We start from the raw sequence: 56,835 nt of genomic DNA, 5'->3' as shown, positions 1-56,835 counted from the left end.
TGCATAAAATATCATCTCGAAAAAAAAGCTTCTGAGCGGCTGCCCGGAAGCTCTTTTTTGGCTGCGGAGTTAAATCAGAAGACGCGCTTAAACGGCTTAACGCTAACCTGCTTGTAAACACCGGCGGCGATGTAGGGATCGTCTGCAGCCCAGGCCTGCGCCGTTTCCAGCGACGGGAATTCGGCGACGACGGTGGAACCGGTAAAGCCCGCAACGCCCGGATCGTTACTGTCGACCGCAGGCATAGGACCGGCGACGATTAACCGACCTTCTTCATGTAACAGCTTCAGACGTGCCAGGTGAGCGGGGCGCACGGCGTTGCGTTTTTCCAGAGAATCGGCGTTATCTTCAGCATAAATGACGTAAAGCAATTGGGCGCTCCCATTAACTCTTAAATTTGGCAACACGGTAAGGGATAGTTAAGTAGAGTGCAAACGAAACCTTGCGTCAATGGCCTCTGCAGCATATTGGGCTAAACAGGCTTTTTTAGCCGCAAAACAAGGAGGTTATTGAAACTGATTGCTATTTGCATTTAAAATCGTGACTTGATTTCACTACTGCGATTGCTATGACCACGCTGACTATGCCCTTACCGAAACGCACGCCTGTCGCCATGATCTTGTCTGTTGCACTGCACGGTGCAGTCATTGCGGGTGTTCTTTATGCGTCTTTTCATCAGACCATTGAGTTACCTAAAGCATCACAGCCGATTAGCGTGACGATGGTTGCACCGGCCGTTCAGCCAGAACCTGCAATCGCCCAACCCGCGCCGCAACCGACGCCTCAGCCAGAACCGGAACCCTTACCGGAGCCTCAACCTGCGCCAGAGCCGCCAAAAGCCGAACCGGTGCCGATCCCCAAACCTGAACCTAAGCCTAAGCCAAAGCCCCGTCACGAGCCTAAGCGTGAACAACCCAAGCGCGAGGTGAAACCGCGTCAGGACGTGAAACCGCAGGCAAATCCGTTCAGCCATGATACGGCCGCCACCCAAAGCAAGCCTGCGACCGCGCCAAAAAGTACGCCGTCGGCAGCACCCACGCAAAGTGTTTCCTCCGGGCCCAAAGCGCTTAATATCAGCAAGCCGTCTTATCCGCCACGGGCGGCGGCCTTGCGCGTTGAAGGACGCGTCAGGGTAAAATTTGACGTAGACAGCGACGGCCGGGTCGATAATATCGAAATCCTTTCTGCCGAACCGCGCAATATGTTCGAACGTACCGTTAAGCAGGCCATGCGAACGTGGCGTTATCAGAGTGGAAAACCGGGCAGCGGCCTGACGATGAATATCGTATTCAAAATTAACGGCGGGGCCAGCATCGAATAGCCGGAGAAAGGCTGTCTGAAGGGCGCTTGTGGCGCCGTGAGCGATCGCAACCTGCGCTTCGCTCACGGCAACAGGGAATTATCTGCAGGGCAGATTCAGCACCGAAAACCTGTTATCAGGCAGGGTAGGACTGGTTATCCCGTCCTGCTGGCAGTTGGCGAGGATGCCCCTCGTTGTCCACCGCGACGTAAATAAACACGGCTTCGGTAGCACAATATGTCTGCCCGATAGGTTCAGATGACACCTTCTTGATCCATACCTGAACGTTAATCGTCATCGAGCTGTTGCCGGTGCGGATACAATGCGCATAGCAACTGACGACATCGCCCACTGCGACGGGTTTTAAGAAGGTCATACCATCAACGCGTACGGTGACGACGCGGCCTTCAGCAATCTCTTTAGCCTGGATCGCGCCACCCATATCCATTTGTGACATTAACCAGCCACCGAAGATATCGCCGTTAGCATTTGTATCCGCTGGCATCGCCAGGGTGCGCATCACCATTTCGCCCTTGGGCAATTTATGTTTATCGTCCATTGCTCTGGTTTCTTAAGTCTGAGAGAGACGTTGCCCGCCTGAGCGGACAACAGGTTTATTTTTGTTCTTGTTGCGGCATCTTACGCCAGATATAGACGCCGCTCAGCAGCGTAAACAGCAGCGTAAGGCCGGTCAGTCCAAACACTTTGAAGTTAACCCAGACTGACTGAGGTAACCAAAACGCAACATATATGTTTGCCAGGCCACAAATCAAGAAAAACAGCGCCCAGGCGATGTTGAGATTTCGCCAGACGTGGTCAGGCAGTTCCAGCTCTTTACCCAGCATGGTCTGTATTAACGGCTGTTTCATGAACCACTGGCTGAACAGTAACGCCAGGGCAAACAGGGTATAGATGACGGTGACTTTCCACTTAATAAATTCATCATTATGGAAAACCAGCGTCAGCGTGCCGAAGACCGCCACCAGAACGAAGGTGAAAATCGTCATTTTCTCAAGCTTGCGATACAGCACCCAGCTCGCGACCAGCGCCAGTCCGGTCGCGACAACCAGCGCGCCCGACGCCACAAAAATGTCGTACAACTTATAAAAAATAAAGAAAACAACAAGGGGGAGAAAGTCGAGTAGCTGCTTCATAGTCATTCCAGTTAAGGCTGCATGGCCTGCCAGTGCGCCGGAAGGCGCACGGACAATCAACGTAACAGCATATAAAGCCGGTACAAATAAATCACCAACAGGGTCGAAACCAGGTTACCAATGGCGGTGAAAATCACCGTTGAAACATTCATGGGCAACAGGGTTAATGAGGTAAAGAAAAACATCACGGCGAGCTTAGCCAGTAACCATACGATAATGGCAGGGGCAATCAGCTTCACGTTTTTCCATGCCATTCGCATGCTGGCGCGCATTGCGGCGATAACGCCGAGTTTTTCACTCGCCAGAATGATTGGCGACAGCGACAGCACAATGGTCAGCAATACGCCCGGAACCACCAGTACCATAAAGCCCAGCTGCGCCACCAGGGTAACGAGAAACGTCAGCAGTAGTAGCTTTGGCAGCAAGGGTGCAGAGGCGCCAATCGCTCGCAGCGCACTTACGCGTTGGCCTGACGAAACCAACGGAATCAGGCACAGCATACCGCCCAACAGCAGCGTATTCCCCACCAGCCCCGCAAACGTTCCCGCTGCAGAAGCGCGCAGCAGCACCTGTTGCTGTTCGGGTGACATGCTCTGCACCATATCGAACAGCGAGGTACTGCTAATTTCGCCTTGCTGCAATATCGCCAATTGATCGTCACCGGGCGTCAGAACGTGTAACAGCATGACCGTGACAAACGCGGTCAGCAGCGACATCAGCACCAGGGTGAACAATTGATGACGAAAAAAATTTCCAGTGTCACGGTATAACGAGCTTGCCGTGATAGACATGTACTCTCCTTGAAAGAACCGGGTTAATTAACCCGGCGATTGTACATGTTCTGACGGCTCGCTGGCACCCGCAACCCGATAACTTTCTGTCATATCAGGTAAAGATGGGTGAAAAAGTGCGGGAAGGCCAAAGCGCGCTCTGGCCCGGTCGCAGCCTTCGTTCCAAATCCCCTGTTCTCCAGACATCTCAAACTCACGGCAGGGCGAAGGCCGGTTTTCATAGATACTGCACGAAACACAGCCGCCAATATCGCCCTTGAGCGCGACACAGCGCGGTGTGCGATCGTTCGTCCCGCGCATATTCCGCATTAACAGACTCAGGGGCTCCGTTAATTCCGTGGGCACCAGCCCCCCGGCGTCATCGGCTTCTGCCCAGTAAAAAGAGACGCGAAAGTGGGCACAACAGGCACCACAGCTAATACAAGGGTTGAGAGTATCGCTCATTTGATCGCCCGCCACCTCTGAGGCATCGAAGCAAAACAGTCTGGGGAGATCAGCAAAGTAATGCGGCGTTACGGTTTCGGCAAGGGATATTTAGCGACCACCAGAGCACGCAAAATTGATTTGAATCAATTCATTGTTTTTTAAATCATTTTTCCGGGTTGATTTAGATGCAATTGACAATGAATCGCGCTAAATCTGTGCGGACAAAAAAATGATTCAGTGCAGGCATTCAATTTCTCACAGGAGTGAATATGAAACTGGCTAAATGCGCCATGCTGCTGGCGCTTGCATTACCGCAATTTGCGTTGGCTCACCAGGCGGGCGATTTCTTTGTCCGTGCAGGAAGTGCCACAGTCCGACCCACCGAAGGCTCAGACAATGTGCTGGGAATGGGGTCATTTAGCGCAAGCAACGACACTCAGCTGGGCTTAACCTTTACCTATATGGCCACTGATAATATCGGGGTTGAGCTTCTGGCCGCCACGCCGTTTCGTCATAAAGTCGGGCTGGGCCCAACCGGCACCCTGGCGACGGTACGTCAGCTGCCGCCCACGCTGATGGCACAGTACTACTTTTTTGACAGCCAGAGTCAGGTGCGTCCCTATGTGGGCATCGGCGTTAACTACACCACCTTCTATGATGCCGATTTTAACCAGACCGGACGGGATGCGGGCTTGAGCGATCTCAGCCTGAAGGATTCGTGGGGCGTTGCCGGGCAGGTGGGGCTGGATTACCAGATCAACCGCGACTGGATGCTGAACGCTTCCCTGTGGTACATGGATATTGATACGCAGGTGAAATTCAAAGCGGGCGATCAGCAGCAGAATATCCATATGCGCGTGGATCCTTGGGTGTTCTTCTTTGGCGCAGGTTACCGTTTCTGATAAAAAAAAGGGCCACGTCAACGTGGCCCTAGATTTTTTAACCGACGTTATTTAATTTGCATGTTATTAACGACGGATCTTACGCCTGCCACGCTGCGGGTAACCTGTACGGCATGGTTAGCCATCTGCGGCGAGCTGACAAAACCGCTGAGCTGCACTTTACCCTTAAAGGTTTCAACGTTGATTTCAGTCGATTTCAGCGACTCATCTTTTAACAGTTCTGCTTTTACTTTCGTGGTGATGACGGTGTCATCAATGTAACCGCCGGTGCCTTCTTTAGTTGGCGTTGGCGCACAGGCGCTCAGTGTTAATGCAACAACAGCCGCGACCATGGCACTTGCCAGCACTTTAAACCATTTCATTGCTTCTCTCCCTGTCACAAATTGGATGCGACGTTACCATAACGGCGCCTGTTAATTGTGGTGCAGAAAATCCGAAATTAGCAAACCGGGAATGAAAAAAAACAGGGAAATCATGCCTTACCGGGCGGTAAGGCATGTGGGGAATTAGCGGGTGGCGGCTTTCATTCTTGAGACAAAGTCTTTTAATTCATTCAGCATCACTTCGGGCTGAGCCAGGTTTTTCTCGATAATTTTTACTACGGCAGAACCTGAAATCGCCCCAGCCACGCCTGCATCAATGACTTCTTTCACCTGAGAAGGTTCGGAGATGCCAAAACCTTGTAAGGATGGCGGCGCATTGTACTCACGCATTTTATCGATCAAATGCTTTAGAGGCAGGTTGGCGCGATTTTCAGCACCGGTAATGCCAGCTCGTGAAAGCACATAAATGTACCCACGACCATGTGAAGATATTTGTCTCAGAAGTTCATCATCTGCATTTGGCGGGCAGAAGAAAATAGGGGCGATGTTGTGGCGCATGGCAGCCTGGCGGAATGGGGCAGACTCTTCTACGGGAACATCACCAATTAATACGGAATCAACCCCTGCTTGTTCACAGCGTGTATAAAACTCTTCGATGCCATTGTTAAAGACTAAATTCGCATACATCAGCAAGCCAATCGGCAGTTCAGGGTATTTCTGGCGTACGCTTGCAATTATCTCAAAGCATTGTGTTGTGGTGGTGCCAGCGGCAAAGGCGCGAAGGCCTGCGCCCTGAATAGTTGGTCCGTCAGCGAGCGGGTCAGAGAAGGGAATACCGAGCTCAAGAGCATCAGCGCCACCTTCAACAAGGGCATCAATAATGCGTAGTGATAGGTCTGGAGAAGGATCTCCCAGAGTAATGTAAGGCACAAACACGCCTTCTTTCTTCTCTGCCAGACGTGAAAACAGTCGATCGTAACGTTCCATCAGATTTCTCCCTGCGCAGTCAGAATATCGTGGACGGTGAAGATATCTTTATCACCGCGACCCGAAAGGTTGACGACAATCAACTGCTCTTTCTCGGGTTCTGCCTTAATCATTCTCAGCGCGTGGGCCAGCGCGTGCGCCGACTCCAGGGCAGGAATGATACCTTCGGCGCGGCACAGCGTTTTAAAGGCAGCAAGCGCTTCATTGTCGGTTACCGAAACATAGTCAGCCCGACCAATACTGTTGAGGTGAGCGTGCTGAGGACCGACGGAAGGAAAGTCGAGTCCGGCTGAAATTGAGTATGACTCTTCAATCTGCCCTTCGTCAGTCTGCATCATCGGGGCTTTCATACCGAAGTAAATGCCGACGCGGCCGTGCTTCAGTGGTGCACCGTGTTCGCCGGTTTCAATCCCGTGTCCGGCCGGTTCAACACCAATCAGCTTCACCTTCTCTTCGTCGATAAAGTCGGCAAACATACCGATGGCATTGGAGCCCCCGCCGACGCAGGCGATCACGGCATCCGGCAGGCGACCTTCCTTTTCCAGAATCTGCTTTTTGGTCTCTTCACCAATCATGCGCTGAAACTCACGCACAATCGTCGGGAACGGGTGCGGACCCGCCGCAGTGCCCAGCATATAGTGAGCGGTTTCATAACTGCCTGACCAGTCGCGCAGCGCTTCGTTGCAGGCATCTTTCAGCGTGGCAGAGCCGCTGTGCACCGGGATGACCTCGGCGCCCATCAGGCGCATACGAAAGACGTTCGGCGACTGCCGCTCTACGTCTTTGGCGCCCATATAGATGCGACATTTCATGCCCAGCAGCGCGCAGGCAAGGGCAGAGGCGACGCCATGCTGGCCTGCACCGGTTTCGGCAATGATTTCGTTTTTGCCCATGCGCTTAGCCAGCAGAGCCTGCCCTAACACTTGGTTGGTCTTGTGCGCGCCGCCGTGCAACAGGTCTTCGCGCTTTAAGTACAGGCGGGTTTTCGACCCTTTGGTCAGATTACTGCACAGGGTTAAGGCTGTGGGGCGGCCAGCATAATTTTTCAGCAGATCGGTAAATTCAGCCTGGAATTCCGGATCTTTTTGCGCGCTGACAAAAGCTTCTTCTAGCTGTTTCAAGGCCGGCATCAAAATCTGCGGCACATACATGCCGCCGAAGTCGCCAAAATAGGGATTAAGTAAGGTCATGTTTTGCTATCCTTTTTTTTGGCCCGTCAACACACGGGCCAGGTCAATCAGTAGGCGCGAAGCGTCCGGAATACCGAGGCAATTTTGCTGGCGTCTTTAATACCCGGCTCGCTTTCCACGCCCGAATTGAAATCCAGCCCTGCACAGCCTAACTGAGCGGCTTCGACGCAGTTGTCAGCGCTCAGTCCTCCTGCCAGCAGAACATTCTTCAGGTCCTGTCCTTTTAGCAGCGACCAGTCAAATGTCTGGCCCGAGCCACCGTTGCCGTTATCGAAGACATAGCGGTCAACATGGGGCCAGCGACGTTCGGGCAGGGCCGTCTGGATGCTGAGCGCTTTCCAGATTTGCACGTTTTCTGGCAGCGCCTGATAAAGCTCAGCCACATAGGCCGGGTCTTCATCGCCATGCAGTTGCACGGCACTCAGCTGTAACGCCTCTGTTTTTGTGACAATGTCACTTATAGCGGCATCACGGAACACGCCAACATACTTTAGCGGTGCGCCAGCCATGACCGCGCGTGCACGCTCGGTATCAACCTGACGCGGTGAACCTTCAACAAAGATCAAACCACCAAAAATGGCACCTGCCTCGCAGGCCGCGCAGGCGTCTTCAGGACGGGTCAGACCGCAGACTTTATTGCTGCCCAGGGTGACGCGGCGCACGGCGGCATGAAGATCCTCTTCTTCCATTAGCGCAGAGCCGATGAGGAAACCATTCGCAAAATGGCTTAACTCGCGGACATCCCGATAGTTGTTGATGCCCGACTCGCTGATCACGGTGACGCCAGGGCCCAGGCGCGGGGCCAGTTCACGGGTCCGGTTAAGGTCGATGGAGAGATCGCGTAAGTCACGGTTGTTGATGCCGACCACTTTGGCTTCCAGCGCAATCGCGCGTTCCAGCTCCTGCTCGTTACTGACTTCAGTCAGGACGCCCATCTGCAGGCTGTGCGCAATGGCGGCCAGCTGGCGATACTGCTCGTCGTCAACCACAGAGAGCATCAGCAGGATGGCATCCGCCTGGTAGTAACGCGCCAGGTAAATTTGATACGGATCGATAATAAAATCTTTGCACAGGACCGGCTGCGTAATGGCCGCGCTGACGACGGGCAAAAAGGCGAAGTCACCCTGAAAGTATTTCTCGTCCGTTAATACGGAAACGGCAGAGGCATAGTGGCGATAAACCCCGGCTATCATCTCAGGATCAAAATCATCACGAATAAGCCCTTTGGATGGAGAGGCTTTTTTGCATTCCAGAATAAAGGCAGTGCGGGTGCCCTGCAGTGCGTCATAAAAACTACGGCTGGAAAGCGCCACTCGCTGCTGGAAACTCTCCAGAGGTTGCTGCTGCTTACGCGCCTCAACCCAAACGGCTTTGTCTTTCACGATTTTATCTAACACTGTACCCTGCATGATTATCCTCTTGCTGCCAGAGCCACCACGCGCTCATAAGCCTGACCGCTACGGATGGCATTGAGCGCACGCTGTGCATTTTCACGGAGATCTTCATTACCAAACACTTTGAGCAGCATCGCCACGTTGACGGCAACCGCCTCCGCGTGGGCCTGCTCGCCATTACCCTGGAGTAAACGTGTCAGAATGTCACGGTTTTCTTCGGGCGTGCCGCCGGCCAGCGCCTCTTTAGGATGGAAGCCAAAGCCGAAATCCTCTGGCGCCAGCTGATAGCGGGTAATCTCACCTTCACGCAGCTCCGCTACATGGGTGACATCGTGAAGGGCCACCTCATCCATGCCGCCCCCGTGTACCACTGCCGCGCGCTGGTAACCCAGAACTTTTAGCGTCTGCGCGATGGGCAACACCAGCTCGGGGCTGTAAACCCCAATCACGGCCAGCGGGGGACGTGCAGGATTAATCAGTGGCCCCAGCACGTTAAACAGCGTGCGGGTTTTCAGCTGTTGGCGCACCGGCATGGCATGACGAAAGCCCGTATGGTACTGGGGGGCAAACAGGAAGCAGACATTAAGATCGTCCAGCGCTTTGCGTGCCCGCGCCGCAGGCATATCAAGATCGATGCCGAACGCCGCCAGCAGATCGGAAGAACCTGATTTGCTGGATACGCTGCGATTTCCGTGTTTCGCCACCTTCAGGCCGCAGGTTGCTGCGACAAACGCGCTGGCGGTGGAAATGTTAATGCTGTTACTGCCATCGCCACCGGTGCCGACAATATCGGCAAAGGCATAATCCGGGCGAGGAAAGGGTTTAGCATCTTCCAGTAAGGCACAGGCCGCCCCGGCAATCTCCTCGGGGTTTTCGCCACGCACCTTCATAGCAATCAGCGCGGCGGCCAGCTGAGTAGGTTCAAGCTGACCGGTGATGATGGCGCTAAACAACTGATGACTCTCGTCTTGCGTCAGGATGTGCGACTGGTAAAGTTTTTCCAGAATCGTGTTCATACCTTGCTCCCTGTTACTTCGCCAGCGCCCAGGCCAGCGTCTGTTCAAGCAGACGTGCGCCCTGCGTGGTTAAAATGGATTCCGGATGAAACTGGAACCCGCAAACGCGATCTTTCTCGTGACGGACCGCCATCACCATACCGTTGTAGCTGGCATTCACCGTCAACTCATCGGGTGTATTACTGCCAACCAGTGAGTGATAACGGGCAACGGGAAGAGGATTGCTGAGCCCGGCAAACATCGCTTCACCGTCATGACTGATGGCAGAGGCTTTACCATGCAGAATTTCGCCCGCCTGGCCGACGTGGCCGCCGTAGGTTTCAACAATTGCCTGATGCCCAAGGCAGATACCAATAACCGGTAGCTTTCCGCGAACCTCGCGCAGCAACGCTGGCATACAGCCCGCATCTTTCGGTGCGCCGGGTCCGGGAGAGAGCATCAGCACCGGATTATTCATGCTGTGCAGTCTGTCGAGCAACAGCGACGCCGGCATCGTATTGCGATAAACCACCACGTTATGCCCGAAGGTGCGCAGCTGATCGACGAGGTTGTAGGTAAAAGAGTCGATGTTGTCCAGCAGCAGGATGTCAGCCATCAGAAAATCTCCTTGCAGTGATGAGCAGTGGCAATTGCGCGCAACACCGCGCGGGCTTTATTACGGCTTTCGTCCGCTTCGGCCTGCGGGTTTGAATCCAATACCACACCGGCCCCGGCCTGCACCGTTGCCACGCCGTCTTCCACATAGGCTGAGCGGATCACGATGCAGGTGTCTAAATCACCGTTAGCGGTGAAATAGCCCACTGCGCCGCCATAGATGCCGCGACGGGTGCCCTCAGCTTCGGCAATCAACTGCATCGCTCTGACTTTTGGCGCACCACTAAGGGTGCCCATGTTCATGCAGGCGCGATAGGCATGCAGCACATCAAGATCATCGCGCAGCGTGCCGACGACGCGTGAGACCAGATGCATAACAAAAGAGTAGCGGTCCACTTTGGTCAGATCGGCAACATAGCGGCTGCCGGGGCGACAGATACGGGCTAAGTCATTGCGCGCCAGATCGACCAGCATCAGGTGCTCTGCCAGCTCTTTGTGGTCCGTGCGCATTTCCAGCTCAATACGGCTGTCGAGATCGCGATCCAGGGAGCCGTCGGCGTGACGACCACGTGGACGCGTACCGGCTATGGGGTAAATTTCAATCTGACGTGAAGCGGCATCGTACTTCAGCGAACTTTCAGGCGAGGCACCAAACAGTGAAAAGTCCTGGTCCTGCATAAAGAACATATAAGGACTTGGATTACTGCGTTTCAGCGTGTCGTAAGCCGCCAGCGCAGATGGGCAGGGCAGCGAAAAGCGGCGTGAGGGCACAACCTGGAAGATTTCGCCAACGCGAATGGCTTCCTGCATTTTTCGCACCACCTCACAATACTCATCATCACTCTGGCTGGTGGTCAGCGTCATGGTTTCGACAGACTGAACCGGCAATACCGGCGCAGGCTGTAACATCTGCCCATGCAGTTGCTCAATACGGCGCTGCAGACGCTGAAATTCAGAGGTGGAAGCGCTGAACAGACTGGCCTGCAGGCGTGCGCTGCGCGTCTGGTGATCCAGCACCAGTAGCGTTTCCGCCAGATAGAAGCAGTAGTCGGGGCAACGTTGCTCGCTGCTGAGCTCGGGTAAATCTTCGAATCCTGCGACCAGGTCATAGGCGAACAGCCCGCCAACAAACACGGCTTCACGCTCTTCACTGGGTGAATTCACCAACTGCGGGATCAGACGCAGGGCATCAAATACCGACAGGGCGCGCAAGCGGGAATCTTCATCCTGCTGATCCTGAGGCGCAGGAAAGGTCAGAACACGGCCGTCAGGACGCGGTTCATTCAGAATGTCAGAGGGTAACGCGTCATCCAGCAGCGGCAGCAGTGCCCGACCATTGTCAGACAGCGCCTGAAAGGTGACGCGATTGCCCAACGCGCTAATGCGCAGGGCGCTGTCGACAATCATCAGGCTTTGTAAGTTTTCTTTGCTGTCAATGTCCGCCGATTCGAGTAACAGGGTGGCCGGACGCGCACCGCATAACTGGTGAAACACCGCGGCAGGATCTTCCCGATAGGGCGCGCTGCCGGTAATTAACTTCACTGTAGGTTTTGCATTGAGCATGATGATTTCTCTGAATATCGTCCAAAAAAAAGCCCGCTCGGTGGCGGGCTCAGGTATCTGCACAGTGTTTACGCTAGGTGTGCACGACAACGTCGCCCGTACTGGGAAACATTGCGCCACCAACCCATCAAAAGCGTAATAACAGTTTTCATGATCAAATACCCGTTTGCGGTGAACTTGTGTACTAGTTAACTGGTTCGCGACAAAAATGTCAATACACTTTTTCAGTGACCGATAAAATCGTTATTATGCTGACCCGAGCAGTAGCCAGCAGGAGTTGTTTTGAGCGATATCGCCCGTTTTCCGCTTTACGATCTTCATAGTCACACACGGGCTTCAGACGGATTACTGTCGCCGCAGGCGCTGGTTGAGCGCGCGGTCGACATGCGCGTCGGGGTGCTGGCCATTACCGATCACGACACCGTTGCGGGCGTGACCGAGGCGCAGCAGACCGTACGGGATCAGCAACTGCCCATTAGCGTTTTAGCCGGTGTTGAAATTTCCACGCTGTGGGAAAACCATGAGATTCATATCGTCGGCCTCAATATTGATATTCAGCATCCGGTCATGACTCAGTTCCTTGCCGGTCAGTATGCGACGCGGCTGGAACGCGCACATCGCATTGCTGAACGGCTTGAAAAGGCCCAGATCCCGGATGCGCTGGCTGGGGCTATGCGTTTGGCTGATGGCGGAATGATTACGCGTGGCCATTTTGCCCGCTACCTGGTTGAGGTGGGAAAGGCCAACAATATGGCCCAGGTGTTTAAAAATTATCTGGCACGAGGCAAAACCGGCTACGTCCCGCCCCTATGGTGTACAATTAATCAAGCTATTGATGCTATTCACCATTCTGGTGGATGTGCCGTGCTGGCACATCCGGGACGGTATGGATTATCGGCAAAATGGCTAAAGCGCCTGGTCGCGTTTTTTAGCGCCGCGGGGGGGGATGCTATCGAAGTGGCGCAGTGCCAGCAGGCACCTGATGAGCGAACGACGTTAGCGCAATACGCCCGAGATAACAGCCTGGCAGCATCGCAAGGTTCTGATTTTCATCAACCCTGCCCGTGGATCGAACTTGGCCGCAAATTGTGGCTGCCCGCGGGGGTTGAACCGGTGTGGGAACGTTTTCCCGCGCTGGCACCCGCAGTCGAATGTACGGAAAGGGGATAAGAGGTTTCTATGAGTCAACTGTTTCATATTCATCCAGATAATCCGCAACCGCGCCTGATTAATCAGGCGGTAGAGTACCTGAATAAAGGTGGCGTTATTGTCTACCCGACGGATTCGGGTTATGCCCTGGGGTGTCGGCTGGAAGAGAAAGGGGCGATGGAGCGAATTTGCCGCATCCGTCAGTTGGACGGCCATCACAACTTCACCCTGATGTGCCGTGATTTATCTGAGCTGTCAGTCTATTCTCAGGTCGGTAATAGCGCCTTCCGGCTGCTTAAAAATAACACGCCAGGTAATTACACCTTTATTCTCAAGGCGACCAAAGAGGTGCCGCGTCGTCTGATGAATGATAAGCGTAAAACGATTGGATTACGCGTACCTTCAAATCCGGTCGCGCTTGCGCTGCTTGAGACGCTAAACGAGCCAATGATGTCCACCTCGTTAATTCTGCCGGGTAATGACTTTACTGAATCCGATCCGGAAGATATTCAACAGAGTATTGGCAAACTGGTCGATTTGATTATTGACGGTGGCACGCTAGGACAGCAGCCCACCACCGTCATCGATCTGACCAGCGATGCACCTGAAGTCGTCCGTGAAGGTGTGGGGGATGTTACGCCTTTTCTGTAATACACTCAGGTTTTACGGGTGGCCGGAAGGGTCGCCTGTAACCAGTTTTTAAACTGGCCGTAAGGGATATACAGTGACACGTCTTTTAAAATCACTTTTCCGCTGCGGCCATTTTTAATGGCATCTGAATAACCTACGATAACCCCGCCCAGCGTATCATCACTGTTGTAAACACCGCCGCCGGACATGCCCTGAACCACACCGGCGTTAGACGCCATCGCGATACAAGGGCTTTTATTCCAGGTATTACGAATGGCTGTGCGCGCCAGGTTTACCCCTTTCGACTCCACCGGCATGGCGGAGATATAGCTGTATCCGTACATTTTCACCGCATCACCAATATCGGTGCTGCGGAACTGGGTCAGCGTATTAGGGGGATTCTTGTGATAAATAATCGCAAGGTCGCAATAAGGGTGGTAGGACTTCACGCGCTGCACGGCAAATTTAGCCACGTGCGCGGCAGTCAGGCTGTAGTCAGGCGTCAGAGGAATGCTGGTGCCCAGCGTCCCTAAACCGAGAATGGTAGGGATGCCTGTCACACTCATATCCACGTGTTGCATTGCCGTACGGCTGTACTCAGTGTGACCCACAGAACAACCGCTTAGCGCCAGCGTCATAAGCGCCAAGCATAAAAACTGTTTTTGCATAATGATGTCTTCAGGTGAGCATGTCAGTAAAATCCCTGGTGAAGATTCAAGACATGCAAATTAAAGCTCATCGTGAGCCGTATTAACGCAATATTCCTGATGCGCCGGTTTATAAATATTCAATAACAACCAGTTAGCTGTCGTTTCATACTGCTGCGATAAAGATACCGAAGCCTGTAAGGTTCTCAGAATTAGACGGCCAGAAAGGTCGTATAAGGGTTATCGGCTAAAATTCGTATTAGCCCAATTTTTTTAATTAACTTTTGCTTTATTGACAGAACGACTACATGAGCAGCAGGCCAACCCAATGAGGTCAACACAAGGGTATTATCGGACAATAATTAAAATTGTACAATTTTTTTATCTTTGTATAGCTTTGTCATGCAATTGCTGTTGTTTTACAAGGTAAAAAACGCAGCTGTCCGGCGAGAAATGGTTGGATTTCGCGCATTCCTGTACAGGCTTAATGGCCACGCGGTTATTTGAGTTAAGTGAAATTTTGCCTGATTTTTATTTAACTCAAATTAAATGGGGTGCGCTAAATAACCTTCCTCATGGAACTTTTGTTGTCACCGCAGAAGCCGTTAGCGATCTGCTTAAATTGTTTGACGGTAAATCTATAGTACAGAAATCATTAAATACAAATCTGTTTTATAGCCATTTTTAAAAACAGATGACGCGTGAAGTTTTATAGTCGCTCATCTGAGAAACATTAGATAAAATTAAGTAACAAAGCGTTACATTTTGCGTTGAGGACAAATAAATCTCTGCCGGGAACCTGTTACAGAAAAGAGCGCGGACAGCCGTGAATCCAGACGACAGTATGCTGAGGATCTGAGGAGGCGCCTTTCTGATAATTATGCAGACAAGGTGTGGCGCGAGCCCGGCTTCAAAGACGACGTTTTCATTATTATAATAAAGGACAGGCTTCGCTTACCTTGCCTTCAGCCGCGTTGAGGCGTAACAGATGAACGGTTGGTTTCATCTGTTTTCATGCTGATTTTTACTTACCTGCGGCGCGCATCAGGGCAATGCCATAATACGGGTTACATTAAGAGGGACATCCTGTATAATGGGGCCAACAGGAAAATATAAACCATTGATTTTTAAGGTTAAATTCCTAATCCATCCGACGCCTGGGAAGGCGACAATGAGGTAGCTCCATGAGCGAAAAGTTACAAAAAGTCTTAGCGCGTGCCGGTCATGGCTCGCGTCGTGAAATTGAAGCGATGATTGCTGCCGGGCGCGTGAGCGTTGACGGCAAGCTGGCCACTCTCGGCGATCGTATCGAAAACAGCAAAGCCCTGAAGATCCGTATTGACGGTCATCTGGTGTCGATTGCTGAATCAGCAACAGAAGTCTGCCGTGTTCTCGCCTATTACAAACCTGAAGGTGAACTTTGTACCCGCAGCGATCCGGAAGGGCGCCCTACAGTCTTTGACCGACTGCCGCGCCTGCGCGGTTCGCGCTGGATCGCCGTGGGCCGCCTTGACGTCAATACCTGTGGATTGATGCTGTTCACAACGGATGGTGAACTGGCTAACCGCCTGATGCACCCCAGCCGTGAAGTTGAACGTGAATATGCGGTGCGCGTGTTTGGTCAGGTTGATGACGACAAAATTCGTCAGCTCAGTAAAGGTGTGCAGCTTGAAGATGGCCCCGCGGCATTTAAAACACTGCGCTTTGCCGGGGGGGAAGGGATTAACCAGTGGTATAACGTAACCCTGACCGAAGGACGCAACCGGGAGGTTCGTCGTTTGTGGGAAGCGGTGGGCGTTCAGGTGAGTCGACTGATGCGTGTTCGCTATGGCGATATCACGTTGCCAAAAGGCGTACCACGCGGTGGCTGGATGGAGCTTGATCTCCCTGCTGTTAACTATCTGCGCAATATGGTGGGAATGGACGATGAGACCGTCACCAAGCTGGCTGTCGAAAAAGATCGCCGCCGCACCAAAGCCAACCAGATCCGTCGTGCCGTTAAACGCCACAGCCAGACCAGTGGCAGACCTGCGCGTCGTAATCCGGGCAGCAAACGCAACGCGACCTGATATCAGGCTGAGCTGAAGCGCCGGATTAATAAAAAAGCCGCAACGTGATCGTTGCGGCTTTTTGCTGTCAGGGAGAGGTGATCTGAGCCGGTTTAGAGGTGGAACAGTGGAAACGCGCCGGTAATTAATCCCCCGGCCATTAGCACCAGACTGATTAAAATGCCCCACTTAATGGCAAAACGCTGGTGGTCACCAATATCGACTTTCGCCAGACCGACCAGGAGATAAACCGATGGAACCAGCGGGCTGAGCAGGTGGAAAGGCTGACCCACAATCGAAGCGCGGGCAATTTCCTCAGCAGAAATCCCATAGCTGGCCGCCGTTTGGGCAATGACCGGCAGGATGCCAAAGTAGAAGGCATCGTTGGACATAAAAAAGGTAAAAGGCAGGCTGATTAATGCGGTAAATACCGCGAGATAGGGGCCAAAGCTGTGGGGGATAAACGCCAACAGGCTCTTCGCCATGGCATCCACCATGCCGGTTCCGGAAAGGATGCCGGTAAAAATACCTGCGGCAAAAATCAGGGCTGTTACGGCGAGCACATTACTGGCATGGGAACCAATACGCGCCTTTTGCTCTTCCAGCGTAGGGTAATTCAGCATTACCGCAATCGCGAAGGCCAGCATAAACAGAATCTGGATAGGCATCGCGCCAATAACCAACAAAACCAGCAGCACCGTGGTAAGAATAAAGTTTGGCCAGAACATTTTGGGTCGACGATTCGCCGCGCACTCTTCCGCATCGCCCAGGCCCAGCTCAATATTATCCAGATGGTGATCGTTGATGCTCATGACCCCCAGGCGCTTACGTTCCTGCAGGCCAAACAGAAACGCCAGGCCGACAAGGGCCACGCAGGCGATAAAAATGGCCGGCAGCATGGGAATAAAAATGTCCAGCGCGTCAATGCGCAATGCCGCCGCCGCACGGGCCGTCGGGCCGCCCCAGGGAGAAAGGTTCATGATACCGCTTGCAAGGTTAACCAGACAGGTCATTGCCAGCACGTTCATACCCAGCTTGCGGTAAAGAGGAAGAAACGCGGCAATCGCGATCATGTAAGTCGTTGAGCTGTCACCATCCAGTGAGACCAGCAACGTTAACACGGCCGTTCCGACGAGAACCTTAAGCGGATCGCCACGTACGATTTTCAAAATAAACCGCACCAGGGGGTCAAACAGACCCGCATCGATCATCAGGCCGAAGTAGAGGATAGAGAAGGTGAGCATCACGCCCGTTGGAGCCAGCGTTTTCACACCATCGAGCATCATGGCACCCAGACCCTGGTAAAATCCCCCTATCAGGGCGAACAGTGTGGGAATAAGAATTAGCGCTATCAGCGCTGACATGCGTTTGGTCATGATTAAATACATGAAACAAACAACCATCGTAAAACCCAGTATGGTCAGCAAAATAACAGCCCTCTTATTGGCAAAAAGTTATTCAATTGTGAGTAAGTAAGGTAATAATTTATGGAATTACTTAGCGTGTTAATAGTTAACCTGTTGTTTTGATTAACCATGCACATAGAGATGATATTAAAGCTAAATTATTTTTATCATTTCTTTAACATAAAAGGGTGATCCCGATCGGTTTCCGGCCCGACTGGCCCGGCACAATGTGACTGTGATCAATGAATGCTGGCGCGGGAAAGGGTTAATTTCAGGCATCATTAACTGGAAAGGGCGCGTAAAACCTAAGCGAAAAAATGACATTGATCGCCAGTTGAATGGGGTAAGGCCGTGAGCAGCCTGCCCAAATTGCCCCGACAACCTTAACGCGACACAGGGAAGGGCGCGTGGTGGGTCATCTCGCGTTTGAGCAAGGGATGGGGATGACAGCTAGAGCAAAGTGATAACAGATTGATAATTTGATTAAGACAAAAAAGAGGCGGGTCAGACGGTTTCACGCCTGACCTTTATGGCATTGTGTTAATTAACGCTACCAGTCTATGCCCTGTTGGGCCTGGATACCGGCGTCAAAAGCGTGCCTGACGGGGCGCATTTCCGTTACCGTATCGGCCATATCCAGCAGCGTGCGATGGCAGCCCCGGCCAGTAACGATAACGCTCTGATGCACCGGTCGCTGTTTCAGGGCCGTTACCACCGCCTCAAGCGGAAGATAATCCATGCTGACCATATAGGTGATTTCATCAAGTATCACCAGGTCCAGCCGGGGATCGGCCAGCATGCGCTGAGCATGTTGCCACACGGCAAGGCAGGCATCGGTATCGGTCTGGCGATTCTGCGTTTCCCAGGTGAAGCCGGTAGCCATCACCTGAAACTCCACGCCATGCTGTTCCAGCAGATTGCGCTCGCCGTTTGGCCACTCGCCTTTGATAAACTGAATGGCTGCGGCACGCTTACCATGCCCGCAGGCGCGGAGCGCGGTGCCAAACGCCGCCGTGGTCTTACCTTTGCCATTGCCGGTAAACACCATCAGGATGCCCCTGACTTCACTGGCTGCGGCAATGCGGGCATCGACGTGTTCTTTCAAACGCTGCTGTCGCTGTTGGTGGCGTTCATCCGTCATTACTCGGCCGCTCCGGGTTTTCTGCCAGGCTGGGCATCAAAGCTGATACCGGTTTTGCGACGACTGTCGTCGCCCATCAAATACAGGTAGAGCGGCATGATATCGGCGGGGGTTTTAAGTTTGCTGGCATCTTCCTGCGGAAACGCACTGGCACGCATTTTAGTCCGCGTACCGCCGGGATTGATACAGTTGACCCGCAACCCATGATTTTTATACTCATCTGCCAGCACCTGCATCATGCCTTCGGTGGCAAATTTCGATACCGCATAGGCTCCCCAGCCTGCCCGGCCGGTGCGGCCTACGCTAGACGTGGTGAAGACCAGCGAGCCGCTATCTGATTTTAACAACAGCGGCAGCAGGGCCTGGGTGAGGAAGAAAGTCGCATCAACGTTAATCTTCATCACCTGTTGCCACACCAGGGGATCAAGCTCGGCCAGCGGCATGATGTCACCCAGAATACTGGCATTATGTAAGACGCCATCCAGATGTGAAAACCGCTGTGCCAGTTGCCCGGCCAGCTGGTGGCAATGCGCCGGCGTGGCCTCAGACAGATCAAATACGACCGAGTGTGCCGGACATTTGTTTAACTGATTAATCGCCTCTTCTGTCTGCTGCAGCTTTTCGGCGCTGCGCCCCAGTAAGATGACTTCCGCACCAAAGCGGGCATAGGTTAACGCGGCTTCCCGTCCAATGCCGTCAGAGGCACCGGTCACGAGAATCAGGCGATTCGCAAGTAAATCATTTTTGGGTTGGTAATGCATGTTGGGAGCCTCCCGCAACGTGAGGGTTTCACGCTTTATGCCTCAATTCAGGGCATGACGCAATTAGCAACAGGTACATTCTGTGCCAGGTGCTGGCATTTCAGGCGACGAGCCAAAATAAACCAGTTAAACTAACCCTTTGTCAGTAATCCTCTGTTTAATAAGGCGACACGATGGAACTTCTTTTGAATTATGGACTGTTTTTAGCAAAAGCGGTGACGGTGGTGATTGCCATTGCAGCGATCGTCATGATCGTTGTGAACGCCGCACAGCGCAAACGTCACCAGGGTGGGCAACTCCGTTTAACCCACCTCGGTGATGACTACAGCAAAATGAAAGAGGATCTGCAGCTTGAGAAAATGAAACCTCAGGCACAAAAGCTGTGGTTAAAAAATAATAAGAAAGCCGAGAAACAAAAGGCTAAAGCAGAGAAACGCGCAGTGAAGCAGGGCAGCCTTGAGACCGCCAGGCCGACGCTTTATGTGCTCGACTTTAACGGCAGCATAGATGCCAGCGAAGTGAAATCATTGCGTGAAGAAGTCTCTGCCGTACTGGCAGTGGCCCAGCCCGGTGACGAAGTCCTGCTGCGGTTGGAAAGCCCGGGTGGCATGGTGCACGGCTATGGTCTCGCCGCCTCTCAGTTGCAACGCCTGCGTGACGCCGGATTAACACTTACGGCTGCCGTTGACAAGGTCGCGGCCAGCGGCGGTTACATGATGGCCTGTGTTGCCAGCCAGATCGTGGCGGCACCCTTTGCGGTCATAGGTTCAATTGGCGTTGTCGCGCAAATTCCTAACTTCAATCGCCTGCTCAAGCGCAACGATATCGATGTTGAACTACACACGGCGGGCCAGTACAAACGCACCCTGACACTGTTTGGTGAAAACACGGAGGAAGGGCGTGAGAAATTCCAGCAGGATCTGAATGAAACACATCTGTTGTTTAAGCAGTTCGTTCACGAAATGCGCCCGTCACTGGACATCGACCGTGTCGCCACCGGTGAGCACTGGTACGGACGCCAGGCCCTGACGTTAGGCCTGATCGATCGTATTTCAACCAGTGACGATCTGATTATTCAGCACATGGATAAATTTACCGTGCTGGGCGTGAACTACGTGCGTCGCCGTTCAAGAATCGATCGCCTGACCCACAGTTCAGGACAGGTATTTGAACGCCTGCTGCTAAAGTGGTGGCAACGCGGTGATAAACCGATGTTATGAGTACAAACCCGGCTTCGGCCGGGTTTGTTGTTATTGCAGGTGGTAGCGGGGAGACAGCTCAACCGCCAGGTGTTTAAAGAGATTGAAGACCGCGGTGGTTTTTGCCGTTGGCAACCCTTCTTCATCCAAAAAAAGCGGGCCACGGAAGACCAGCACATCACCCTGCTGACTGACCGCCTCCACCGAGACACCGGCTAAATAATCATCATGTTGCCTGAGCAGAGCATTGGCAATCTCCAGTAGTGCCTGGGGCGAAATACCCTGAGTCGGGTTGTGCATGTGTCGGCTCCTTTTTGACAGTCTGACAATTCTTTCTATATTACTTGCGTATCGCATCGTTCGACAAACGGCTGCAGGGGTAAAAAGGGGCTTTACTCACAACAGATGCTAATTAAGTTGCGTAACAGATTTTATCAGGTACAGTGTGGGCGTTTCAGATTCCAGGGATATTGCACCGGGAAGTGCGATTAAGTCAGGCAGAAAAAGCGATTTTTATCATAAAGTTGCATTGGACTGTAATCACTGACCAGAGATTGAGCCCCTCGTCCTGAAATAAAAAACAGGCGTAGCAATATTGAACCCCGTGGGTTTTTGGGCATCCAATCCTCTCCCGTAGAGCAGGACGTATTCATTAGGTAAAGGTAAATATGGGTAAAGCACTCGTTATTGTTGAGTCCCCGGCAAAGGCCAAAACAATCAATAAATACCTGGGCAGTGGCTACGTGGTGAAATCCAGCGTGGGCCATATCCGGGATCTGCCGACCAGTGGTTCAACCGCCAAAAAAAGTGCTGAAACCTCGACAGATAAAAAAGTCAAAAAAGTAAAGAAGGACGAGAAGGCCGCGCTGGTCAGCCGTATGGGCGTTGATCCCTATCATGGCTGGGAAGCGGACTACCAAATCCTGCCAAATAAAGAGAAGGTGGTCGCTGAACTCAAAGCCTTGGCTGAAAACGCTGACCACATTTATCTCGCAACCGACCTTGACCGCGAAGGGGAAGCCATTGCCTGGCACCTGCGGGAAGTCATCGGCGGCGACGACAAACGCTTTAGCCGCGTGGTGTTTAACGAAATCACCAAAAATGCGATCCGTCAGGCGTTTGATACGCCGGGCGAACTGAATATTGACCGCGTTAATGCGCAACAGGCACGCCGCTTTATGGACCGTGTTGTGGGCTACATGGTTTCGCCGCTGTTGTGGAAAAAAGTCGCGCGGGGATTATCCGCGGGCCGCGTACAGTCGGTTGCCGTGCGGTTAGTGGTTGAGCGTGAGCGCGAGATCAAAGCGTTTGTTCCTGAAGAGTATTGGGAACTCAGCGCTAACCTGACCACGCCTAAGGGCGATGACCTGGCGATGGACGTGACTCACGCGGGTGATAAACCTTTCCGTCCGGTCAATCACGAACAGACGCATGCCGCCCTGGCGCTGCTTGAAAAAGCCCGCTTTGCCGTTACCGATCGCGAAGATAAGCCAACCAGCAGTAAACCCGGTGCGCCATTTATTACGTCTACGCTGCAGCAGGCCGCGAGTACCCGCCTGGGCTTTGGCGTCAAAAAAACCATGATGATGGCACAGCGACTTTATGAAGCGGGTCATATCACCTATATGCGTACCGACTCGACCAATCTGAGTCAGGACGCGGTTTCCATGGTGCGCGGCTATATCGAAGGGAATTTCGGTAAAAAGTATCTGCCAGACAACGCCAATACCTTTGCCAGCAAAGAGAATTCACAGGAAGCGCACGAAGCGATTCGTCCTTCTGACGTGGATGTGGTGGCTGAGCAGCTCAAAGATATGGAAGCGGATGCACAAAAGCTGTATCAGCTCATCTGGCGTCAGTTTGTTGCCTGCCAGATGACACCTGCTCAGTATGATTCAACCACGCTGACGGTAACAGCGGGGGATTACAAACTGAAGGCCAAAGGGCGCACGCTGCGTTTTGACGGCTGGACTAAGGTCATGCCCGCCCTGCGCAAGAACGATGAAGATCGCACCTTGCCGCCGGTGAACGTGGGTGACGAACTGAGCCTGCAGGCATTGCTGCCAAGCCAGCACTTTACCAAGCCACCGGCTCGCTTCAGCGAAGCCTCGCTGGTGCGCGAACTGGAAAAACGTGGAATTGGCCGGCCTTCGACCTATGCCGCTATTATTTCCACCATTCAGGACCGGGGCTATGTCCGGGTTGAGAATCGCCGATTTTATGCCGAGAAAATGGGTGAAATCGTCACCGATCGCCTGGAAGAAAATTTCCGCGAACTGATGAATTACGATTTCACCGCGCATATGGAAAGCAGCCTCGACCAGGTTGCCAACAATCAGGCGGAGTGGAAAGCGGTGCTTGATCGCTTCTTCTCAGACTTCAGCCAGCAGCTGGAACAAGCGGAGAAAGATCCTGAAGAAGGCGGCATGCAGCCAAACCAGATGGTGTTAACCACCATTGACTGCCCCACCTGCGGCCGCAAAATGGGCATTCGCACGGCCAGTACCGGCGTTTTCCTGGGATGTTCAGGTTACGCACTGCCGCCGAAAGAGCGCTGCAAGCAAACCATTAACCTGATTCCAGAAAATGAAGTGCTGAATATTCTGGAAGGGGACGATGCGGAAACCAATGCGTTACGCGCACGTCGTCGTTGCCAGAAGTGCGGCACGGCAATGGACAGCTACCTGATTGATAACGGACGCAAACTGCACGTGTGTGGTAACAACCCTGAATGCGATGGCTATGAAATCGAAGAGGGCGAGTTCCGAATCAAAGGTTACGACGGTCCGGTGGTTGAGTGCGAAAAGTGCGGGTCTGAAATGCACCTGAAGATGGGGCGTTTCGGTAAGTACATGGCCTGTACCAACGATGACTGCAAGAATACACGTAAAATTTTGCGTAATGGCGATGTGGCACCACCGAAAGAAGATCCGGTGCCGCTGCCAGAACTGCCGTGTGAAAAGTCAGATGCCTACTTTGTGCTGCGCGACGGTGCGGCGGGTGTGTTCCTGGCCGCTAACACCTTTCCAAAGTCACGTGAAACCCGTGCACCGCTGGTGGAGGAACTGCAACGTTTCCACGATCGCCTGCCTGAGAAGTTGAAATACCTGGCCGAAGCGCCAGCAACCGATCCGGAAGGCAATAAAACGTTGGTGCGCTTTAGCCGTAAAACGAAACAACAGTACGTTGCCTCTGAAAAAGAGGGTAAAGCGACGGGCTGGTCAGCGTTTTACATTGACGGCAAGTGGCAGGAAGCGAAAAAGTAATCCTCAGAGGCCAGCACACGCTGGCCTTTTTTCTCGCCTTATATCAATCCGTTCTACATTGTTTCTTAAAATGCTATAGTGGTTATAGCATTTCCGAACCCTTCTTGCTGCTCAGCACTCCTCCACCGGCCGGGGCGACAGTACGTCATCCGGGGATGCGACTCTGTAACCGACCAGGATAAAAAAAGATATGAAATTACAGCAGTTGCGCTATATCGTAGAAGTCGTGAACCACAATCTTAATGTCTCTTCGACAGCGGAAGGTCTTTATACCTCGCAGCCTGGCATAAGCAAACAGGTGCGTATGTTAGAAGACGAACTGGGCGTGCAGATTTTTGCCCGCAGCGGTAAACATCTCACCCAGGTGACGCCGGCCGGTGAAGAAATCATTCGTATTGCCCGCGAAGTCCTCTCTAAAGTCGACGCAATCAAGTCTGTCGCCGGTGAACATACTTGGCCAGATAAGGGCTCCCTGTATGTGGCGACTACCCATACTCAGGCTCGCTATGCCCTCCCGGGCGTGATCAAAGGATTTATCGAGCGCTATCCCCGTGTTTCACTGCATATGCATCAGGGCTCCCCAACGCAGATTGCCGAGGCGGTCTCCAAGGGAAATGCGGATTTTGCCATTGCTACGGAAGCGCTGCATCTGTACGACGACCTGATCATGCTGCCGTGCTATCACTGGAACCGCGCCATCGTTGTCACGCCCGATCATCCTCTGGCAGCTAAAGCGCAGGTAACGATTGAGGAGCTGGCCGATTTTCCGCTGGTCACTTATACCTTTGGTTTCACCGGTCGCTCGGAGCTGGATACCGCGTTTATGCGGGCGGGATTAACGCCGCGTATCGTTTTTACCGCGACGGATGCGGACGTTATCAAAACCTATGTCCGACTGGGGTTAGGGGTTGGCGTTATCGCCAGCATGGCCGTCGATCCCGTTGCCGATCCAGACCTGGTCAGAATCGAAGCCTCTGAAATTTTCACCAACAGCACGACCAAGATTGGCTTTCGTCGCAGCACCTTCCTGCGTAGCTACATGTATGACTTTATCCAGCGCTTTGCGCCTCATCTGACGCGAGATGTCGTTGATACGGCTGTCGCACTACGCTCAAACGAAGATATTGAAGCCATGTTTAAAGATATCAAACTGCCGTTTAAGTAACAGAGATGTCCAATCCCTTAGTCTCAGGCTGCCTTGTGCAGCCTTTTTTTTGTTTGAATGTTAGCGCCATGCTTAGGTTGATAAGTTTTATTATTTTTTTGTTAATGCTGCGTCGATCACATGTTTAATGTTTGCTGTATCTTAAATGCGAAACACAACACATTTTTGACGCGATATCTTTGCGGGCTGCCAGGATAATTCCCATACTCCAGTTAAGCCTTGATGGAGAAGCGTTAATTAGGGGGTGATTAAAAGACGGGTTTAGTAATGACTGGATCTAAAGTTAAATTAACTCAAATTTTTGTCACTGCCGTTTACGTTTATTTGGAATAAGTCATTAATCATCACTTAAGTAATTTTTACCATTTTGATAAATTGCGTTAATCGTTTTGTGCAATAAAAATTACTGGATTTTTGGCCTTAACGGGTTTAGGATTCGTCCTAAATCTTAATCGATGTTATCAATCGTTTTGTTGAGAGTGATTATCAAAAACTATGACTACGAGACTGACTGTAGACCCGGGTTTCCCGGCTAAAAGCACCAAGGTTAAGCGCTCCGGTAACACTCGTCGCAACGCCTGGTTAACTGTATTTGCTGCCTCAGCGCTGTTTTGGGTTGTTGTAGCGTTAATGATTTGGCGCATCTGGGGTTAAGCCATGTGGGCAAACGCACTCTGCCATAAGCACACAATGACCACTCGTCAGCATCGCCTCTCTGGCTACAAAGCTAAAGAGCCGGTTGCAAAGGCGGAAAAAGTGTCTATCCCGGAAAGCTGGGATCTCAACGAACATCAACGCAATTTCATCGAGTCGTTTCTGGACCCGAAAGTAAAATAATTAATTATCGTTCTTTTCTTTTCGACACATCTTCTGTCATTCGGCTGCTTAAAAAAGCCTTTCACACGTAGCATAAAAGATGTCATCCGTTAAAACGGTTGGTAGTGCGGCTTTCTATTGCCCATTCGGCGCAGGAGTGATCTTATGAATATGATTAAAATGACCTGGTTCAGTGCCTATGCTTTCTCTTTTAGCGTGTGGATGGCAGCACTTTGGGCAGCCTTGTAATATATCGTTTCCTGTTAATAAATAATGCCTCGTAATTTTACGGGGCATTTTTGTTTGCGTCAGATTGTAGCAATTGGTGTTGTAATCAAAACGTTAACAGAAAAGTGGTCTATCTTTAAGCTAAACCTTGTTGTCTCTGAGGTTTAAAGACCATGATTATTAAGGAGGAGCTATGTCGTCAACCCTACGCGAGCAGAGTCAGGAAACACTGCAGGTAGATAATCAAAACTATCACATCTTCAGTCTACCTCGCGCATCACAACATCTCGGCAACATTGATCGTTTGCCTAAATCCATGAAAGTTCTGCTGGAAAACCTGCTGCGCTGGCAGGACGGTGATTCAGTCACGGAAGAGGATATCCAGGCACTGGTCGACTGGCAGAAAACGGCCCATGGCGATCGGGAAATTGCCTATCGCCCTGCGCGTGTATTAATGCAGGACTTCACTGGCGTGCCTGCCGTGGTGGATTTGGCCGCCATGCGTGAGGCGGTGAGTCGTCTTGGCGGCGACGTCGCCAAAGTGAATCCTCTGTCGCCGGTCGATCTGGTTATCGACCACTCTGTCACGGTTGACCATTTCGGTGACGATAACGCATTTGAAGAAAACGTGCGGCTGGAAATGGAGCGCAACCATGAACGCTACGTTTTTCTGCGCTGGGGCCAAAAGGCTTTTGATCAGTTTCGGGTGGTACCGCCAGGCACAGGTATCTGTCATCAGGTGAACCTGGAATACCTGGGCAAAGCGATCTGGCAGCAGAACATTAACGGTGAACGTTACGCCTGGCCTGATACGTTAGTCGGAACCGATTCTCATACCACCATGATCAATGCCCTGGGTGTACTCGGCTGGGGCGTGGGCGGGATTGAGGCAGAGGCCGCCATGCTTGGCCAGCCGGTTTCTATGCTGATCCCCGACGTCGTGGGTTTCAAGCTAACCGGGAAACTGCGTGCGGGCATCACCGCAACCGACCTTGTACTTACCGTCACGCAAATGCTGCGTAAGCATGGCGTTGTCGGGAAGTTTGTCGAGTTCTATGGTGATGGCCTGGCTGATCTGCCGCTGGCCGACCGTGCCACCATTGCTAATATGGCACCGGAATATGGCGCAACCTGCGGATTTTTCCCGGTTGATGAAGTCACACTCAGCTATATGACGCTAACCGGACGCGATGCCGAGCAGGTGGCACTGGTGGAACACTATGCTAAGCGACAGGGCCTGTGGCGTAATGCCGGCGATGAACCAATTTTCACCAGTAGCCTTGCGCTCGATATGAATGATGTCGAGTCGAGCCTGGCCGGACCGAAACGTCCGCAGGATCGCGTCTCGCTGGGTGATGTGCCCGCCGCTTTCGATGCCAGCAATGAGCTGGAAGTGAACCATGCACAGAAACCGCATAAGCAGGTCGACTATACCGACAGCGAGACCGGCCTGAGCCACACGCTGACCGATGGCGCGGTCGCGATTGCGGCGATTACCTCCTGTACCAACACCTCTAACCCCAGCGTGCTGATGGCCGCAGGGTTACTGGCGAAAAAAGCGGTTGAGCGGGGATTAAAACGCCAGCCGTGGGTCAAAGCGTCGCTGGCTCCGGGTTCTAAAGTGGTTTCCGACTATCTCGCGGTCGCGCAGCTGACACCTCATCTCGATAAACTGGGTTTTAACCTTGTGGGCTACGGTTGTACAACCTGTATCGGTAACTCGGGTCCGCTGCCGGATGAGATTGAATCGGCCATCAAAGAAGGGGATTTAACGGTAGGGGCCGTCCTGTCCGGTAACCGCAACTTCGAGGGCCGTATTCATCCGCTGATTAAAACCAACTGGCTGGCATCGCCACCGCTGGTCGTCGCCTATGCGCTGGCAGGTAATATGAAAATCAACCTGCAAACCGACCCGCTCGGTCACGATCATCAGGGCAAGCCGGTATTTCTGAAAGACATCTGGCCTTCACCTGAAGAGATTGCGACCGCCGTCCAGCAGGTCACCAGCGATATGTATCACAAAGAGTACGCTGAGGTATTTAACGGCACGCCAGAGTGGCAGGCCATTAAGGTAAGTGAAGCGGCTACCTACGACTGGGATGAAGGATCAACCTACATTCGCCTGTCGCCCTTCTTTGACGACATGGAAAAAGAACCTAAGCCGGTTCAGGATATTCATGGCGCGCGCCTGCTGGCGATTCTTGGCGATTCGGTCACCACTGACCACATCTCGCCAGCCGGTAGCATCAAAGCGGAAAGTCCGGCCGGTCGCTATCTGCTGTCCCACGGCGTGGAGCGGAATGATTTTAACTCCTACGGTTCACGGCGCGGCAACCACGAAGTGATGATGCGCGGGACCTTTGCGAATATCCGTATTCGAAATGAAATGGTGCCCGGCGTGGAAGGGGGTTACACCAAACACTACCCCAGCGGTGAGCAGTTGGCCATTTATGACGCGGCGATGAAATATCAGGCTGACGGCATTCCCCTGGCGGTGATTGCGGGTAAAGAGTACGGTTCAGGATCGAGCCGTGACTGGGCGGCGAAAGGGCCGCGTTTGCAAGGCGTCCGCGTGGTAATTGCGGAATCCTTCGAACGTATTCACCGTTCCAACCTGATTGGTATGGGGATTTTGCCGCTGGAGTTCCCTCAGGGCGTGACGCGTAAAACGTTAGGTCTGAAAGGGGATGAGGCGATAGATGTGGAAAACCTGGCACAGCTTAAACCCGGATGCACCGTTTCTGTCACGCTAACGCGCGCAGATGGCAGTCAGGAGAAGCTGGATACGCGTTGCCGTATTGATACCGGTAATGAACTGACCTATTACCGAAACGACGGTATTCTGCACTACGTAATTCGTAACATGCTGAACTGATAAATCAGCCGGGGAAACCCGGCTGTTTCATTCAGGACTTCGGCAGAAGATGACCCATTTTTTCTGCCTTGGTATCAAGATAGTGCGCATTCTCAGGATTGCGCCCGACAACCAACGGCACCCGCTCAACAATATTGATCCCGGCTTCACCCAGAATTTCCACTTTCCGCGGATTGTTAGTGAGCAGCCGAACTTCATTTACGCCCAGTAACTTAAACATATCGGCACACAGCGTGAAGTCACGTTCGTCAGCGGCAAAGCCCAACTGATGATTGGCTTCAACGGTGTCGTAGCCTTTATCCTGCAACGCATAGGCACGAATTTTATTCAGCAGGCCGATGTTACGACCTTCCTGGCGGTGATAGAGCAGTACACCGCGGCCTTCTTCAGCAATGGCATTCAGGGCCGCTTCAAGTTGGAAGCCGCAGTCGCAACGCAGGCTGAACAGCGCATCGCCAGTCAGACACTCGGAATGAACACGAGCCAGGACTGGTTGATTATCGTTAATATCGCCAAAGACCAGGGCAACATGGTCATGACCGGTTGCCAGTTCTTCAAAACCTACCATCAGGAAATCTCCCCATGGCGTGGGCAGTTTGGCTTCTGCCACCCGTTTAAGCTGCATGTGACTCTCCAGAACCCTCAAAGGATGCACTATCATCATAATAGTGCACAGGCCGATGCGGCCCGACAAACGTGGAATATTGTGCCACAACCGCGAGGCAGGCTGTTAATCTGTGTAAACGATTGTTGTGATAAAGCACGATTATCTAATCTTAAAAGGTTATGTTATTCTTTTTTAAGCTAAAGTTATGCTTTCGCAACAGGTTTTTACCGGGGAAAAGGAAAAGGGATGATTAAAATCTTTCAACGGACGCTGGCGGGAATGCTGCTGCTGCTTATTATGCCGGTTGCAGTATGGTTGTCCGGTTGGCAATGGCAGCCTGGCGAAAGTAATACCTTTCTTAAGGTCTTGTTCTGGATGACCGAAACGGTCACACGGCCGTGGGGAATGCTGACCAGCCTGATTTTTAGCGCGTGGGTGCTGTGGTGCCTGCGTTTCAGGCTCAAACCGGCGCTGCTGCTCCTGGTGATCATGAATGCCACCATTCTGGCCGGTCAATACACAAAATCCTTTATCAAAGAGCAGGTGCAGGAACCCCGGCCCTATGTCGTCTGGCTGGAGAAAACCCACGGGCTGGACGACAAGACCTTTTACCAACTGAATCGTGAGCAACGTGGCCAGCGCGTCACGGCGCTGATTGCGGATGAATCCCATATTCCGGGCTGGTTGAAAAAGCACTGGGCCTTTGAAACAGGGTTTGCCTTCCCGTCCGGACACACGATGTTTGCCGCCAGTTGGGCCTTACTGGTCATCGGTTTACTTTGGCCACGCCGGCATTACAAAACGATTGTGCTTGTCGGACTCTGGGCGACAGGCGTCATGGGCAGTCGCCTGCTGCTGGGCATGCACTGGCCGCGCGATCTGGCCGTGGCAACATTCATTTCCTGGGTGTTTGTCGTGGTGGCAACCTGGCTCGCTCAACGCTTCTGTGGGCCGCTCAGCCTGCCACCGGAAGAGAAGCAGGAGGTGGCTGAACGGGAACAAGGATTGTAATTGCGCCGTTCAGCACCATATCTTTATCTTGAAACTGAGCAAAAGCTCTTCGTCTGATGCGGCCGGGAGCAGTATTTTTGCCGTAATTTTGGCATAATTCTATTCGACAACCTCACAACGGGATGCACTGTGAAATATTTGCTGATTTTTTTAGTGGTTTTGGTCATTTTTATCATTTCCGTGACCCTTGGCGCGCACAACGACCAGGTTATCACCTTTAACTATCTGCTGGCGCAGGGTGAATTCCGTATCTCTACGTTACTGGCGACGCTTTTCGGCGTCGGTTTTTTGCTGGGATGGGTTATCTGCGGACTCTTCTGGTTACGCCTTCGGGTCTCTCTGGCCAATGCACAACGTAAAGTTAAGCGCCTGCAGACACAGATTGATCAGAGCACGCCAGCGCCTGTCGGTAAACCGCTACCGCCGGCCGCGCAGGAATAAGTCTCCATGTTAGAGCTGCTGTTTCTGTTACTTCCTGTCGCCGCTGCCTATGGTTGGTACATGGGCCGCCGAAGCGCGCAGCAGGATAAGCAACAGGAATCAAACCGCCTGTCTCGTGACTACGTCGCAGGGGTAAACTTTTTACTCTCCAACCAGCAGGATAAAGCGGTCGATCTGTTTCTTGACATGCTCAAGGAAGACAGCGGCACGGTTGAAGCGCACCTGACCCTTGGCAACCTGTTCCGTTCGCGCGGTGAGGTTGACCGCGCCATTCGAATTCATCAGTCTTTAATGGAAAGCGCGTCGCTAAGCTACGAACAACGCTTGCTGGCCATCCAGCAACTGGGGCGTGACTATATGGCAGCAGGTCTTTATGACCGCGCCGAAGACATGTTCAAACAGCTGACGGATGAGACAGATTTCAGGATCGGTGCACTGCAACAGCTGTTGCTTATTCATCAGGCAACCAGCGACTGGGTTCAGGCTATCGAGGTGGCTGAGCGGCTGGTGAAACTGGGCAAAGACAAGCAGAAGGGTGAGATTGCCCATTTTTATTGCGAACTCGCGCTGCAGGCCATGAGCAGCGACGATCTCGACAGGGCGATGACCCTGTTGAAAAAGGGGGAGTCAGCCGATCGTCAGAGCGCACGCGTCTCGATTATGATGGGGCGCATCCTGATGGAGAAAGGGGAGCACGCCAAAGCTATCGAGCATCTGCAGCGTGTTCTGGATCAGGATAAAGAGCTGGTCAGTGAAACGCTGCCGATGTTGGAAACCTGTTTTCAGCGTCTTAATCAGCCCGACGCCTGGGCCGCATTTCTTAAACGCTGTGTGGAAGAGAACACCGGCGCCGCGGCGGAACTGTATCTTTCCGCGATTCTGGAGCAGGAGCAGGGCGCGGAAGCGGCGCAAAACTACATCAATAACCAGTTACAGCGTCACCCCAACATGCGCGTATTCCATCGTCTGATGGAGTTTCACCTGCATGAAGCGGAGGATGGTCGTGCTAAAGAGAGCCTGATGGTGCTGCGCGATCTGGTCGGCGAGCAAATCCGCACGAAACCACGTTATCGCTGCCAGAAATGCGGCTTTACGGCTCATGCGCTCTACTGGCACTGTCCGTCATGCCGGACCTGGTCATCAGTCAAACCGATTCGCGGACTGGATGGGCAATAACCTGTTGGTTATTGTCTTCGGTTTTAAATGCTTTTTAGTTACAACATACTAAAATTGTTAATTGCAGAAATTGCCTGACCTCCGTGCGTTTATCGCCTGGCAGCGCAACAGGGATTGTGATGCGAAAAGCGGGCAGGTAGAATGCGTGCCGTTTGTCTAACGCGCCAGCAGGTGCCTACCGCAGAGGAAATAGCATGGCCTTATCCCAGACTTCACCGGTGTTAGTGGCGCTTGATTACCACGATATGAACAGCGCACTGCATTTTGTCGATCAGATAGAGCCGGGCAGCTGCCGCCTGAAAGTGGGCAAAGAAATGTTCACATTGTTCGGCCCACAGCTGGTAAAAACCCTGCAACAGCGTGGATTTGAGATCTTTCTCGACCTGAAATTTCACGATATCCCCAATACCACCGCCCGTGCGGTCGCTGCTGCCGCCGATCTTGGCGTCTGGATGGTGAACGTTCATGCGAGCGGCGGGGCACGCATGATGAATGCCGCCCGTGAAGCGCTTCTTCCCTATGGTGAGCAGGCGCCGTTACTGATTGCCGTCACCGTGCTGACCAGCATGGATGCCGAAGACTTACTGGGCCTGGGCATAGCGCTGTCTCCCGCAGAGCAGGCTGAACGCCTGGCAAAACTCACGCGCGAATGCGGTCTTGATGGGGTTGTCTGCTCCGCACATGAAGCCGCGCGGTTCAAACAGGCGATCGGCCATGATTTTAAGCTGGTTACTCCCGGCATTAGGCCTCAGGGAAGCGACGCGGGCGATCAGCGCCGCGTTATGACGCCACAGCAGGCCCGCCTTGCTGGCGTCGATTATATGGTAATAGGACGTCCCATTACGCAGTCAGCGGACCCCGCAGCGACGCTTAAGGCGCTGTTGCAGGATTTGGAGAGCGTAAAATGAGTCGCGATAATCCCTTGGTATATTCAACCGACGCTGGCCGTATCACTCAGCCCGAACAAAAGGCGGAACGGCCCAAAGGCGACGGCATTGTTCGCATTCAGCGCCAGACCAGCGGACGCAAAGGCAAAGGTGTTTGCCTGATTTCTGGCGTCGATATGGATGAGGCAGCACTGAACCAGCTGGCCGCTGAACTGAAGAAAAAATGCGGTTGTGGCGGGTCGGTGAAAGAGGGCGTGATCGAAATCCAGGGCGACAAGCGCGATTTATTAAAAAGCCTGCTGGAGGCCAAAGGGATGAAGGTAAAACTGGCTGGGGGTTGAAAGAAGAAACCGGACTACAAGGTAGTCCGGTTTTTTATTATGTAGATGCGCTGCGTAGCCGTGATTTATTGTTATAGCGTGCTTAGTGAACCTGGTGACCGATAATACCACCCACAGCTGCACCACCCACGGTACCCAGCGCGCTGCCGTTGGTTAATACAGAGCCACCAATTGCGCCGGCACCTGCGCCAATCGCAGTGTTACGGTCGCGTTTAGACCAGTTCGAACAGCCGCTTAACGCCACAACCAGCGTGGTCGCCAGGACAGCGGCGGTCAATTTTTTCATTGTAATTGTCATGAACTTCTCCTTTATTGTGTATGCAGATGCAACACAGTAAGTATAGCTGTGAAATTTTTTCAGGCCGCCTGTGAGGCATGATTACCGCATCCTTTCAGTATAAAAATGCCAGACACCATGGACAATCTGCTTGTAGCGGCTGAAAAGCATCATTAACAGATGGACCTGTCTGATGCCTGACAGAATTCTATTCATTTTGCAGAATTTCCGAAGATGGAAAATTCTTAATTCGCGACACAATTTTTCATTCACAGCTATTTTCCGCTGCTTTTTAGCTATTTGCTCCATAACGTTTTTTCTGCCTGCTCCGCACACTATGAAAACCCTTCTCAGCAGGAGAAAAAAATGCTGGAACACCTTAAACAACAGGTCCTGGAAGCCAACCTGGATCTCCCCAAATACAACCTTGTCACCTTCACATGGGGAAACGTCAGCGCGATTGACCGTGAGCAAGGTCTGTTAGTGATTAAACCTTCTGGCGTCAGTTACGATGTCATGAAAGTGGAGGACATGGTGGTGGTCAACCTGGCGACCGGCGATGTGGTGGAAGGCGAAAAACGGCCTTCATCCGATACGGCTACGCACCGGGCACTCTACCTCGCCTGGCCTGAGGTTGGCGGAATCGTCCATACGCATTCACGTCATGCCACTATCTGGGCGCAGGCCGGACGTGCCATCCCCGCGTGGGGCACCACCCACGCGGACGACTTTTACGGTGAGATTCCCTGCACCCGAGCCATGCGCGATGAAGAAATCAAAAATCAGTATGAGTGGAATACGGGGGAGGTGATCATTGAAACCTTCGCCGAGCGCGGACTTTCTCCTTCGGCCATTCCTGCCGTGCTGGTGAATTCTCACGGGCCTTTCGCCTGGGGCAAAGACGCACATGCGGCCGTCCACAGTGCAGTGGTACTGGAAGAAGTGGCTTACATGGGATTGTTTAGCCAGCAGCTCACGGCCGGGCTGCCTCCCATTCAGCAGACCCTGCTTGATCTGCACTATTTGCGCAAACACGGTGAAAATGCCTGGTACGGCCAGAAATAATGCCTGGGGCGCAGCGGTGCCTGCGTCCCGAAATGGCTCGTGATGAGCGAGCCTTAAGGGAAGGAAAGTCCCATCAATGCCGGTTATAGGTTCGCGCCTTTCCGTGGTAAAGGCTGCGGATATCAAGAAAGTCTACTAATCATTTAAAGGTGGTGCATCGGGGATCACTCTGGAATTTATGTTGTAAATCAATCTCTCATTTGGTCTGGCCTCACTCTGGATTAGGCTGATGTGGCGCAATTAGCGCATCAAAATAATAGAGGATGAGACAATGACCGTGATTAACCAACCCACATGCAGACTGTTTTCCGAAGCCGGACAAACCACGCAGTTAGTTGCCTATTACGAGGAAGGACGTCGCACCATGTGGATGATGTTGCGCGCCCAGCCACGACCCAGTTTTAATCATGAGTTGATTGAAGAGATCATGAATCTGAGTTACACGGCGCAGCGATCGGGCTTACCTATCGACTTCTGGGTCACCGGCTCGTTAGTCCCACAAATGTTTAATGCCGGTGGCGATCTGCGCTTTTTTGTGGAATGTATCCGCAACAACCGGCGCGAAGCGTTACGTGCTTATGCCCGTGCCTGCGTTGACTGCATCCACTCGGCGGCGCGCGGATTTGACACCGGCGCGGTAACGCTGGCGATGATTGAAGGCAGTGCGTTAGGCGGCGGTTTTGAAGCCGCGCTGGCCCATCACTTTATTCTGGCGCAAAACAATGCGCGGATGGGGTTTCCGGAAATCGCCTTTAACCTGTTTCCCGGAATGGGCGGCTACTCATTAGTCGCGCGGCGTTCGGGCATGAAACTGGCTGAAGAGCTGATTATGGAAGGCGAATCGCACAGTGCCGAATGGTATGAAACCCGTGGTCTGGTCGATAAGGTTTTCCAGCCGGGCGACAGCTACCGCGCCACCCGCACCTTTATCGATACGCTGCGACCTAAGCTGAATGGCGTACGCGCCATGCTAAAGGCGCGCCAGCGGGTACTGCAGCTGTCACGCGCGGAACTGATGGATATCACCGAGGACTGGGTAGATTATGCATTCACGCTTGAAGCGAAGGATATTGCCTATATGGAACGTTTAGTCCAGTTACAAAACCGCCACAGCGCATCACTGCGTAAAGCGGGTTAGATAATTACACGCGGGCAGGATGCTGAGCCAGCCAGTGCCCAAACTGATCGGCGGGCATTGGTTTTGCGTAAAAATAGCCTTGCCGCCCATCGACGCCGCTTTTTAGCACAAAGGCTTCTTCATCGACGGTTTCAATACCTTCGGCAATCACCTGCAAATCAAGCGCCTTCGCTACCGCAACAATCGCCCTGACGAGTGACTGAGAAACGGGACGTTTATTCACATTACGGATAAAGCTTTGATCCAGTTTGATGGCATTAATAGGGACGCGAGCCAGCTGTGAAAGGGAGGAATAACCGGTGCCAAAGTCATCAAGGTGAATCTGGGCACCCAGTTCCTGAAATTTACGCATCAGCTTGAGCGCTTCGGCTTCATTCTCAATCAGGCAGCTTTCCGTCAGTTCGATATCCACCGGGCACTCGGTTAAACCGGCATCCGTCAGGGCTTGTTTCAGGTCACTGTAGATTGTCTGGTCGAGTAACTGGCGCGCCGAGACATTAACCGCGACGCGCAGATAAATATTCTGCTCCCGCCAGGCAATAATTTGCTTCAGCACGTTAAGCATGACCCAGCGACCCAGTGGCACGATCAGCCCGGATTCTTCCGCGTAGGGAATAAATTCCCCGGGTGAAACCAGCCCGCGCTCGGGTGAGTTCCAGCGAACCAGCGCTTCCGCACTGCGCACTTTACCGTCAGCATCCACTTTGGGCTGGTAGTGCACTAATAAATGGTCCTGCTCCAGCGCTTTACGCAGGTTGGTGTCGAGCCAGAGATATTCAAAAACCCGACGGTTCATCTCTTCGGCAAAAACACAATAGCTGCCACGGTTGTTCTCTTTGGCGTGATACATCGCCGTATCAGCGTTACGAATCAGACACTCACGGTCCTCTCCGTGTAGCGGAGCCAGGGCAATCCCGACGGAGCAGCCGCTGTAAACCTCGATGAGGCCGATGCGGAAAGGCTGACGCAGGCGATCGAGAATGCGCGTAGCCATTGCTTCCAGCGCAGCCTGACTGGTGTGCTCAGCCAGCACCACAAACTCGTCACCGCCCAGCCGTCCAAGCGTCTGGTTCTTGCTCAGACAGCTCAGAATCGCCAGGGAAACGGCCTGCAACAGTTGATCGCCGAACATATGACCGTAGGCATCATTCACTTTTTTGAAATTATCTAAATCCAGGTAGACCACGCCGGTTTCACTGCCCTCAGCCCGCTCCAGCGCATGGCTGATTTGCTGGTGAATCGCGTGGCGATTGGGCAGGCCAGTGATGCCATCGGTGTTGGCCATCACGCGCAGGCGCTCCTGCGCACGGCGTTCTTCCGTAATATCCGTTCCTGAACAGATGAGGAAAATTTCATTTTTACCGCTGCCACTGTGAACAAACTTATTACGAAAAAGAAACAGTCGCTGTCCTTTCATCGTTTTGATCCAGCGTTCCACTTCGTAGGAATTTCCATCGCGAAAGAACCCTGCGATGTTCCTGCGTGAGGCCGCGGCTTCCTGTTTGGTCATAAACAGCTGGAAAACATTACGGCCGATCACATCCTGTTCATACAGGCCGGTATACTCTTCGCTGAGGCGGTTAAAGCGTTGAATGTTGCCGCGCTGATCAAGGATAACGATGACCGAGTTGGCCTCCGACACGACCTGTTCAGCAAATGACAGGCCCAGCGTCAGGTCGCGCGCCACCGCCGACGTATCGCCCCATGCCGAAGCGGTGCCCGCCCACACGGACTGGTTGATCCGCCGGCCAACAAAATGCATGGCGACCTGCTCGCCGTGAATCGTTAACGTCAGATTAATACTGGAAGTAATAACGGGCATCGCGCGCAATAAACTGCACTGGCCGGGCGTCAGTGGCACAGCAACGCTGGTGTTCGATGATTCATCTAAGGCAAAAAGCAGCGCATCACTGTCTGCGGTTAATCGCCAATGAGGGCTGGTTGTACCAAACAAGGTATACAACAACGATTGCCCTTGTTCATCGGTCATGGTCACTCCCTCCAGGAAGTACATTGCTGGCGTTATCTCGTTATTTTAGCAACAGTATTCATCAACTGACGCCAGCACAAGACGAAACTGTATTTATTTTGCTTTCCAGAAAAAACGGGCAGAAAAAACCCCGCCGAAGCGGGGCACACTTTCTGTTCAGCACGGACATTTTCCCAGCTTTCCGGCCTGGCTGGGGAAGCGGGCATCCAGACAATAACGATGAAAGTCCCGCTCGCTCATCGGCGTAATGTCAGGATGATGTTGCCGCATATGCTGCAGATATTTCGGGTAATCCTGCACGCCGACCATCAAACGAAAACTTTGCTGAAGTCCCTGCCACAGCGCTCGCCAGCGAAAACCCACGGGTTTTGGCCTGGAAAGCAACGTGCAGCGCATTATATGCCAGCGACCCTGTGGGCGCGCTACGCGATGGATGCTGTCAACCATGACGAAGCTCCTTACGTAAGGATATGTCTGACTCATGCGTAGTGGGCACATCGCTACGCAGCGCGCGACGAATGACAAAGAAGGCCGCAATCAGCATCGTAACGGCAACCAGCATAAAGAACCCGCACAGGGCAGCATTAATCTGGTTACTGAATACGATGGTTTGCATATCGGCCACGGTTTTCGCGGGGGCGATGATCACGCCATCATCCAGGCCTTTTCGGAATTTATTGGCCTGAGCAAGAAAACCAATTGACGGTTTTTCGTGGAAAATTTTTTGCCAACCTGCTGTCATCGACGTAATAAACAGCCAGATAGTGGGCAGAATCGTCACCCACGCATAGCGCTGCTTTTTCATCTTAAACAGCACGACCGTGCCCAGAATCAGCGCCATCGATGCCAGCATCTGATTACCAATACCAAACAGTGGCCACAACGTGTTAATCCCGCCCAGTGGATCGATCACGCCCTGATAAACGAAGAAACCCCAACCTGCGACGGCGACGGTCGTGCCGGAAAGGTTGCCGAGCCATGAGCGGTTATTGGCCAGTGAAGGCACAACCGTACCGACCAGATCCTGCACCATAAACCGGCAAGCGCGCGTACCGGCATCCACGGCGGTTAAGATAAACAGGGCTTCAAATAGGATGGCAAAGTGATACCAGAAGGCCATCATCGCGCGGCTGTTGAACACCTCCGTAATGATGTGCGCCATGCCGACCGCAAAGGTTGGCGCGCCCCCGGCGCGTGACAGAATTGAGGCTTCTCCCACGTCTCTGGCGATACCGCTTAACATTTCAGGTGTGACGACAAAGCCCCAGCCGTTAATCACCTGAGCGGCATTTTCTACCGTAGTGCCAATCAGTGCAGCAGGGGCGTTCATCGCAAAGTAAACGCCTGGGTCCAGCACGGAGGCGCATATCAGCGCCATGATTGCCACAAACGACTCCATCAGCATCGCGCCGTAACCGATAAAGCGAATATGGCTTTCACGCTCAATCAGCTTCGGCGTGGTGCCGCTGGAGACCAGCGCATGGAAGCCGGAGATGGCGCCACAGGCAATGGTGATAAACAGGAACGGGAACAGGGCGCCGGAAAAAACCGGGCCTGAGCCATCAATAAATTTGGTCACAGCGGGCATTTTCAGTTCTGGCATGGCAAAGACGATGCCAACGGCCAGCCCGACAATTACGCCGATTTTCAGGAAAGTAGACAGGTAATCTCTGGGAGCCAGCAGCAGCCAGACCGGCAGCACCGAGGCGATAAAACCATAGATGACCAGTACCCAGGTCAGAGAGGTGCCTTTCAGGGTGAAGAACGGGCCCCAGTAAGGATGCTGAGCCACATCACCACCGTAGATAATGGCCGCCATCATCAGCACAAAACCGATCAAGGAGACTTCGGCGATCTTACCCGGGCGCAGAAAGCGCATGTAAATGCCCATAAACAGGGCGATAGGAATCGTTGCTGCAATGGTGAACAGCCCCCACGGGCTGTTCGCCAGGGCTTTAACCACCACCAGCGCCAGCGCGGAGAGAATGATGATCATCACGCCCAGCGCACCCAGCATGGTAATAACCCCGGCAAAGGCGCCCAGCTCCTGACGGGCCATTTCACCTAAGGAACGGCCGTCACGTCGCGTAGAGATAAACAGGATCAGAAAGTCCTGCACCGCGCCCGCCATCATAACCCCAATCAGGATCCAGATCGTGCCTGGCAGAAAGCCCATCTGGGCCGCCAGAATAGGGCCGACCAGCGGCCCGGCGCCCGCGATCGCCGCAAAATGGTGACCGAACAGCACCCACTTATTGGTGGGCACATAGTCAAGACCATCGCTGAGGCGCTCGGCGGGGGTAAGACGGCGATCGTCCAGTTCAAAAATGTTGCGGGCGATAAACAGGCTGTAAAAACGATAAGCGATGCTGTAACAGGCTACGGCGGCAATCACCAGCCAGACTGCGTTGACGTGCTCGCCGCGGTTAAGCGCCAGCATCGCGAACGCACCCGCGCCAATTAACGCCACTGCCAGCCAGAGCACGCCGTTTTTGACGTTCTTCATAACTCACTCCTTGTAGAGACCGAATGGAAGGCGATCGGATACAACGAGCTAACGTTAATGTAATGTAATGTAAGTGGAAGTTAATAAAGATAAAACTGTGAAGCGTGGAGCAAATTTAACGCGAAGATACAGGGGCAGGCGGAGGAAAAAAGACCGTCGGAGCAGGCTGTGCTGTCCCGACGGTGGTGTCTTAGGCGGCAGGACGTGCAACAATGCTGCGTGTTTCCATGCGAACTTCCGCAATGGTCACGTCAATCACGTCGGATACGCGGTAAACCACGTCACCTTTAATCTGTACCGTACCGCTTTCCTGGCTGCACACCAGCTCATCGCGCACCGCATGCAGGAACGGCGCAGGAATAAACGCGACGGCGCCATTTTCCAGCAGACGGACCCGCATGCCACCACGCGATACATCAATGATTTCTGCGCTAAACTTGCGGTCAGTTGCGGCAAACGGCGACAGATAGCGGGCATAGAGCCAGTCACCCACGTCGCGCTCGGCCATGCGGTTTAGACGACGACGCTCGCTCATGGTGACTGTCAGCGCATCGTCCGGACGGCCGATGGGTTCGCCGCGCACGATCGCCTTCAGCAGACGATGGTTGATCATATCGCCAAACTTACGAATCGGTGAGGTCCAAGTGGCATAGGCTTCCAGCCCCAAACCAAAGTGCGGGCCCGGCTCGGTGGTGATCTCTGCATAGGTCTGGAAACGACGAATGCGGCTGTCAAGGAACTGAGTAGGCTGCGCATCCAGCTCACGACGCAGTACGCGGAAACCGTCGAGCGTGGTGATCGCCTGCGGATCGGCCGTGATGCCGTGAGTTGCCAGGACAGCGGCGGCCTGTTCGGCGTTTGCTGCGTCAAAACCGGCATGGACGTTGTAGATACCAAAGCCCAGCTTTTCGCGCAGGACGTTGGCGGCACAGATATTCGCCAGAATCATCGCTTCTTCAACCATCCGGTTCGCTATGCGGCGCGGTTCGGCGACGATTTCCAGCACTTCGCCTTTTTCGCCCAGCAGGAAACGATAGTCCGGGCGATCTTTAAACACCAGCGCGTGGTTTTGACGCCACTCGGCGCGTGACAGGCACAGACGGTGCAGCAGACGAATCTGGTCAGCAATCGCGTCGCTCTGTGGTTGCCATTCGCCACTGTTTTCCAGCCAGTCTGAAACCTCGTCGTACACCAGCTTGGCTTTGGACTCGATCCAGGCCGCAAAGAACTGCACATCGTCCGCCAGGCTTCCATCCTGAGCCACGGTCACGCGGCAGGCCAGAACCGGCCGACGCACGTCAGGGCGCAGCGAGCAGACATCGTCAGACAGCTCGCGCGGCAGCATGGGAATATTGAAGCCCGGCAGGTAGTTGGTAAAGGCACGCTGCGCCGCCAGCTTATCCAGCTCGCTGCCTTCGGCAACATAAGCGGTCGGATCGGCAATGGCGATAGTGAGACGCAGGGCGCCATCGTCCAGCGCTTCAGCATACAGCGCATCGTCCATATCTTCCGTGCTGGCGCTGTCGATGGTCACAAAATCCAGCGCGGTCAGGTCTTCACGCGTCAGGCTTTCGTCCAGCATCTCGCCAAAGCCGATTTCTGGCGCTTCGCGCTCCAGATTATGACGTGACAGTGTCACCCACCACGGTGCAAGGTGGTCGTCGGCTTTAACGATAAATTCGGTGAGTTCGGCATAAAAGCCACGGTCGCCTTTTAAGGGATGGCGACGCATTTCTGCCACGGCCCAGTCGCCGTTCTGGAAATCATGGCTCAGTCCACGGACCGGACGACACTGAATCGCGTCTTTGAGCAGAGGATGATCGGGCACGATAGAAAGGCGGTCATCTTTTTTCTGCACGCGGCCAACAAAACGGCTCAGAAAGGGCTCGACCAGCGTTTCAGGCTCGGCACTTTCGCGATCTTTATCGCTGTGGACGATGGCAACGATACGGTCGCCATGCATCACTTTTTTCATCTGTGGCGGCGGGATGAAATAACTTTTCTGTGCATCGACTTCCAGAAAGCCGAATCCCTTTTCGGTGCCTTTAACAACGCCTTCTGCACGGGGCGTTTGCGAGTGAAGCTTCTCTTTAAGCTGCGCAAGCAGCGGATTATCCTGGAACATGATTTTTACGTTTCGTGGCCTAATAGCGGCTGACAGTTTTACGCGAATCGGGGTCTCGCGGCAAGGCAAAAAGCCGGACGAACCGGCTTTTTGCCTGGAGAAAAGCCTGAATCAGGCGATGCGTTGGGTTGCCAGCGCCTGCGTCAGTTCGAGCTTAACCGGCACGGATTTTGAGGTGGGCGTGCCGCTGATATCACCGAAGCTGTTTAACGGAACCAGCGGGTTGGTTTCAGGATAGTAGGCGGCCAGGTTGCCGCGAGGAATGTTATAAGGCACCAGCTTGAAGCCGCTGACGCGACGCGTGACGCCATCATTCCACAGCGTTTCAATATCCACATTCTGCCCTTCGCTGAACCCTAATTCAGCCATGTCATCGGGGTTGATGAAGACGACTTCGCGCTGACCGTAAACGCCGCGATAGCGGTCGTCGAGACCGTAGATCGTCGTGTTGTACTGATCGTGCGAACGCAGCGTTTGCAGCGTGAAGGGCACGTCCTGATCCAACTGCGGAAACAGCGAGTGGGGCAGCGCAGCAGGGCTAAACTCAGCCTTGCCGGTCGGCGTATTAAAACGCAGTTCTGCCGCCGCGTTGCCAAGATAGAACCCGCCAGGCTGATCGCATTTGGTATTGAAGTCGGCAAAACCCGGAATCGTTGCCGCGATATGATCGCGAATCAGGTTGTAATCCGCCGCCAGATCTAACCACTTCACCTTGTCATCACCGAGAACCGCGTGAGCAATACTCGCCACAATTGAGGTTTCAGAACGCTGCGTCTCCGCCAACGGAATCCCCACGCCTTCAGAGGCATGAACCATGCTGAAGGAGTCTTCGACCGTAATGAACTGGTTACCCGTAGCCTGCAGATCGCGCTCGGTGCGGCCCAGCGTAGGCAGAATCAGTCCTTCATGACCCGGCACGAGGTGGCTGCGGTTAAGCTTGGTGCTGATGTGCACCGTCAGACCACAACGGGACAAGGCTTCTTCGGTGCGCGGAGAATCCGGTGCCGCCGCTGCGAGGTTGCCCCCGAGCGCGATAAGCACTTTGATTTCATCACGCAGCATGGCGTTGAGCGCTTCAACAGTATTGTGGCCTGCAGCACGCGGGGGTTCGAAGCCAAAGTGCTGACCCAGCGCGTCGAGGAAAGGCTTAGCCGGTTTTTCATCAATGCCCATGGTGCGGTTACCCTGAACATTGCTGTGACCGCGAACAGGGCACAGGCCCGCCCCTTTTTTGCCTAACTGCCCAAACAGCAGCTGCAGGTTGGTGATTTCACGCACGGTATCAACCGAATGCTTGTGTTGGGTGATGCCCATCGCCCAGGTGCAAATAACCCGATCGGCACTCTGATAAATTGCCGCCGCTTCGCGGATTTGTGCCTCTGTCAGGCCGGACTGCGCCACAATCTGCATCCAGTCGGTGTTATCAACCGCATCAAAATAGGCCTCAACGCCATGGGTTTTGGCATTCAGGAAAGCCTGGTCGAACAGGCCGCTTTCGCCCGCCGCAAGGCGTGCACGATGCGTTTCCAGCAGGGCTTTGACCATGCCGCGAACGGCAGCCATATCACCGCCCAGATGCGGCTGGTAATAGGCAGAGCTGATGGTGCCCGCTTTAGACGTGACAATTTCCAGCGGCTTTTGCGGATCGGCAAAACGTTCCAGACCGCGCTCGCGTAGCGTGTTAAAGGTCACGATTTTTGCGCCATGGTCGGCGGCGTGACGCAGGCTGTGCAGCATGCGCGGATGGTTTGTCCCTGGATTCTGGCCAAAGACAAAAATGGCATCGGCATGGTCAAAATCGTCAAGACGGATGGTGCCTTTACCCACGCCGATGCTGCGTTTCAGGCCCGCACCGCTTGCCTCGTGACACATATTGGAGCAGTCCGGGAAGTTATTGGTGCCCAACATGCGGCCGAACAGCTGATAAAGCCAGGAGGCTTCATTACTGGCGCGACCAGAGGTGTATAGCTCCATCTGATCCGGGTTATCCATCGCTTTAATATGTTGTGCGATGAGCGCAAAGGCATCATCCCAGCTGATGGGTTCGTAATGATCGCTTTCGGCGTTGTAGCGCAACGGATGTGTCAGGCGGCCCTGATATTCCAGAAAATAGTCGCTTTGTGCATACAGGGTTGCCACGCTGTGTTTGGCAAAAAAGTCGGTATCAACAACGCGGCGCGTGGCTTCCCAGGTGACGGCTTTCGCACCGTTTTCGCAGAAGCTAAAGGTACTTTTATTGTCATCGCCCCAGGCACAGCCCGGGCAGTCGAAGCCGCGTGCTTTGTTCATGCGCATGAGGTTACGCAAATTTTTCAGCGCAGCTTTACTGTCGAAAACAAAACGTGTGGTGGCTTCCAGTGAACCCCAGCCGCCCGCTGCGGCACGGTATGGCTTAATTTGACGCTTAAATTTCATCATGTGTGCAGGCTTATTTTTATGTTGGACGAATGTTGCAAGGATATATCCTGATGGTAAAGATTAGTGTGCTATTCACGACAAAGCTTGTCTAATTGATTGGCTTAATGGTGCGATAGCTGGCGTTTATCGTGGGGCACGCCAAGTGTGATGGTGTTCATGTTTTACCTTTTCGTAACCTTGCCATAACGGGTGTTATCGGCACATCGCGCTAATACTTGCTGTTTAAAACAGAAAAGGGCGCGACACCATGAAACAACTGACCAGCCAGATCCATGCGTTTGGCAAGGCGTTGATGATGCCGATTTCGGTGATTGCGGCGGCCGGCATCTTTCTGGGGCTGGCAGCCGCCATGCAGAATCCCGCCGTCACTGGTGAAGCCTTCGCACAGATGCAGGTTGCCCAGCTTATCATCGGGTTTATTCGCAAAGTCGCAGGCGCGCTCTTTGCTAATCTGCCGCTGTTCTTTGCCGTGGCCAGCGCCATCGGGCTGGCAAAAGCGGAAAAGCCGACGGCAGCCTTTGCCGCAGTTATCGGCTATATCGCCATGAATGTCGGCATTAACGCCACGCTGGCCGCCAGGGGCATTACCGCCGCCACGACCACACCTCAGGCGCTGCAGCAGGCCGGAATGGATCAAACCACGGCCATGATGACCTCGGCAGAATATATCCAGATGCTGGGCATCTTCACCTATAACATGAGCGTGCTGGGCGGCGTGATTGCCGGACTGCTTACCGTCATGTTGCATAACCGCTTTTATACGCAGCAACTCCCCACAGCGATCAGTTTCTTTGGCGGACGCCGTTTTGTGCCCATCGTGACGGTGGTTTTCCTGCCGCTGATCGGCGTGCTTCTGGCGCTCGTCTGGCCCACTATCGGTGAAGGTATTGCCTGGGTAGGACAGATGATCGGTCGGAGCGGGCAGTATGGTGCGTTCCTGCTGGGCGCTTCAGAACGTATTCTGATCCCGACGGGCCTGCATCACATCCTGAATGAAACCGTACGCTTTACGCCCATCGGCGGTATGGCCATCGTGGACGGGCAGACGATTGTTGGTGCGTTGAATATCTTCAATACCTCGCTGACCCATCCCGGGATGATTCCTGATGCGACGCTCCGCACCGCCACGCAGTTTCTGGCGCAGGGAAAAATACCGGTCATGATGTTTGGCCTGCCGGCCGCGGCCCTGGCGATCTATCACACCGCAAGGCCTGAGCATAAACAGCGCGTTAAGGCGCTGGTCATGGCCGGCGCGCTGACGTCCTTTACCACCGGGATCACCGAACCGCTGGAGTTCTGCTTTATTTTTGTTTCGCCGGTGCTCTATCTGCTGCATGCATTTCTAACGGGCCTGTCATTTATGCTGATGTCGATGCTACATCTGATGATTGGTAATGTGCAGGGCGGCATTATCGATCTGGTGGTCTTCGGCGTGCTGGGTGGCAGTAAAACCCACTGGTGGTGGACGCTGGTGCTTGGGGCAATCTACGCACCGGTTTATTACTACGCGTTTCGTTATGTGATTACGCGCATGCATGTCGAAACGCCCGGGCGGGAAACGGACGATGAAAAACCCCAGCTTGTTGAAGCCAGCGAGCGCACTAACGTGATCATCAGTGGACTGGGCGGGGCGGCCAATATAGAGGATGTCGATTGCTGCTTCACGCGTTTGCGGGTTCGCGTCAAAGACATGAAAGAAGTGGTGGATCAGACGTTAATGCGTACCGGCGCGAATGGTATTAACCGCGTGAGCGAACAGGATGTGCAGGTGATTTATGGCCCACAGGTTGAGAAAATCGCACAAGAGGTGAAATCAGCGTTGGGCGTCGGATAATCCCCCTTCACCCGGCAAAGGTGCGAGCACGGTGCCTTTGCCGTTTGTCACTCCTGTGCGTTGCCCGCCTTCCTGCTCACTGTCCACTGTCCCCTTAAAGCGCGCCTCCGCGACAATCCATACGCTTGTAACAAACTGGTCACAATATATAAGCAGGGCTTTATGTTTCATTTTGTGAACGGGGCTTGTACTTTACCGGTAACACTCTAAGGTAAGAGGTGAAGGTCAAATACACGCAATCAAAAGGGGGTTATTAATGGCTAAACATAGTCTGATTAAAATCTTTGAAATATCAGCAATTATATTCTTTGCGTTGGTGGTGATTTATTTACTGGCTACCGGCGTCCTGTCTTCCACAGGGATTGATCACGCCTGGCCGTATCCCACGAAGTGAGTGTCGCAATACCAGGGAAACACCAATAAAAATTACAAATAATGCAATGTTAAGATCAACAATAACCCCAATCTATTGCCCACATGGGGCGTTCTCCACTTGATTGTCTGATGTACCGCCGTCTTAATAGCGCTTCCACACTACGCCGCATGCACGAAACCGCAAGCGCCCGCGATCTCTTTACCACAATGCTATCTCCGACTGGCAATCTGTTAACCCATCGGCACATAATAGGTGTTCATTAGAACGGTGTGACGGCGGGTAAAAGAAAATCGATATCAAGCAACTCATCTATCTCTGTAATCTCGAACGCGAACGCCATTTTGGTCGTGCCGCCGAAGCCAGCTTTGTCAGCCAGCCAACCTTATCGATGCGGTTAAAAAACCTGGAGCGTGAACTGGGCCTGTCGTTGATCAACCGCAGTAACAACTTTGCCGGTTTCACGCCGGAGGGCGACAGGGTGCTGGCATGGGCACGGGAAATCGTTTCGGTTTATCAGGGGCTGAAGCTGGAGGTCGAGTCGTTAAAACACGGCGTGAACGGTACGCTTCGCCTCGGTGTGGTCCCGCAGTGCAGCGTTTCGTTGGCAGAGCTGTTAAAAGCGGTGCAGGCTCGCTATCCGCAGCTGGATTACCGCATTGCCGTGTTAAGTGCCGATCAACTGCTGGACGCGCTGAACAGCCACACGGTTGATGTCGGCATTGGCTTTTTTGAAATGGCGACGCTGCGGGAACTGCATTTTCAGGCATCGCTGCTGGCGGATAGCGGCGTTGAGGCGGTTTTTCATCCCGCCCATTTCCCCCCGTTATGCGCCCATGAAACGCTTGACCTGCCAACGCTGGCGCAGCAGCCGCTGTGTCTGGCGGAGCCAACCCGCTATTTTCGCCGCTATCTGGATATGACGTTTCGCGATGCTGCGCTGGTGCCGCGCGTGGTGGTTGAAAGCGCCTCTGTCATGCAGCTGTTGCAGTGTACCCAGGTCGGTCTGGGTGTTCTGATCTCGCCACGGGGCCATTTGCTGCCTGAATCCTTACACGGCCTGGAAAAGCGCACTATTTCGATGCCAAAAATGGCGCGTCAGGCCGCGCTGGTGATCGCCGAGCCTGGCCGGGCCACGCCGCTCGCACAGCATTTTTATGACGAAGCGCGAAGCTATCTTGCCAGTTAGCTGGCTTCACCGCAGGCATAAAACAAACGGCTGTTCCAGTTGGCCAGCGCGATAGCCTGTATCACGCTGAACTGCCTGGCATGCGACCAGCCAGCTTGCGCCAGCGGTTGCAGATCGAGCGCACTGACGCGCTCTGGCTGGCGGGTGAGCTGAGCGGTTAGTGTAATGACAGCCTGCTGCTCACTGTCGGTTTTCGCCTCGTCCGCCTGACTCATTCGCTTCTCTGCATCTGCATCTGCAGCATGCTGCCAGACCCAGCGGCTGCCCAGTATCCGGGCGGCGGTCGCCTCCACGCTTGCGCTTGCGCCATCTTGCAGCTGTTGACGCAGGGCAAACCAGCTTTGCAGCAGCGCAGGCGCGTGAGCCAGCAGCCAGACTGTATCTTTAAGCACCGGCGCATGCTGACACGCGGCGACAGCGGCATGTTGCGCCTCGCTGGCATAGCGCGGCTCCAGCGGCGTCAGCACAGGCTGCCACGCGCAGGGCTGGGCAAACGTCGCCACATCGGCGTCAGGAGCCGGTGACATACCCGGCATCCAGCGCACCGGCCGTTCCAGCAGAGCATGAATCCCGGCGATGACGCGCGCCTGATAGCAGACAAAGCCCACCAGATGGTTAAGTGTGACGATATCGGCTTCGCTCAGCCCTACCGCATGCAGCGCGCGGATGCTCTCCGCCGTAATTAATGCGGGCTGCATCGCCAGCAGGCGCGCATATTGCGTAATTTGCGTCAGGCGATTGTTGCTTTCACGAGAGGAATCAGGACCCGGCAGGGGATTGAGGCGGGCGGAATAGTGGTTACACAGACGTTGAATGCCTGCCACCTGAGCCACCGTCAAGGCGGTGCTTAGCCGGTCATACAGCGTAAGCGTATGGGTCAGTGTGGTTTCAATCTGGTCGGGAAACAGCTGGTCAACAACGTGATGGGCGATCTGTATGGCGGGCTGGTCGGCCTGAAGTAAAGGCTGAATAACAGAAGCGTCCTGTGCTAACCCCAGCAAAAACCGGTCATCGACATGGGCGGCTTCTGGAAAAAGCGGGGCAGCCTGTACGCTGCGCGGACTGGTCTGACTTTCATAAAACCAGTGGTCCTGGCCGGGATAGCGGCGTTGTTGCATCATCAGTCCTTTTGCAAAATCTGATGCGGCGCATGCGGTGATTCAGTCGCAGGCCGCAGGGCTGACTTATCGTCGCCCACGGGCAGGTCAGGGCAAAAGACCAATCGGTGATAATTAATAGCGATAAGGAATAACGCGGGGATCGGACAGGGGGCGCGCAGGGCGAGCAACGCTCGCCCGTGAGGAAACTTATTTCAGTTCCAGTTCATTCATCGCAGCGATGCTGAAACCGCCGTCAACGTGAACGATTTCACCGGTGATCCCACCCGCAAGGTCGGAACACAGGAAGGCCGCAGAGTTACCTACGTCTTCAATGGTGACGGTACGACGAATCGGGGTGACCGCTTCACAGTGGGCCAGCATCTTACGGAAATCTTTGATGCCCGATGCCGCCAGGGTACGAATTGGACCCGCAGACACGGCGTTAACACGCACGCCTTCAGGACCCATCGCGTTCGCCATGTAACGGACGTTTGCTTCAAGGGACGCTTTCGCCAGGCCCATTACGTTGTAGTTAGGGATAGCGCGCTCTGCACCCAGGTAAGACAGCGTCAGCAGGGCGGAGTTAGGGTTCAGCATCGCACGGCACTCTTTTGCCATTGCAACAAAGCTGTAGGCGCTGATGTCATGTGCGATTTTGAAACCTTCGCGGGTTACGGCATTGACGTAATCGCCATCCAGCTGGTCGCCAGGGGCGAAGCCAATGGAGTGCACGAAACCGTCAAATTTCGGCCAGGTTTTTGCCAGCTCAACGAACAGGGATTTGATGCTTTCATCTTCTGCAACATCACATGGCAGCACAATGTCAGAACCCAAATCTTTGGCAAACTCTTCCACACGACCTTTCAGTTTGTCGTTTTGGTAGGTGAAAGCCAGTTCTGCGCCCTGTTTGCGCATCGCCTGTGCAATACCGTAGGCGATGGAAAGTTTACTGGCAACACCAGTAATCAGAATGCGCTTACCGGAAAGAAAACCCATAGCTGTAATCCTTATGGTCATGGTAGTTGGCGGTCGTGTTGTTTAAATAATAGACGACCGACGTTAATCGACGTGCGGATTCTAGCACGTCTGCTTGAAATCAGGAAAACCGCTCAGCGTTTTCCACAATATGCCGCAAAATCAACGCTCACGCCGCCAGGCTTCGGCGGTCAGCGCCTCGCCAAAATGGCTGTTGATCAGGCGTTTGGTCATCTCGTGCAGCGGCGAGGCGAGCACGTCTGCCGTTCCGCCGCGTTCCACCACTTCACCGTGATGCATGACGAGTACTTTATCGCTGATGTGCTTCATCATGCCAAGATGCTGGGTCACATAAATATAAGCAATGCCGTGTTTTTCCTGGAGTTCCAGCATCAGATTGACCAGTTGAGAGCGCATGGTCATATCCAGAGAGGCCAGCGCCTCGTCGGCCACAATCACTTTGGGCTGCAGGATCAAGGCCCGTGCCAGCCCAAGGCGCTGTTTTTGGCCCGGTGCCAGCATGTGGGGATAGTAACCCGCGTGATCGCGCAGCAATCCCACCTGACGCAGCGTTGCAATGATGCGTTTTTCCCGTTCCTCAGCATCCAGCCCGGTATTCAGGCGCAGCGGCAGATCCAGAATCTGGCTCACGCGCTGGCGCGGGTTGAGCGACGTTGACGGATCCTGAAAAATCATGCGAATGCGTTGGCTACGATAGCCGTAATCACCAAAGCTGAGCGGATGATCGTCAATGATGATCTCCCCGTCGCTGGGGGCAACGGTGCCGCTAAGCATTTTCGCCAGGGTCGATTTACCCGATCCGTTCTCGCCGATAATCGCCAGGGTCTGCTTTTCACGCAGCGTAAAGCTGACGGATTTAACGGCTTCAACGTGCTGGCGGCGAAACAGGCCGGTGCGGTAGCGAAAGGTTTTGCTGAGATTGCGGACTTCCAGCAACGTTTCCATGTTATTGGCCCTCAACGTTAAGCGGGAAGTGGCAGGCGTACAGGTGCGAGCGGGTGCCCGTCAGCCGCGGCGTTTCAATGCACTTACGCTGCGCGTAGGGACAGCGTGGTCCCAGGCGACAGCCAATCGGCAGGCTCTCCAGCGACGGAATCGCGCCGGATAAGGTGTTCAGCCGGCTTTTGTGCGGCAGCGGACGACCAAAATCAGGCATGGCGCGAATCAAAGCCTGAGTATAGGGATGATGCGGGGTCGTCATCAGGTCTTCGCTTTGCGCCGTTTCGACCGTCTGGCCGCAGTACATGACGTTAATGCGGTCAGCCCACTGGCTCATCGTGCGCAGATCGTGGCTGATCAATAAAATGGTGGTGTTGTTGTTCTGGTTAAGACGGCTCAGCAGGCGGAATATCTGCGCCTGGGTTGTAGGCTCCATCGCATTCGTTGGCTCATCCGCAATCAGCAGGCGGGGCTGATTCGCCAACGCGATGGCGATCATAACTTTCTGGCACTCGCCCTCGGTTAACTCATAGGGAAAGCTGCGCATGATGTCTTTATGATCCTTAATGCCCACCCGATGCAGCAGTTCAATCGCCCGGGTTTTACGCCAGAACCAAAAACGCTTCATCCACGGGCCTTTATAGGTCCAGCGCGGAATCGCCTGCATCAGCTGACGCCCGACACTTTCAGAGGGATCGAGACAGGATTGCGGCTCCTGAAAAATCATCGATACGTTATGACCCACGATGCGGCGGCGCTCACGGGCAGACAGACGCAGCAGATCAACGTCATCAAAGACCATGCGGTCTGCGGTAACGCGCCAGTTGTCGTTAGTCACGCCGCAAATCGCCTTGGCCACCAGGCTCTTACCCGAACCGGACTCCCCGACCAGACCGCGAATTTCGCCTTCACTGAGGGACAAATTAACGCGATCGACCGCTTTAACCGGCCCGTCCGCGGTCATAAATTCAATCGTCAGATTACGAATATCCAGTAACGGCATTATTCCACTCCCGCCTCGACGGCCCGACGAATGCCATCACCGAGCAGGTTAACCACTAATACGCTTAGCATAAGCGCCGCACCGGGCAACATCACGGTCCAGGGGGCCACGTAGACCAGCTCCAGGGAATCGCCCAGCATCGCGCCCCATTCCGGTGAGGGCAACTGCGCGCCAAGGTCGAGAAATCCCAGGGCGGCAATATCAAGAATGGCCATGGAGAGCGCACGCGTAATTTCGCTGATCAGCATCGGTAACACGTTAGGGAGAATCGCATGCCACATAATATTAATGCTGGTCGCCCCATCGAGACGCGCCGCCACCACATACTCTTTTTCCAGTTCATCATGAACGGCGCTGTAAATTTCCCGCACCAGCCTTGGCATCAGCGCCAGCCAGACCGCCAGCAACGCATGTTCAAGGCGTGGGCCGAGAAAGGCCACCACGATGATGGCCAGCAGGAGAGAAGGAATTGACAGTAACGTGTCCAGCACGTGATTCAGCACGGCAGAGCGCACGCCGTGCGTCATGCCCGCCACGATACCGAGTACCAGTGCCCAGAAAGTGGCAAACAGCGTAACGACAATGGCTGAACCCACTGTCGGGGCCACGCCATTGAGCAGACGGCTGAGTAAATCACGCCCTAAATCGTCTGTTCCAAGGAAGAACGACACTTCACCGTAGCGTGACCAGGAGGGCGGTAACAGCTGGTAGCCCAAAAACTGCTGGTCGATGGGATAAGGTGCCAGGAAATGCCCAAACAGACAGAGCAGCAGCAGTGCGCCAAAGCCGTACAGACCTATCATCGCAGGCATGTCGCTATAAAAATGGTGCCAGCTCTGACGAAATGCGCTCGGCAGGCGTTTTTCGGCGTAGATGTTATCGTAGGGCATACCATTCCTTATGTTTCAGCGGATTCAGCGCCGCACCGACAATGTCCGATAGCACATTCACCACAATCACCACGCCGCCGGTCACCATCACACCGGCCGATATCGCCGCATAATCCTGCTGGCGGATAGCGTTAATCAGCCAGCGCCCCAGGCCGGGCCAGTTGAAGACCATTTCCGTGATCATCGCCAGCGTTAACATGCTGGAAAACTGCAGACCCAGGCGTGGAATGACGGGCGGAAGGGCATTATGCAGAACGTGGCGGCGAATCACGGTAAAACGGGATAACCCACGGGTGGCGGCCGCCTTCACATAGCTTTTATCCACGACATCGATGGTGCTGATACGCAATAAACGCACGATCTCGGTCGTTGGCGCCATGGCCAGAACGGTCACCGGCAAAATCAGATGCATCAGCACGCTAATCATCATTTCATGCCGCCACGGCGAGGGGCTGAGCCAGGCATCGATCAAGGCAAAGCCGGTAATGTTCTGGACCGGATAGAGCAAATCGTAGCGGCCGGAAACCGGCAGCCAGCCCAGCGTCAACGAAAAAAACAGCGTAAATAGCAGGGCAAGCCAGAACACAGGAATCGAGAACCCTAACAGGGCGAGAGCGCTGATCAGTTTATCCTGCCATTTATGCCGCATCGCACCGGCGCAAATGCCCAGCGGAATCCCGACGATCAGCGCTAAGCTAAAGGCCATCAGGCACAGCTCCATCGTAGCGGGAAACACCTCACGCAGCTGTACGCCAATTTCCTGGCCATTGGTGCTGGAAACCCCAAAGTCCAGCTGCAGCATGCCTTTAAACCAGAACCACCAAGCATCGAACAGCGATGCGCCTTCCAGCGGCGCGTTAGGGGTGAAATAGCTCAGGCTGAAGCTCACCAGCGAAAGAAAAAACAAGGTAATCACCAGCAATACCAGGCGACGCAGGATATAGATGACCACTTAACGTTCCTCTCGCTCATCACGATACACGCCGGCAAATGACGCATTGCCAAACGGACTCAAAACCAGACCTTTAATATCATGCCGATAGGCTTGCAGACGCAAAGATGAAGCCAGCGGCAGAACGGGCAGCTCGCGCGCCAGAATCTGCTGGGCTTTATCATAATTTTCAATACGCCCCGACAGCTGCTGTGACAACAGGGCATTTTTCAGCGTGTCGTCAAACGTGGGTGAACACCAGTGAGCATAGTTGGTCTGCGAACTGATGGCGGCGCAGCTGAGCAGCGGACGAAAGAAGCTGTCGGGATCGTTACTGTCAGTTGCCCAGCCCGCCAGCGTCAGATCGTGGTTCATTGCCATCAGCTGCGCCTCCTGAAAACGCCCCTCAACCGGCACGATGGTGACCTGTACGCCAATTTGCGCAAGGTCAGCCTGGATAAGCTCTGCCGTTTTCAGCGGCGCAGGGTTCCAGGACTGCGAGGCCGCGGGCACGACCAGGCGCAGATGAAGATCGTGGACGCCAGCGGCTTCCAGCGCTTCTTTGGCCTTTTTGGGATCGTAAGGGGTAATGCTGGCATCGGTATCGTAAGCCCAGGACGCGCGAGGCAGTATGGATGCAGCCGTCTCGGCAGTGCCGTAATAGATAGATTCCATCAGACGCTCATTATTCATCGCCAGCGCCAGTGCGTGACGGACTTCCGGCCTGTCGAGCGGCGGTTTTCGGGTATTAAATGCTAAATAGGCGATGTTCATCCCGGGCCGCAGCGTCATGCGCAGTCGGGGATCGTCACGCAGAATGGATATTTGGCTGGCGGCAGGATAGGCGAGCACGTCGCATTCGCCCGTAAGCAGCTTCGATAAACGGCCTGTTCCGCCGGCTCCGAGGTCGATAACCACCTGCTGCAGGCGCGGCACGCCTTTCCAGTAATGCGGGTTACGCGCCAGACGAATATATTGCCCGCTGCGGTATTCACTCAACTGGAAAGGACCGGTGCCGACAGGTAAACGATCCAGCTCTTCCTGGCGGCCCACTTTATCCAGGCTGTCAGCATACTCTTTCGACAAAACGGGCGCGTAGTGCGTCGCCAGGTGCCAGAGAAAAGAGGCGTCCGGACTATTCAGACGGAATTCGACGGTATCGTTATCGATTTTTTTAATGCTCTGAACGGAATCGGCGAACTGCAGGCTGTCGAAATAGGGGTAATAGCCACCGTTGACGTTATGCCAGGGATGTTTGCGATCGAACATGCGGGCAAAGCTGAATACCACGTCATCCGCATTCATGGCGCGGGTGGGTTTAAAGGTTGCGGTGTGCTGGAACTGCACCCCATGACGCAGGTGAAAACGGTAAGTGGCACCGTTATCACGCACGTCCCAACTGGCAGCCAGATCGGACTTCAACCGGTAGGTGTAAGGATCCACATCTAACAGGCGGTCGTACAGCTGCGCAGCCAGCGTATCCACCGTTAAACCACTGCTGGCCATCTGCGGATTGAAGGTATTCAGCGTGCCGTTAACGCAATAGACGAATCCGCTTTGACGGATATCACCCGCCAGCGTCGGCGCAGACCACACAGGCGCGCTCAACACGCTGAGACTCAGTAACAGCGAAGGAATTAGTTTTAACATAGAACTCAACGATTCTCAGGCATTAGGCAGAGTGTATCGCAAAGCGGGCCTGGCCCCAAATACGCATCAGCGATTGCCAGCTCTTTGCGCGCGCACCAGCGTAAAAGTGGGATTGGCTGCCGCTGCCGATCGCGATCAGTTTTTACCCAGGCAGAACCTGTTTGTGTCGATGGCACAGGAGGAAAGCACTCATGACTATCGATGAAGTGACGGAAAATAAAAAAATCTACCTGCCGCTATTGCTGTTGGCCGATGAACAGGAAGATATGATTGACCGCTATCTTGCCAGCGGACGCATGTTCAGGCTGTGGGATAACGGAGTGAAGTGCATTGCCGTGGTGACGCGTTTAAACGAGACGGAATGCGAGCTTAAAAATATGGCGACCTGCCCGGCAGATCAGGGTAAAGGCTATGGACGCGCGATGCTGGCTTATCTTGCAGAGACGTTTTTAAAAGCGTGAAAGACGATGTACGTCGACACCGGGGACGTGCCAGGCATACTCCGTTTTTATCATACAAGCGGTTTCGCGAGTCACACTGGATCAAGGATTTTTTCACGGACAATGATGACAAACCGATTATCGAAGAGGGCGTACAGTTACGTGACATGGTCTATTTACGCAGAGACGCAAATGACGCGTAAGCACGCGGAGTTGCGTGAAAAATAAAGGCATAGCGTTGATGTGGAAATGAGAAAAGTTCTCAATAAGGCTTTACAGATGCGAACAGGAATGATTATTATTCAGCTGCGCTTCGACGGTGGCTCTACCGAAGAAGAGCACGACATTGCTCACATTGCTTCCAGTTGCCCGCTTCGGCGGGCCCTTTTTTAGGCTCCCGCCCGCTTTCTGACTCACTCTCTTGTCTCAGTCGTATCAAAGAATCGCCCGCGGAAAATGCCGCAGAAAAACAATGCCTTGCCACGTATCGGAACCGGCCAGATCCTTTATGCTTGTCCGTCTCGCGCCTGAATCCCG

The 56,835-nt window shown here is 53.7% G+C and carries 52 protein-coding genes, 1 pseudogene and 1 other annotated feature (2 of these 54 only partly in view); of the genes and pseudogenes, 21 read left to right on the top strand and 32 right to left on the bottom strand.

The genetic code is table 11. From position 1 onward, the window contains the following. Positions 1-5 carry the 5' portion of a hypothetical protein gene (locus ACPXSQ_RS07050; protein ID WP_013025956.1) on the bottom strand. Its footprint begins 169 nt before the window's first position, so the window shows 5 of its 174 coding nt (coding positions 1-5); the start codon lies at positions 3-5; the stop codon falls past the left edge of the window. Positions 6-74: 69 nt separating this feature from the next. Then, a complete protein-coding gene (locus ACPXSQ_RS07045; RefSeq protein WP_014605725.1) occupies positions 75-371 on the bottom strand; it encodes a YciI family protein in 297 nt (98 codons plus the stop codon). Positions 372-568: 197 nt separating this feature from the next. On the opposite strand from ACPXSQ_RS07045, the gene tonB reads away from it, so the two are divergent. Then, positions 569-1,321 (top strand): TonB system transport protein TonB, encoded by a 753-nt coding sequence (gene tonB / locus ACPXSQ_RS07040; protein WP_028715224.1) that lies wholly within the window; start codon positions 569-571, stop codon positions 1,319-1,321. A 115-nt stretch (positions 1,322-1,436) separates the two neighbouring features. On the opposite strand, the gene yciA is transcribed toward tonB, so the two are convergent. From yciA to ACPXSQ_RS07020, 4 genes are read right to left on the bottom strand one after another with little or no spacing between them, the layout of a single operon-like run. After that, positions 1,437-1,859 (bottom strand): acyl-CoA thioester hydrolase YciA, encoded by a 423-nt coding sequence (yciA, locus tag ACPXSQ_RS07035; RefSeq protein WP_013025953.1) that lies wholly within the window; start codon positions 1,857-1,859, stop codon positions 1,437-1,439. 55 nt (positions 1,860-1,914) lie between these two features. Then, the gene (locus ACPXSQ_RS07030; protein WP_014605727.1) at positions 1,915-2,454 is read right to left on the bottom strand and encodes a septation protein A; all 540 of its coding nucleotides are present in this window, start codon (positions 2,452-2,454) and stop codon (positions 1,915-1,917) included. 56 nt (positions 2,455-2,510) lie between these two features. Continuing rightward, positions 2,511-3,245: a YciC family protein gene (locus tag ACPXSQ_RS07025; RefSeq protein WP_426143240.1), complete on the bottom strand. Its 735-nt coding sequence runs from the start codon at positions 3,243-3,245 to the stop codon at positions 2,511-2,513. A 27-nt stretch (positions 3,246-3,272) separates the two neighbouring features. After that, a complete protein-coding gene (locus ACPXSQ_RS07020; RefSeq protein WP_024471791.1) occupies positions 3,273-3,689 on the bottom strand; it encodes a YkgJ family cysteine cluster protein in 417 nt (138 codons plus the stop codon). A 251-nt stretch (positions 3,690-3,940) separates the two neighbouring features. On the opposite strand from ACPXSQ_RS07020, the gene ompW reads away from it, so the two are divergent. After that, positions 3,941-4,573 carry an outer membrane protein OmpW gene (gene ompW / locus ACPXSQ_RS07015; protein ID WP_015700211.1) on the top strand — a complete coding sequence of 211 codons (633 nt, stop codon included), beginning with the start codon at positions 3,941-3,943 and terminating at the stop codon, positions 4,571-4,573. 47 nt (positions 4,574-4,620) lie between these two features. Here the strand turns inward: ompW and ACPXSQ_RS07010 are convergent, their stop codons facing one another. From ACPXSQ_RS07010 to ACPXSQ_RS06985, 6 genes and pseudogenes are all read right to left on the bottom strand, one after another. Beyond that, a complete protein-coding gene (locus ACPXSQ_RS07010) occupies positions 4,621-4,935 on the bottom strand; it encodes a BON domain-containing protein (RefSeq protein ID WP_014605729.1) in 315 nt (104 codons plus the stop codon). 144 nt (positions 4,936-5,079) lie between these two features. After that, on the bottom strand, positions 5,080-5,883 hold the full coding sequence (trpA, locus tag ACPXSQ_RS07005; RefSeq protein ID WP_014605730.1) for a tryptophan synthase subunit alpha: 804 nt from the start codon (positions 5,881-5,883) through the stop codon (positions 5,080-5,082). After that, complete coding sequence (trpB, locus tag ACPXSQ_RS07000) at positions 5,883-7,073, bottom strand: tryptophan synthase subunit beta (protein WP_013025946.1); 1,191 nt, start codon at positions 7,071-7,073, stop codon at positions 5,883-5,885. The genes trpA and trpB overlap by 1 nt, the downstream gene beginning before the upstream one ends. A 47-nt stretch (positions 7,074-7,120) precedes the next feature. Next, entirely contained in the window at positions 7,121-8,482 is a 1,362-nt protein-coding gene (gene trpCF, locus ACPXSQ_RS06995) for a bifunctional indole-3-glycerol-phosphate synthase TrpC/phosphoribosylanthranilate isomerase TrpF (RefSeq protein ID WP_014593816.1), read from the bottom strand. 2 nt (positions 8,483-8,484) lie between these two features. Next, positions 8,485-10,078, bottom strand: a pseudogene (trpD, locus tag ACPXSQ_RS06990) (bifunctional anthranilate synthase glutamate amidotransferase component TrpG/anthranilate phosphoribosyltransferase TrpD). Beyond that, positions 10,078-11,640: an anthranilate synthase component 1 gene (locus ACPXSQ_RS06985; protein ID WP_041457665.1), complete on the bottom strand. Its 1,563-nt coding sequence runs from the start codon at positions 11,638-11,640 to the stop codon at positions 10,078-10,080. Before ACPXSQ_RS06985 ends, trpD begins: the two are co-directional and overlap by 1 nt. A 23-nt stretch (positions 11,641-11,663) precedes the next feature. Next, positions 11,664-11,768: a sequence feature (Trp leader region), on the bottom strand. 154 nt (positions 11,769-11,922) lie between these two features. On the opposite strand from ACPXSQ_RS06985, the gene rnm reads away from it, so the two are divergent. Together rnm and ACPXSQ_RS06975 are read left to right on the top strand one after the other, a co-directional pair. Then, positions 11,923-12,810, top strand: coding sequence for an RNase RNM (gene rnm, locus ACPXSQ_RS06980; protein ID WP_014605733.1), 888 nt, complete (start codon positions 11,923-11,925; stop codon positions 12,808-12,810). A gap of 9 nt (positions 12,811-12,819) precedes the next feature. Beyond that, on the top strand, positions 12,820-13,440 hold the full coding sequence (locus ACPXSQ_RS06975; RefSeq protein ID WP_014605734.1) for an L-threonylcarbamoyladenylate synthase: 621 nt from the start codon (positions 12,820-12,822) through the stop codon (positions 13,438-13,440). A gap of 5 nt (positions 13,441-13,445) precedes the next feature. Here the strand turns inward: ACPXSQ_RS06975 and ACPXSQ_RS06970 are convergent, their stop codons facing one another. After that, entirely contained in the window at positions 13,446-14,087 is a 642-nt protein-coding gene (locus ACPXSQ_RS06970; protein WP_014605735.1) for a hypothetical protein, read from the bottom strand. A gap of 1,163 nt (positions 14,088-15,250) precedes the next feature. Here ACPXSQ_RS06970 and rluB point away from each other — a divergent pair. After that, on the top strand, positions 15,251-16,135 hold the full coding sequence (rluB, locus tag ACPXSQ_RS06965; protein ID WP_014593812.1) for a 23S rRNA pseudouridine(2605) synthase RluB: 885 nt from the start codon (positions 15,251-15,253) through the stop codon (positions 16,133-16,135). A 92-nt stretch (positions 16,136-16,227) separates the two neighbouring features. Here the strand turns inward: rluB and ACPXSQ_RS06960 are convergent, their stop codons facing one another. From ACPXSQ_RS06960 to ACPXSQ_RS06950, 3 genes are all read right to left on the bottom strand, one after another. After that, complete coding sequence (locus ACPXSQ_RS06960; protein WP_426143235.1) at positions 16,228-17,541, bottom strand: CitMHS family transporter; 1,314 nt, start codon at positions 17,539-17,541, stop codon at positions 16,228-16,230. Between the two features lie 529 nt (positions 17,542-18,070). After that, entirely contained in the window at positions 18,071-18,661 is a 591-nt protein-coding gene (gene cobO / locus ACPXSQ_RS06955; protein WP_013025937.1) for a cob(I)yrinic acid a,c-diamide adenosyltransferase, read from the bottom strand. After that, positions 18,661-19,422 carry a YciK family oxidoreductase gene (locus tag ACPXSQ_RS06950; RefSeq protein ID WP_110286782.1) on the bottom strand — a complete coding sequence of 254 codons (762 nt, stop codon included), beginning with the start codon at positions 19,420-19,422 and terminating at the stop codon, positions 18,661-18,663. Before ACPXSQ_RS06950 ends, cobO begins: the two co-directional genes overlap by 1 nt. Positions 19,423-19,595: 173 nt before the next feature. On the opposite strand from ACPXSQ_RS06950, the gene sohB reads away from it, so the two are divergent. Beyond that, on the top strand, positions 19,596-20,642 hold the full coding sequence (gene sohB, locus ACPXSQ_RS06945; RefSeq protein WP_013025935.1) for a protease SohB: 1,047 nt from the start codon (positions 19,596-19,598) through the stop codon (positions 20,640-20,642). A 30-nt stretch (positions 20,643-20,672) separates the two neighbouring features. Here the strand turns inward: sohB and ACPXSQ_RS06940 are convergent, their stop codons facing one another. Then, positions 20,673-20,921 (bottom strand): YciN family protein, encoded by a 249-nt coding sequence (locus ACPXSQ_RS06940; protein ID WP_064352532.1) that lies wholly within the window; start codon positions 20,919-20,921, stop codon positions 20,673-20,675. A gap of 368 nt (positions 20,922-21,289) precedes the next feature. Here ACPXSQ_RS06940 and topA point away from each other — a divergent pair, with 368 nt between their 5' ends. The 5 genes from topA to acnA all read left to right on the top strand — a co-directional run bounded on the left by topA (position 21,290) and on the right by acnA (position 28,971). After that, entirely contained in the window at positions 21,290-23,887 is a 2,598-nt protein-coding gene (topA, locus tag ACPXSQ_RS06935; protein ID WP_013025933.1) for a type I DNA topoisomerase, read from the top strand. A gap of 190 nt (positions 23,888-24,077) precedes the next feature. Next, positions 24,078-25,052, top strand: a complete 975-nt coding sequence (cysB, locus tag ACPXSQ_RS06930) for an HTH-type transcriptional regulator CysB (protein ID WP_013025932.1) — start codon at positions 24,078-24,080, stop codon at positions 25,050-25,052. A 495-nt stretch (positions 25,053-25,547) separates the two neighbouring features. Next, a complete protein-coding gene (locus ACPXSQ_RS06925) occupies positions 25,548-25,706 on the top strand; it encodes a YmiA family putative membrane protein (protein ID WP_013025931.1) in 159 nt (52 codons plus the stop codon). Between the two features lie 36 nt (positions 25,707-25,742). Beyond that, positions 25,743-25,889, top strand: coding sequence for a hypothetical protein (locus ACPXSQ_RS06920; RefSeq protein WP_227022862.1), 147 nt, complete (start codon positions 25,743-25,745; stop codon positions 25,887-25,889). Positions 25,890-26,289: 400 nt separating this feature from the next. Next, positions 26,290-28,971 carry an aconitate hydratase AcnA gene (acnA, locus tag ACPXSQ_RS06915; RefSeq protein ID WP_014605739.1) on the top strand — a complete coding sequence of 894 codons (2,682 nt, stop codon included), beginning with the start codon at positions 26,290-26,292 and terminating at the stop codon, positions 28,969-28,971. Positions 28,972-29,002: 31 nt separating this feature from the next. Here acnA and ribA read toward each other — a convergent pair whose 3' ends face one another. Next, positions 29,003-29,596, bottom strand: coding sequence for a GTP cyclohydrolase II (ribA, locus tag ACPXSQ_RS06910; RefSeq protein ID WP_015700216.1), 594 nt, complete (start codon positions 29,594-29,596; stop codon positions 29,003-29,005). Between the two features lie 228 nt (positions 29,597-29,824). On the opposite strand from ribA, the gene pgpB reads away from it, so the two are divergent. The 5 genes from pgpB to yciH all read left to right on the top strand — a co-directional run bounded on the left by pgpB (position 29,825) and on the right by yciH (position 33,434). Continuing rightward, the gene (gene pgpB / locus ACPXSQ_RS06905) at positions 29,825-30,589 is read left to right on the top strand and encodes a phosphatidylglycerophosphatase B (RefSeq protein WP_426143229.1); all 765 of its coding nucleotides are present in this window, start codon (positions 29,825-29,827) and stop codon (positions 30,587-30,589) included. A 129-nt stretch (positions 30,590-30,718) separates the two neighbouring features. Then, positions 30,719-31,030, top strand: coding sequence for a LapA family protein (locus tag ACPXSQ_RS06900; RefSeq protein WP_014593805.1), 312 nt, complete (start codon positions 30,719-30,721; stop codon positions 31,028-31,030). Positions 31,031-31,036: 6 nt separating this feature from the next. Continuing rightward, positions 31,037-32,206, top strand: coding sequence for a lipopolysaccharide assembly protein LapB (gene lapB / locus ACPXSQ_RS06895; RefSeq protein ID WP_013025926.1), 1,170 nt, complete (start codon positions 31,037-31,039; stop codon positions 32,204-32,206). 194 nt (positions 32,207-32,400) lie between these two features. Continuing rightward, complete coding sequence (gene pyrF, locus ACPXSQ_RS06890) at positions 32,401-33,114, top strand: orotidine-5'-phosphate decarboxylase (protein WP_088900289.1); 714 nt, start codon at positions 32,401-32,403, stop codon at positions 33,112-33,114. Then, positions 33,111-33,434, top strand: a complete 324-nt coding sequence (yciH, locus tag ACPXSQ_RS06885; RefSeq protein ID WP_014593803.1) for a stress response translation initiation inhibitor YciH — start codon at positions 33,111-33,113, stop codon at positions 33,432-33,434. Before pyrF ends, yciH begins: the two co-directional genes overlap by 4 nt. 82 nt (positions 33,435-33,516) lie before the next feature. On the opposite strand, the gene osmB is transcribed toward yciH, so the two are convergent. Then, complete coding sequence (osmB, locus tag ACPXSQ_RS06880) at positions 33,517-33,732, bottom strand: osmotically-inducible lipoprotein OsmB (RefSeq protein ID WP_013025923.1); 216 nt, start codon at positions 33,730-33,732, stop codon at positions 33,517-33,519. A 345-nt stretch (positions 33,733-34,077) separates the two neighbouring features. Here osmB and araD point away from each other — a divergent pair, with 345 nt between their 5' ends. Both araD and ACPXSQ_RS06870 read left to right on the top strand, forming a co-directional pair. Continuing rightward, positions 34,078-34,776: an L-ribulose-5-phosphate 4-epimerase gene (gene araD / locus ACPXSQ_RS06875; RefSeq protein WP_015700217.1), complete on the top strand. Its 699-nt coding sequence runs from the start codon at positions 34,078-34,080 to the stop codon at positions 34,774-34,776. A 271-nt stretch (positions 34,777-35,047) separates the two neighbouring features. Beyond that, the gene (locus ACPXSQ_RS06870; protein WP_013025921.1) at positions 35,048-35,914 is read left to right on the top strand and encodes a crotonase/enoyl-CoA hydratase family protein; all 867 of its coding nucleotides are present in this window, start codon (positions 35,048-35,050) and stop codon (positions 35,912-35,914) included. Positions 35,915-35,918: 4 nt separating this feature from the next. Here ACPXSQ_RS06870 and pdeR read toward each other — a convergent pair whose 3' ends face one another. The 5 genes from pdeR to ACPXSQ_RS06845 form a co-directional block, all read right to left on the bottom strand. Beyond that, the gene (pdeR, locus tag ACPXSQ_RS06865; protein ID WP_014605742.1) at positions 35,919-37,904 is read right to left on the bottom strand and encodes a cyclic di-GMP phosphodiesterase; all 1,986 of its coding nucleotides are present in this window, start codon (positions 37,902-37,904) and stop codon (positions 35,919-35,921) included. A gap of 156 nt (positions 37,905-38,060) precedes the next feature. After that, entirely contained in the window at positions 38,061-38,351 is a 291-nt protein-coding gene (locus tag ACPXSQ_RS06860) for a YbdD/YjiX family protein (RefSeq protein WP_013025919.1), read from the bottom strand. After that, entirely contained in the window at positions 38,344-40,410 is a 2,067-nt protein-coding gene (locus tag ACPXSQ_RS06855; protein WP_013025918.1) for a carbon starvation CstA family protein, read from the bottom strand. The genes ACPXSQ_RS06860 and ACPXSQ_RS06855 overlap by 8 nt, the downstream gene beginning before the upstream one ends. Before the next feature lie 190 nt (positions 40,411-40,600). Then, complete coding sequence (locus tag ACPXSQ_RS06850) at positions 40,601-42,535, bottom strand: exoribonuclease II (RefSeq protein WP_210452695.1); 1,935 nt, start codon at positions 42,533-42,535, stop codon at positions 40,601-40,603. Between the two features lie 111 nt (positions 42,536-42,646). Continuing rightward, positions 42,647-44,950, bottom strand: coding sequence for an FdhF/YdeP family oxidoreductase (locus ACPXSQ_RS06845; RefSeq protein ID WP_026020940.1), 2,304 nt, complete (start codon positions 44,948-44,950; stop codon positions 42,647-42,649). 250 nt (positions 44,951-45,200) lie between these two features. On the opposite strand from ACPXSQ_RS06845, the gene ACPXSQ_RS06840 reads away from it, so the two are divergent. Together ACPXSQ_RS06840 and ACPXSQ_RS06835 are read left to right on the top strand one after the other, a co-directional pair. Then, the gene (locus ACPXSQ_RS06840; RefSeq protein WP_013025915.1) at positions 45,201-46,787 is read left to right on the top strand and encodes a PTS transporter subunit EIIC; all 1,587 of its coding nucleotides are present in this window, start codon (positions 45,201-45,203) and stop codon (positions 46,785-46,787) included. A gap of 665 nt (positions 46,788-47,452) precedes the next feature. Continuing rightward, on the top strand, positions 47,453-48,349 hold the full coding sequence (locus ACPXSQ_RS06835) for a LysR family transcriptional regulator (protein WP_033765953.1): 897 nt from the start codon (positions 47,453-47,455) through the stop codon (positions 48,347-48,349). Here ACPXSQ_RS06835 and ACPXSQ_RS06830 read toward each other — a convergent pair. The 7 genes from ACPXSQ_RS06830 to sapA all read right to left on the bottom strand — a co-directional run bounded on the left by ACPXSQ_RS06830 (position 48,346) and on the right by sapA (position 55,858). After that, complete coding sequence (locus ACPXSQ_RS06830) at positions 48,346-49,467, bottom strand: carboxymuconolactone decarboxylase family protein (RefSeq protein WP_041457660.1); 1,122 nt, start codon at positions 49,465-49,467, stop codon at positions 48,346-48,348. The two genes, ACPXSQ_RS06835 and ACPXSQ_RS06830, sit on opposite strands and share 4 nt — an antisense overlap. A 189-nt stretch (positions 49,468-49,656) precedes the next feature. Next, positions 49,657-50,445: an enoyl-ACP reductase FabI gene (gene fabI, locus ACPXSQ_RS06825; protein ID WP_014605755.1), complete on the bottom strand. Its 789-nt coding sequence runs from the start codon at positions 50,443-50,445 to the stop codon at positions 49,657-49,659. Positions 50,446-50,586: 141 nt separating this feature from the next. Beyond that, the gene (gene sapF, locus ACPXSQ_RS06820; protein ID WP_014605756.1) at positions 50,587-51,390 is read right to left on the bottom strand and encodes a putrescine export ABC transporter ATP-binding protein SapF; all 804 of its coding nucleotides are present in this window, start codon (positions 51,388-51,390) and stop codon (positions 50,587-50,589) included. A gap of 1 nt (position 51,391) precedes the next feature. Continuing rightward, the gene (gene sapD / locus ACPXSQ_RS06815; protein WP_024471798.1) at positions 51,392-52,387 is read right to left on the bottom strand and encodes a putrescine export ABC transporter ATP-binding protein SapD; all 996 of its coding nucleotides are present in this window, start codon (positions 52,385-52,387) and stop codon (positions 51,392-51,394) included. Then, on the bottom strand, positions 52,387-53,277 hold the full coding sequence (gene sapC, locus ACPXSQ_RS06810; protein WP_013025909.1) for a putrescine export ABC transporter permease SapC: 891 nt from the start codon (positions 53,275-53,277) through the stop codon (positions 52,387-52,389). The genes sapD and sapC overlap by 1 nt, the downstream gene beginning before the upstream one ends. Next, complete coding sequence (gene sapB, locus ACPXSQ_RS06805; RefSeq protein WP_014605757.1) at positions 53,264-54,229, bottom strand: putrescine export ABC transporter permease SapB; 966 nt, start codon at positions 54,227-54,229, stop codon at positions 53,264-53,266. The genes sapC and sapB overlap by 14 nt, the downstream gene beginning before the upstream one ends. Beyond that, positions 54,230-55,858: an ABC transporter substrate-binding protein SapA gene (gene sapA, locus ACPXSQ_RS06800; RefSeq protein ID WP_041457658.1), complete on the bottom strand. Its 1,629-nt coding sequence runs from the start codon at positions 55,856-55,858 to the stop codon at positions 54,230-54,232. A gap of 191 nt (positions 55,859-56,049) precedes the next feature. Here sapA and ACPXSQ_RS06795 point away from each other — a divergent pair, with 191 nt between their 5' ends. Next, positions 56,050-56,319: a GNAT family N-acetyltransferase gene (locus ACPXSQ_RS06795; RefSeq protein ID WP_243408592.1), complete on the top strand. Its 270-nt coding sequence runs from the start codon at positions 56,050-56,052 to the stop codon at positions 56,317-56,319. 485 nt (positions 56,320-56,804) lie between these two features. Here ACPXSQ_RS06795 and pspF read toward each other — a convergent pair whose 3' ends face one another. After that, positions 56,805-56,835: the 3' end of a phage shock protein operon transcriptional activator gene (gene pspF / locus ACPXSQ_RS06790; protein WP_426143219.1), read on the bottom strand. 983 nt of this gene lie beyond the right edge of the window; the window shows 31 of its 1,014 coding nt (coding positions 984-1,014); its start codon lies beyond the right edge, outside the window; the stop codon is at positions 56,805-56,807.

The sequence above is a fragment of the Pantoea sp. EEL5 genome (genome assembly GCF_049892805.1).
GTDB classification, from domain to species: domain Bacteria; phylum Pseudomonadota; class Gammaproteobacteria; order Enterobacterales; family Enterobacteriaceae; genus Pantoea; species Pantoea ananatis.
This window is presented reverse-complemented; position numbering and strand designations above follow the sequence as displayed.

What these genes read in the sequence shown, in the direction of transcription:
- tonB (WP_028715224.1), top strand. Translation starts at nt 569, where the DNA reads ATGACCACGCTGACTATGCCCTTACCGAAACGCACGCCTGTCGCCATG.
- yciA (WP_013025953.1), bottom strand. Translation starts at nt 1,859, where the DNA reads ATGGACGATAAACATAAATTGCCCAAGGGCGAAATGGTGATGCGCACC.
- ACPXSQ_RS07030 (WP_014605727.1), bottom strand. Translation starts at nt 2,454, where the DNA reads ATGAAGCAGCTACTCGACTTTCTCCCCCTTGTTGTTTTCTTTATTTTT.
- ACPXSQ_RS07025 (WP_426143240.1), bottom strand. Translation starts at nt 3,245, where the DNA reads ATGTCTATCACGGCAAGCTCGTTATACCGTGACACTGGAAATTTTTTT.
- ACPXSQ_RS07020 (WP_024471791.1), bottom strand. Translation starts at nt 3,689, where the DNA reads ATGAGCGATACTCTCAACCCTTGTATTAGCTGTGGTGCCTGTTGTGCC.
- ompW (WP_015700211.1), top strand. Translation starts at nt 3,941, where the DNA reads ATGAAACTGGCTAAATGCGCCATGCTGCTGGCGCTTGCATTACCGCAA.
- ACPXSQ_RS07010 (WP_014605729.1), bottom strand. Translation starts at nt 4,935, where the DNA reads ATGAAATGGTTTAAAGTGCTGGCAAGTGCCATGGTCGCGGCTGTTGTT.
- trpA (WP_014605730.1), bottom strand. Translation starts at nt 5,883, where the DNA reads ATGGAACGTTACGATCGACTGTTTTCACGTCTGGCAGAGAAGAAAGAA.
- trpB (WP_013025946.1), bottom strand. Translation starts at nt 7,073, where the DNA reads ATGACCTTACTTAATCCCTATTTTGGCGACTTCGGCGGCATGTATGTG.
- trpCF (WP_014593816.1), bottom strand. Translation starts at nt 8,482, where the DNA reads ATGCAGGGTACAGTGTTAGATAAAATCGTGAAAGACAAAGCCGTTTGG.
- ACPXSQ_RS06985 (WP_041457665.1), bottom strand. Translation starts at nt 11,640, where the DNA reads ATGCTCAATGCAAAACCTACAGTGAAGTTAATTACCGGCAGCGCGCCC.
- ACPXSQ_RS06975 (WP_014605734.1), top strand. Translation starts at nt 12,820, where the DNA reads ATGAGTCAACTGTTTCATATTCATCCAGATAATCCGCAACCGCGCCTG.
- ACPXSQ_RS06970 (WP_014605735.1), bottom strand. Translation starts at nt 14,087, where the DNA reads ATGCAAAAACAGTTTTTATGCTTGGCGCTTATGACGCTGGCGCTAAGC.
- rluB (WP_014593812.1), top strand. Translation starts at nt 15,251, where the DNA reads ATGAGCGAAAAGTTACAAAAAGTCTTAGCGCGTGCCGGTCATGGCTCG.
- cobO (WP_013025937.1), bottom strand. Translation starts at nt 18,661, where the DNA reads ATGACGGATGAACGCCACCAACAGCGACAGCAGCGTTTGAAAGAACAC.
- ACPXSQ_RS06950 (WP_110286782.1), bottom strand. Translation starts at nt 19,422, where the DNA reads ATGCATTACCAACCCAAAAATGATTTACTTGCGAATCGCCTGATTCTC.
- sohB (WP_013025935.1), top strand. Translation starts at nt 19,596, where the DNA reads ATGGAACTTCTTTTGAATTATGGACTGTTTTTAGCAAAAGCGGTGACG.
- ACPXSQ_RS06940 (WP_064352532.1), bottom strand. Translation starts at nt 20,921, where the DNA reads ATGCACAACCCGACTCAGGGTATTTCGCCCCAGGCACTACTGGAGATT.
- topA (WP_013025933.1), top strand. Translation starts at nt 21,290, where the DNA reads ATGGGTAAAGCACTCGTTATTGTTGAGTCCCCGGCAAAGGCCAAAACA.
- cysB (WP_013025932.1), top strand. Translation starts at nt 24,078, where the DNA reads ATGAAATTACAGCAGTTGCGCTATATCGTAGAAGTCGTGAACCACAAT.
- ACPXSQ_RS06925 (WP_013025931.1), top strand. Translation starts at nt 25,548, where the DNA reads ATGACTACGAGACTGACTGTAGACCCGGGTTTCCCGGCTAAAAGCACC.
- ACPXSQ_RS06920 (WP_227022862.1), top strand. Translation starts at nt 25,743, where the DNA reads ATGACCACTCGTCAGCATCGCCTCTCTGGCTACAAAGCTAAAGAGCCG.
- acnA (WP_014605739.1), top strand. Translation starts at nt 26,290, where the DNA reads ATGTCGTCAACCCTACGCGAGCAGAGTCAGGAAACACTGCAGGTAGAT.
- ribA (WP_015700216.1), bottom strand. Translation starts at nt 29,596, where the DNA reads ATGCAGCTTAAACGGGTGGCAGAAGCCAAACTGCCCACGCCATGGGGA.
- pgpB (WP_426143229.1), top strand. Translation starts at nt 29,825, where the DNA reads ATGATTAAAATCTTTCAACGGACGCTGGCGGGAATGCTGCTGCTGCTT.
- lapB (WP_013025926.1), top strand. Translation starts at nt 31,037, where the DNA reads ATGTTAGAGCTGCTGTTTCTGTTACTTCCTGTCGCCGCTGCCTATGGT.
- pyrF (WP_088900289.1), top strand. Translation starts at nt 32,401, where the DNA reads ATGGCCTTATCCCAGACTTCACCGGTGTTAGTGGCGCTTGATTACCAC.
- yciH (WP_014593803.1), top strand. Translation starts at nt 33,111, where the DNA reads ATGAGTCGCGATAATCCCTTGGTATATTCAACCGACGCTGGCCGTATC.
- osmB (WP_013025923.1), bottom strand. Translation starts at nt 33,732, where the DNA reads ATGACAATTACAATGAAAAAATTGACCGCCGCTGTCCTGGCGACCACG.
- araD (WP_015700217.1), top strand. Translation starts at nt 34,078, where the DNA reads ATGCTGGAACACCTTAAACAACAGGTCCTGGAAGCCAACCTGGATCTC.
- ACPXSQ_RS06870 (WP_013025921.1), top strand. Translation starts at nt 35,048, where the DNA reads ATGACCGTGATTAACCAACCCACATGCAGACTGTTTTCCGAAGCCGGA.
- pdeR (WP_014605742.1), bottom strand. Translation starts at nt 37,904, where the DNA reads ATGACCGATGAACAAGGGCAATCGTTGTTGTATACCTTGTTTGGTACA.
- ACPXSQ_RS06860 (WP_013025919.1), bottom strand. Translation starts at nt 38,351, where the DNA reads ATGGTTGACAGCATCCATCGCGTAGCGCGCCCACAGGGTCGCTGGCAT.
- ACPXSQ_RS06855 (WP_013025918.1), bottom strand. Translation starts at nt 40,410, where the DNA reads ATGAAGAACGTCAAAAACGGCGTGCTCTGGCTGGCAGTGGCGTTAATT.
- ACPXSQ_RS06850 (WP_210452695.1), bottom strand. Translation starts at nt 42,535, where the DNA reads ATGTTCCAGGATAATCCGCTGCTTGCGCAGCTTAAAGAGAAGCTTCAC.
- ACPXSQ_RS06845 (WP_026020940.1), bottom strand. Translation starts at nt 44,950, where the DNA reads ATGAAATTTAAGCGTCAAATTAAGCCATACCGTGCCGCAGCGGGCGGC.
- ACPXSQ_RS06840 (WP_013025915.1), top strand. Translation starts at nt 45,201, where the DNA reads ATGAAACAACTGACCAGCCAGATCCATGCGTTTGGCAAGGCGTTGATG.
- ACPXSQ_RS06830 (WP_041457660.1), bottom strand. Translation starts at nt 49,467, where the DNA reads ATGCAACAACGCCGCTATCCCGGCCAGGACCACTGGTTTTATGAAAGT.
- fabI (WP_014605755.1), bottom strand. Translation starts at nt 50,445, where the DNA reads ATGGGTTTTCTTTCCGGTAAGCGCATTCTGATTACTGGTGTTGCCAGT.
- sapF (WP_014605756.1), bottom strand. Translation starts at nt 51,390, where the DNA reads ATGGAAACGTTGCTGGAAGTCCGCAATCTCAGCAAAACCTTTCGCTAC.
- sapD (WP_024471798.1), bottom strand. Translation starts at nt 52,387, where the DNA reads ATGCCGTTACTGGATATTCGTAATCTGACGATTGAATTTATGACCGCG.
- sapC (WP_013025909.1), bottom strand. Translation starts at nt 53,277, where the DNA reads ATGCCCTACGATAACATCTACGCCGAAAAACGCCTGCCGAGCGCATTT.
- sapA (WP_041457658.1), bottom strand. Translation starts at nt 55,858, where the DNA reads ATGTTAAAACTAATTCCTTCGCTGTTACTGAGTCTCAGCGTGTTGAGC.
- ACPXSQ_RS06795 (WP_243408592.1), top strand. Translation starts at nt 56,050, where the DNA reads ATGACTATCGATGAAGTGACGGAAAATAAAAAAATCTACCTGCCGCTA.